The sequence below is a fragment of the Methylosinus sp. LW3 genome (genome assembly GCF_000527115.1).
Classification (GTDB): Bacteria; Pseudomonadota; Alphaproteobacteria; order Rhizobiales; family Beijerinckiaceae; genus Methylosinus.
Window position 1 is genome coordinate 3,877,837 of the sequence record NZ_AZUO01000001.1, and the last position, 55,587, is coordinate 3,933,423.

The 55,587-nt window shown below is 62.7% G+C and carries 55 protein-coding genes and 3 pseudogenes (2 of these 58 cut by a window edge); 45 read left to right on the forward strand and 13 right to left on the reverse strand.

Translation table 11 applies throughout. The annotated features are described in order from the left end of the window. The 3 genes and pseudogenes from METLW3_RS0119530 to METLW3_RS27665 form a co-directional block, all read left to right on the forward strand. Nucleotides 1-634, forward strand: partial view of a tyrosine-type recombinase/integrase gene (locus METLW3_RS0119530; protein ID WP_024881501.1) — the 3' portion only. Its footprint begins 374 nt before the window's first position; the window shows 634 of its 1,008 coding nt (coding positions 375-1,008); the start codon falls outside the window, past its left edge; it ends in the stop codon at nucleotides 632-634. A 332-nt stretch (nucleotides 635-966) separates the two neighbouring features. Next, entirely contained in the window at nucleotides 967-1,269 is a 303-nt protein-coding gene (locus tag METLW3_RS0119535) for a DUF736 domain-containing protein (protein WP_024881502.1), read from the forward strand. Nucleotides 1,270-1,438: 169 nt separating this feature from the next. Next, a pseudogene (locus METLW3_RS27665) lies at nucleotides 1,439-1,609 on the forward strand (DUF736 domain-containing protein); the annotation flags it as partial. A 150-nt stretch (nucleotides 1,610-1,759) separates the two neighbouring features. Here the strand turns inward: METLW3_RS27665 and METLW3_RS0119545 are convergent. After that, complete coding sequence (locus tag METLW3_RS0119545; protein WP_024881503.1) at nucleotides 1,760-1,999, reverse strand: helix-turn-helix transcriptional regulator; 240 nt, start codon at nucleotides 1,997-1,999, stop codon at nucleotides 1,760-1,762. A gap of 216 nt (nucleotides 2,000-2,215) precedes the next feature. On the opposite strand from METLW3_RS0119545, the gene METLW3_RS0119550 reads away from it, so the two are divergent. Next, nucleotides 2,216-2,497, forward strand: coding sequence for a hypothetical protein (locus METLW3_RS0119550; protein ID WP_024881504.1), 282 nt, complete (start codon nucleotides 2,216-2,218; stop codon nucleotides 2,495-2,497). A gap of 125 nt (nucleotides 2,498-2,622) precedes the next feature. On the opposite strand, the pseudogene METLW3_RS0119555 reads toward METLW3_RS0119550, so the two are convergent. Continuing rightward, a pseudogene (locus METLW3_RS0119555) lies at nucleotides 2,623-2,838 on the reverse strand (helix-turn-helix transcriptional regulator); the annotation flags it as partial. Nucleotides 2,839-2,983: 145 nt separating this feature from the next. Between METLW3_RS0119555 and METLW3_RS27670 the strand changes: the two are divergent. After that, a complete protein-coding gene (locus METLW3_RS27670; protein WP_245267421.1) occupies nucleotides 2,984-3,250 on the forward strand; it encodes a DUF2285 domain-containing protein in 267 nt (88 codons plus the stop codon). 346 nt (nucleotides 3,251-3,596) lie between these two features. Here the strand turns inward: METLW3_RS27670 and METLW3_RS29110 are convergent, their stop codons facing one another. Next, nucleotides 3,597-4,034: a hypothetical protein gene (locus tag METLW3_RS29110; RefSeq protein ID WP_245267452.1), complete on the reverse strand. Its 438-nt coding sequence runs from the start codon at nucleotides 4,032-4,034 to the stop codon at nucleotides 3,597-3,599. On the opposite strand from METLW3_RS29110, the gene METLW3_RS29115 reads away from it, so the two are divergent. The 10 genes from METLW3_RS29115 to METLW3_RS0119605 all read left to right on the forward strand — a co-directional run bounded on the left by METLW3_RS29115 (nucleotide 3,930) and on the right by METLW3_RS0119605 (nucleotide 10,459). Next, the gene (locus METLW3_RS29115) at nucleotides 3,930-4,199 is read left to right on the forward strand and encodes a DUF2285 domain-containing protein (protein WP_245267422.1); all 270 of its coding nucleotides are present in this window, start codon (nucleotides 3,930-3,932) and stop codon (nucleotides 4,197-4,199) included. The genes METLW3_RS29110 and METLW3_RS29115 overlap by 105 nt on opposite strands. Before the next feature lie 141 nt (nucleotides 4,200-4,340). Further along, nucleotides 4,341-4,625, forward strand: a complete 285-nt coding sequence (locus METLW3_RS0119570) for a helix-turn-helix domain-containing protein (RefSeq protein ID WP_024881507.1) — start codon at nucleotides 4,341-4,343, stop codon at nucleotides 4,623-4,625. Nucleotides 4,626-4,642: 17 nt separating this feature from the next. Further along, a complete protein-coding gene (locus METLW3_RS0119575) occupies nucleotides 4,643-5,542 on the forward strand; it encodes a replication initiator protein A (RefSeq protein ID WP_024881508.1) in 900 nt (299 codons plus the stop codon). A gap of 211 nt (nucleotides 5,543-5,753) precedes the next feature. Further along, nucleotides 5,754-6,389 (forward strand): ParA family partition ATPase, encoded by a 636-nt coding sequence (gene parA / locus METLW3_RS0119580; protein WP_024881509.1) that lies wholly within the window; start codon nucleotides 5,754-5,756, stop codon nucleotides 6,387-6,389. Beyond that, a complete protein-coding gene (locus tag METLW3_RS0119585; RefSeq protein WP_024881510.1) occupies nucleotides 6,386-6,643 on the forward strand; it encodes a hypothetical protein in 258 nt (85 codons plus the stop codon). Before parA ends, METLW3_RS0119585 begins: the two co-directional genes overlap by 4 nt. After that, on the forward strand, nucleotides 6,640-7,149 hold the full coding sequence (locus METLW3_RS0119590; protein WP_024881511.1) for a DUF2840 domain-containing protein: 510 nt from the start codon (nucleotides 6,640-6,642) through the stop codon (nucleotides 7,147-7,149). Before METLW3_RS0119585 ends, METLW3_RS0119590 begins: the two co-directional genes overlap by 4 nt. 23 nt (nucleotides 7,150-7,172) lie before the next feature. Next, nucleotides 7,173-7,667, forward strand: a complete 495-nt coding sequence (locus tag METLW3_RS0119595; RefSeq protein ID WP_245267449.1) for a S26 family signal peptidase — start codon at nucleotides 7,173-7,175, stop codon at nucleotides 7,665-7,667. Beyond that, nucleotides 7,664-8,482 (forward strand): lytic transglycosylase domain-containing protein, encoded by an 819-nt coding sequence (locus METLW3_RS0119600; protein ID WP_245267423.1) that lies wholly within the window; start codon nucleotides 7,664-7,666, stop codon nucleotides 8,480-8,482. The genes METLW3_RS0119595 and METLW3_RS0119600 overlap by 4 nt, the downstream gene beginning before the upstream one ends. After that, entirely contained in the window at nucleotides 8,479-8,736 is a 258-nt protein-coding gene (locus tag METLW3_RS28360; protein ID WP_157516596.1) for a hypothetical protein, read from the forward strand. Before METLW3_RS0119600 ends, METLW3_RS28360 begins: the two co-directional genes overlap by 4 nt. Then, nucleotides 8,726-10,459, forward strand: a complete 1,734-nt coding sequence (locus METLW3_RS0119605; protein ID WP_024881514.1) for a VirD2 family relaxase/mobilization nuclease — start codon at nucleotides 8,726-8,728, stop codon at nucleotides 10,457-10,459. The genes METLW3_RS28360 and METLW3_RS0119605 overlap by 11 nt, the downstream gene beginning before the upstream one ends. A 38-nt stretch (nucleotides 10,460-10,497) precedes the next feature. On the opposite strand, the gene METLW3_RS0119610 is transcribed toward METLW3_RS0119605, so the two are convergent. Next, a complete protein-coding gene (locus tag METLW3_RS0119610; protein WP_024881515.1) occupies nucleotides 10,498-10,974 on the reverse strand; it encodes a helix-turn-helix domain-containing protein in 477 nt (158 codons plus the stop codon). Nucleotides 10,975-11,252: 278 nt separating this feature from the next. On the opposite strand from METLW3_RS0119610, the gene merT reads away from it, so the two are divergent. From merT to METLW3_RS0119740, 22 genes are all read left to right on the forward strand, one after another. After that, complete coding sequence (gene merT / locus METLW3_RS0119620) at nucleotides 11,253-11,603, forward strand: mercuric ion transporter MerT (RefSeq protein WP_024881516.1); 351 nt, start codon at nucleotides 11,253-11,255, stop codon at nucleotides 11,601-11,603. A gap of 17 nt (nucleotides 11,604-11,620) precedes the next feature. Beyond that, nucleotides 11,621-11,899: a mercury resistance system periplasmic binding protein MerP gene (merP, locus tag METLW3_RS0119625; RefSeq protein WP_024881517.1), complete on the forward strand. Its 279-nt coding sequence runs from the start codon at nucleotides 11,621-11,623 to the stop codon at nucleotides 11,897-11,899. Nucleotides 11,900-12,082: 183 nt separating this feature from the next. Continuing rightward, nucleotides 12,083-13,738, forward strand: a complete 1,656-nt coding sequence (gene merA / locus METLW3_RS0119630; RefSeq protein ID WP_024881518.1) for a mercury(II) reductase — start codon at nucleotides 12,083-12,085, stop codon at nucleotides 13,736-13,738. Between the two features lie 519 nt (nucleotides 13,739-14,257). Then, a complete protein-coding gene (locus tag METLW3_RS0119635) occupies nucleotides 14,258-16,285 on the forward strand; it encodes a conjugal transfer protein TraG (RefSeq protein WP_024881519.1) in 2,028 nt (675 codons plus the stop codon). Nucleotides 16,286-16,292: 7 nt separating this feature from the next. Continuing rightward, nucleotides 16,293-16,727, forward strand: coding sequence for a ribbon-helix-helix protein, CopG family (locus METLW3_RS0119640; RefSeq protein WP_024881520.1), 435 nt, complete (start codon nucleotides 16,293-16,295; stop codon nucleotides 16,725-16,727). Nucleotides 16,728-16,893: 166 nt separating this feature from the next. Next, on the forward strand, nucleotides 16,894-17,286 hold the full coding sequence (locus METLW3_RS0119645; RefSeq protein WP_024881521.1) for a transposase: 393 nt from the start codon (nucleotides 16,894-16,896) through the stop codon (nucleotides 17,284-17,286). 3 nt (nucleotides 17,287-17,289) lie between these two features. Further along, nucleotides 17,290-17,637, forward strand: a complete 348-nt coding sequence (gene tnpB / locus METLW3_RS0119650; protein WP_024881522.1) for an IS66 family insertion sequence element accessory protein TnpB — start codon at nucleotides 17,290-17,292, stop codon at nucleotides 17,635-17,637. Nucleotides 17,638-17,706: 69 nt separating this feature from the next. Next, nucleotides 17,707-19,326, forward strand: a complete 1,620-nt coding sequence (locus tag METLW3_RS0119655; RefSeq protein WP_024881523.1) for an IS66 family transposase — start codon at nucleotides 17,707-17,709, stop codon at nucleotides 19,324-19,326. 168 nt (nucleotides 19,327-19,494) lie between these two features. After that, nucleotides 19,495-19,785 carry a hypothetical protein gene (locus METLW3_RS0119660; RefSeq protein WP_024881524.1) on the forward strand — a complete coding sequence of 97 codons (291 nt, stop codon included), beginning with the start codon at nucleotides 19,495-19,497 and terminating at the stop codon, nucleotides 19,783-19,785. A gap of 70 nt (nucleotides 19,786-19,855) precedes the next feature. After that, entirely contained in the window at nucleotides 19,856-22,888 is a 3,033-nt protein-coding gene (locus tag METLW3_RS27675) for an N-6 DNA methylase (RefSeq protein WP_084484868.1), read from the forward strand. After that, entirely contained in the window at nucleotides 22,885-23,598 is a 714-nt protein-coding gene (locus METLW3_RS28365; protein WP_157516597.1) for a hypothetical protein, read from the forward strand. The genes METLW3_RS27675 and METLW3_RS28365 overlap by 4 nt, the downstream gene beginning before the upstream one ends. A gap of 427 nt (nucleotides 23,599-24,025) precedes the next feature. Further along, complete coding sequence (gene trbB / locus METLW3_RS0119690; RefSeq protein ID WP_157516615.1) at nucleotides 24,026-24,964, forward strand: P-type conjugative transfer ATPase TrbB; 939 nt, start codon at nucleotides 24,026-24,028, stop codon at nucleotides 24,962-24,964. After that, a complete protein-coding gene (locus METLW3_RS0119695) occupies nucleotides 24,957-25,292 on the forward strand; it encodes a TrbC/VirB2 family protein (RefSeq protein WP_024881528.1) in 336 nt (111 codons plus the stop codon). Before trbB ends, METLW3_RS0119695 begins: the two co-directional genes overlap by 8 nt. Further along, the gene (locus tag METLW3_RS0119700; RefSeq protein WP_024881529.1) at nucleotides 25,292-25,576 is read left to right on the forward strand and encodes a VirB3 family type IV secretion system protein; all 285 of its coding nucleotides are present in this window, start codon (nucleotides 25,292-25,294) and stop codon (nucleotides 25,574-25,576) included. The genes METLW3_RS0119695 and METLW3_RS0119700 overlap by 1 nt, the downstream gene beginning before the upstream one ends. A 13-nt stretch (nucleotides 25,577-25,589) precedes the next feature. Further along, nucleotides 25,590-28,025 carry a conjugal transfer protein TrbE gene (gene trbE, locus METLW3_RS0119705; RefSeq protein WP_024881530.1) on the forward strand — a complete coding sequence of 812 codons (2,436 nt, stop codon included), beginning with the start codon at nucleotides 25,590-25,592 and terminating at the stop codon, nucleotides 28,023-28,025. Next, entirely contained in the window at nucleotides 28,022-28,771 is a 750-nt protein-coding gene (gene trbJ, locus METLW3_RS0119710) for a P-type conjugative transfer protein TrbJ (RefSeq protein WP_024881531.1), read from the forward strand. Before trbE ends, trbJ begins: the two co-directional genes overlap by 4 nt. 10 nt (nucleotides 28,772-28,781) lie before the next feature. Further along, on the forward strand, nucleotides 28,782-29,162 hold the full coding sequence (locus METLW3_RS0119715; protein WP_024881532.1) for a hypothetical protein: 381 nt from the start codon (nucleotides 28,782-28,784) through the stop codon (nucleotides 29,160-29,162). 3 nt (nucleotides 29,163-29,165) lie between these two features. Continuing rightward, nucleotides 29,166-30,425: a P-type conjugative transfer protein TrbL gene (gene trbL / locus METLW3_RS0119720; protein ID WP_024881533.1), complete on the forward strand. Its 1,260-nt coding sequence runs from the start codon at nucleotides 29,166-29,168 to the stop codon at nucleotides 30,423-30,425. Next, nucleotides 30,425-31,108, forward strand: a complete 684-nt coding sequence (gene trbF / locus METLW3_RS0119725) for a conjugal transfer protein TrbF (RefSeq protein ID WP_024881534.1) — start codon at nucleotides 30,425-30,427, stop codon at nucleotides 31,106-31,108. Before trbL ends, trbF begins: the two co-directional genes overlap by 1 nt. After that, a complete protein-coding gene (trbG, locus tag METLW3_RS0119730; protein ID WP_024881535.1) occupies nucleotides 31,105-32,100 on the forward strand; it encodes a P-type conjugative transfer protein TrbG in 996 nt (331 codons plus the stop codon). The genes trbF and trbG overlap by 4 nt, the downstream gene beginning before the upstream one ends. Beyond that, on the forward strand, nucleotides 32,097-33,302 hold the full coding sequence (locus tag METLW3_RS0119735; RefSeq protein WP_024881536.1) for a TrbI/VirB10 family protein: 1,206 nt from the start codon (nucleotides 32,097-32,099) through the stop codon (nucleotides 33,300-33,302). Before trbG ends, METLW3_RS0119735 begins: the two co-directional genes overlap by 4 nt. Continuing rightward, on the forward strand, nucleotides 33,299-33,568 hold the full coding sequence (locus METLW3_RS0119740) for a DUF2274 domain-containing protein (RefSeq protein ID WP_024881537.1): 270 nt from the start codon (nucleotides 33,299-33,301) through the stop codon (nucleotides 33,566-33,568). The genes METLW3_RS0119735 and METLW3_RS0119740 overlap by 4 nt, the downstream gene beginning before the upstream one ends. Here METLW3_RS0119740 and METLW3_RS0119745 read toward each other — a convergent pair. The 4 genes and pseudogenes from METLW3_RS0119745 to METLW3_RS0119755 all read right to left on the reverse strand — a co-directional run bounded on the left by METLW3_RS0119745 (nucleotide 33,519) and on the right by METLW3_RS0119755 (nucleotide 40,569). Continuing rightward, the gene (locus METLW3_RS0119745; protein WP_024881538.1) at nucleotides 33,519-34,424 is read right to left on the reverse strand and encodes a LysR family transcriptional regulator; all 906 of its coding nucleotides are present in this window, start codon (nucleotides 34,422-34,424) and stop codon (nucleotides 33,519-33,521) included. The genes METLW3_RS0119740 and METLW3_RS0119745 overlap by 50 nt on opposite strands. A 318-nt stretch (nucleotides 34,425-34,742) precedes the next feature. Further along, entirely contained in the window at nucleotides 34,743-36,113 is a 1,371-nt protein-coding gene (locus METLW3_RS29120; RefSeq protein WP_245267450.1) for a TolC family outer membrane protein, read from the reverse strand. A 117-nt stretch (nucleotides 36,114-36,230) separates the two neighbouring features. After that, nucleotides 36,231-39,395: pseudogene (locus tag METLW3_RS25925) on the reverse strand (CusA/CzcA family heavy metal efflux RND transporter); the annotation flags it as partial. A 10-nt stretch (nucleotides 39,396-39,405) separates the two neighbouring features. Then, nucleotides 39,406-40,569, reverse strand: coding sequence for an efflux RND transporter periplasmic adaptor subunit (locus METLW3_RS0119755; RefSeq protein WP_036309839.1), 1,164 nt, complete (start codon nucleotides 40,567-40,569; stop codon nucleotides 39,406-39,408). A 301-nt stretch (nucleotides 40,570-40,870) separates the two neighbouring features. On the opposite strand from METLW3_RS0119755, the gene METLW3_RS28880 reads away from it, so the two are divergent. From METLW3_RS28880 to METLW3_RS0119770, 3 genes are read left to right on the forward strand one after another with little or no spacing between them, the layout of a single operon-like run. Further along, complete coding sequence (locus METLW3_RS28880) at nucleotides 40,871-41,224, forward strand: PepSY domain-containing protein (protein ID WP_051465469.1); 354 nt, start codon at nucleotides 40,871-40,873, stop codon at nucleotides 41,222-41,224. Beyond that, nucleotides 41,224-41,886, forward strand: coding sequence for a response regulator transcription factor (locus tag METLW3_RS0119765; RefSeq protein WP_024881542.1), 663 nt, complete (start codon nucleotides 41,224-41,226; stop codon nucleotides 41,884-41,886). Before METLW3_RS28880 ends, METLW3_RS0119765 begins: the two co-directional genes overlap by 1 nt. A gap of 59 nt (nucleotides 41,887-41,945) precedes the next feature. After that, nucleotides 41,946-43,244 (forward strand): HAMP domain-containing sensor histidine kinase, encoded by a 1,299-nt coding sequence (locus tag METLW3_RS0119770; protein ID WP_198022783.1) that lies wholly within the window; start codon nucleotides 41,946-41,948, stop codon nucleotides 43,242-43,244. 170 nt (nucleotides 43,245-43,414) lie between these two features. Here the strand turns inward: METLW3_RS0119770 and METLW3_RS25930 are convergent, their stop codons facing one another. Beyond that, nucleotides 43,415-46,021, reverse strand: coding sequence for a heavy metal translocating P-type ATPase (locus METLW3_RS25930; protein WP_198022784.1), 2,607 nt, complete (start codon nucleotides 46,019-46,021; stop codon nucleotides 43,415-43,417). Nucleotides 46,022-46,951: 930 nt separating this feature from the next. Between METLW3_RS25930 and METLW3_RS0119780 the strand changes: the two genes are divergently transcribed. Then, nucleotides 46,952-47,359 (forward strand): hypothetical protein, encoded by a 408-nt coding sequence (locus METLW3_RS0119780; protein WP_036309057.1) that lies wholly within the window; start codon nucleotides 46,952-46,954, stop codon nucleotides 47,357-47,359. Nucleotides 47,360-47,771: 412 nt separating this feature from the next. Here the strand turns inward: METLW3_RS0119780 and METLW3_RS0119790 are convergent, their stop codons facing one another. From METLW3_RS0119790 to METLW3_RS0119805, 4 genes are read right to left on the reverse strand one after another with little or no spacing between them, the layout of a single operon-like run. Next, on the reverse strand, nucleotides 47,772-48,257 hold the full coding sequence (locus METLW3_RS0119790) for a DoxX family protein (RefSeq protein ID WP_024881547.1): 486 nt from the start codon (nucleotides 48,255-48,257) through the stop codon (nucleotides 47,772-47,774). Continuing rightward, a complete protein-coding gene (locus tag METLW3_RS0119795) occupies nucleotides 48,254-49,033 on the reverse strand; it encodes a DNA-binding domain-containing protein (protein WP_245267424.1) in 780 nt (259 codons plus the stop codon). Before METLW3_RS0119795 ends, METLW3_RS0119790 begins: the two co-directional genes overlap by 4 nt. After that, nucleotides 49,030-49,899 carry a DUF692 domain-containing protein gene (locus tag METLW3_RS0119800; RefSeq protein ID WP_024881549.1) on the reverse strand — a complete coding sequence of 290 codons (870 nt, stop codon included), beginning with the start codon at nucleotides 49,897-49,899 and terminating at the stop codon, nucleotides 49,030-49,032. Before METLW3_RS0119800 ends, METLW3_RS0119795 begins: the two co-directional genes overlap by 4 nt. 60 nt (nucleotides 49,900-49,959) lie before the next feature. Then, a complete protein-coding gene (locus METLW3_RS0119805; RefSeq protein WP_024881550.1) occupies nucleotides 49,960-50,244 on the reverse strand; it encodes a DUF2282 domain-containing protein in 285 nt (94 codons plus the stop codon). Nucleotides 50,245-50,606: 362 nt separating this feature from the next. Here METLW3_RS0119805 and METLW3_RS0119815 point away from each other — a divergent pair, with 362 nt between their 5' ends. The 4 genes from METLW3_RS0119815 to METLW3_RS0119840 form a co-directional block, all read left to right on the forward strand. Beyond that, nucleotides 50,607-51,317: a L,D-transpeptidase gene (locus tag METLW3_RS0119815; RefSeq protein ID WP_024881551.1), complete on the forward strand. Its 711-nt coding sequence runs from the start codon at nucleotides 50,607-50,609 to the stop codon at nucleotides 51,315-51,317. A 728-nt stretch (nucleotides 51,318-52,045) separates the two neighbouring features. Further along, nucleotides 52,046-54,397: a TonB-dependent receptor gene (locus METLW3_RS0119830; protein ID WP_245267451.1), complete on the forward strand. Its 2,352-nt coding sequence runs from the start codon at nucleotides 52,046-52,048 to the stop codon at nucleotides 54,395-54,397. Between the two features lie 128 nt (nucleotides 54,398-54,525). Beyond that, nucleotides 54,526-55,173 (forward strand): MotA/TolQ/ExbB proton channel family protein, encoded by a 648-nt coding sequence (locus METLW3_RS0119835; RefSeq protein ID WP_024881554.1) that lies wholly within the window; start codon nucleotides 54,526-54,528, stop codon nucleotides 55,171-55,173. Continuing rightward, nucleotides 55,174-55,587 carry the 5' portion of a biopolymer transporter ExbD gene (locus tag METLW3_RS0119840; RefSeq protein ID WP_024881555.1) on the forward strand. 36 nt of this gene lie beyond the right edge of the window, so only the first 414 of its 450 coding nucleotides appear in the window; its start codon is at nucleotides 55,174-55,176; its stop codon lies beyond the right edge, outside the window.

Consider the following 55,587-nt stretch of genomic DNA (forward strand, 5'->3'; position numbering starts at 1 on the left):
GATGCAGGAGGTGCGCGCCATCCTCGATGCGCCCGACACTTCGACCCGGTCGGGAATCCGCGACCGGGCGATGCTGCACCTGTGCTTCGCTGGCGGCCTGCGTGTCTCCGAACTGGTCGGGATGACGATGAGCCGCATCATTCTGCAACCCAGTCCCAGCATTCTCGTATTCGGCAAGGGTCGCCGCGAGCGCAGCCTGCCGCTCTGGAAGGAGACCGCGCGCGACGTTCGCGCCTGGCTCGCGGTGCGCGGGAACCCGCAAGCGCCCGAGCTGTTCGTCAACGCGCAAGGCATGGCGATGACGCGGGCCGGGTTCGAATATATCCTCGAAAAACACGGTCGGGCCGCGGCGCGACAATGCCCGACGCTGGCTGACCGCACGCTGTCGCCGCATCTGTTGCGGCATAGTTGCGCGGTGCTGATGCTCCAGGCCACGCGTGATATCCGCAAGGTCGCACTCTGGCTCGGTCATGCCGATATCCGAACCACTGAGATCTACCTCGGGATGGACCCCTCCGAAAAGCTCGAGGCCGTCGAAGCGGTGCTCCCGCCCGCGTTGCGACGTGGTCGGTTCAAAGCGCCTGACGCGTTGATCGCATCGCTAATGGCCGATGCACACACGGCGCCGACGTGAGTGGCGGACGCCGGGCGTCCGCGATTGTTGCGCCGACGGCATGATCGGGGATGTCTCCTCGGGCGCAGTGTCAGCCCTGCGACCAACGGGCCTTTGTGTGGGCGGATCGGCCCCAGGATGCGGTCTTCGACCCGGCCTCGTCCCCGCAACGGCGTCGCCGACCTTCTTCCCCGCCTCCCTGCGGGAGGCTCCTCGCGGGACAACAAGCTCGGCTCTTGCCGTCCTTCGCTGGCGCTGCGGCCTTGCAGGTGCGGGGCGGCCGTCCCGGGGCTCTTGATCGCCACAAGGCCGCGATGGTCGCGGGCTTGGCACATAGCAAGAGGAGTTACATCATGTCCCAGATCGGCTCGTTCATCCGCAGCAACGACGGCGTCTACACCGGCGCCATCAAGACCCTCGCGATCGACGCCAAGGCGCGCCTCATCCCCAGCGATCCCGCCTCCACCAGCGACAAGGCGCCCGACCTCCGGGTGATCGTCTCAGGCGTCGAGATCGGCGCCGCATGGCGCCGGACCTCGAAGGAGGGCCGCACCTATCACTCGGTCAAGCTCGACGATCCGTCGTTCACCGCCGCCATCTACGCCAACCTGTTCGAGGGCGAGAACGGCGAATACGCGCTGATCTGGTCGCGCTGATCGGCGCCCGCGACGCCCCGCCACACAGCAGGGCGTCGCGGACTTCGCCCCGTTATTATGCGGAGCGACGTCACCGCCGAAGCCGCGGAAAACCGCCGCTCCCGGCGCCAGACTCCGCATAATCGCGCGCTACGCATAATCCACTTTATGCGGTGCACCGCATAAAGTGGAGATCGGCGCGTGCTGGTCGAAGCGCTCCGCAGAGGGCCGCGACTATCTCTCGGTCAAGCTCGACGATCCGAGCTTCCCCGCTCCGATCTACGCGAACCTCTTCGACGACGAGGACGGCGAAGGCTACACCCTCATCTGGTCGCGCAGCCGCAAGCCCAACGGCGACTGAGCCGGATCGCGAAGCCCCGCTTGAACGGAGCGGGGCCTTTCGCCAACCATCTGGACATTTCACCGATACGGAAAGCTGCCGCGAGCCGCCTTTCCGCGAGCGCGCGTTGAACGCGCTTGCCGCGGGCGAGGCGCGTGCATATTGCGTTCGTCAAGAGACCTTCTTCAATCGCGCTATCGCCTTCGCCGCGTCGAAGCCGAGCACGTCGGCCAGCTCCAGAAACTCGACGACGTCGACGCGGCGCTCGCCGCTCTCTAGCCGCGCCACGAACGACTGATATTCGCCGAGCCGTTCGGCAAGGTCGGCCTGAGTCAAGCCCGCCGCCTCTCTCTTCTGGATGAGCAGATCGATAAGCGCCTTATGGCGTGGCGATCCGAGCGTCTTTGCCAAGCTTGCGTCCCGCGTTTGATGCGGGGTCTTTACATAATCTGAATTCCAGATTATCTTAAAAGTAGATAATCGGATCGTCCGTCTGAGTGATGCTGCGAGACCCGAAGCGCTTCTCCATCAGAGACCGCGAGGAACGGTTTGGCCGACGATTCGCCGGGGGAACCAGACGCCCATCGAATTGCCGGGGAAGTGAATATGCCAGAAAGACATTTCGCCATGGCTGTGTCCCTCGCGAAGATTTTCTTCGACACGCGCGAGCAATTCGCCTGCGCGATCCGGGATGCTGCGATTGCACGCATAGAGGCCAGCTCTTCGACGGGCGGACGCGCCACCAGACTTTCTATTCCCCGTCGCGCTGTCGATCCGCACATCGACGACGCGCTCTATATGATCGCTCGTGACGGCCTCGATAAGCTCGAGGACAATGTCCGAAGCGCGATCGACGAGGTCATTCGCGAAGCTTTGGATTCGAGCAGGAAGGGCTCTCCGCATAGCTGACTTGCGGCCGAACCTGTCTTCGATTTTCAGCCTTTGCGCCGATCCGTCCTTACGCTCTTACGCTTCTCCGGCTTTCTCGGTAGAGGCTTCGCATCGGGTTTCCGGCGAGGAGCCGCTTCGGCCATGGCTTCCTCGTCCGGCGCCACCAGCGCAACGTGATCCACGCCGAGCGCCTGAGCGAGTTCGAACAGGCTGACGACCGTAGGATTGCGGCGGCCCCGTTCGAGATCGCTCAGATATTGCTGCGTGAAGCCCGACCGTTCGGCGAAAGCCTCCTGTGTCAGGCCCTTTTCGAGCCTGATCCGCTTCACATTCCGCCCGACCAGCCGCCGCATATCCATGCGGAGAGGCTGGACCATTACACACTTTGAGGTTTATCAACTATAATATGTATCTGCCGCATTTTCGCTGCTCCGAAGAGCTTTCGGCGGGTTTGTCCGCTAGAATATGTCTCAGAGCGGCGCGCTGTCCAAGGATACTTCGCTCGTGAGCCCTTCTAACTCATGTCTAATCAAAGATGTAGCTCCATCAGAGCCACATATTACCGAATATGATCGCGAGCACATCGCAATCTATTTGCGGCTGCTCGACGCCGCCGAGGACAAGGCCTCCTGGGAGGAAGCCGCCCACATCGTCCTCGGGATCGATCCCGCCCGCGAACCCGAACGCGCGCGACGCGCCCATGAAACGCATCTCGCAAGGGCGCGATGGCTCTCCGCCAAAGGCTATCGCGACCTGCTGCGGGAGGGCTGAGGACGAATATCGGCGAACACGCCGTCACTGCCGGCGCCAGATTTCATCAAATCCGCACATTCGGCTTTGCGGCGAAATTGCGAAGCGCAGATGCGCCATTCAGGCATTGCGTCATGCCGATCGCGACGCCTGCGCACGCAGAATGTCGACAAGAAAGATCGACATTGTTTCCCCACCTTGTTTTCCATGAGGAACGCCATGTCTATCGAAGATTGGCGGTCGCCGAGCGCGTACGTTTATACGCGGAATTTGAGCTCGTGCGGTCTTGCTTGGGAATTATTGCGTCGTGATCCGGATTATCGCGCCGATCATGAGAGAACTGGTTCTGGATCCGATCACGAATCCGCTACTGCCGCATCCGTGCGGCGCTGGGGGTTGAGATTTCGCGGTCGATCCCGAGTTCCGGGCGACTGAAGCCGACCTCTTTTGGCTGCCAGAGTGGTCGACGAAGGTCGTCATACTCGTCGCCAGTCCGGTCCACGATCCTGCGCTGACGTTCTCCCCGTCGCTCTGGCCGGGCGTGCAAGCGCGTCGCACGGCGCCGGACGGTGAACATTTCATTCTCCGATCCGGCCGGGACGAGCATCAACTCTGGATCCCCGATCCGCCGCTCGTGGGGAGCGCTCTCGCGGCCGTCGTCTCGCTCGACGATGACGAGCCTCGACGCGCCGCCGCAGCGATGCGCTTCTGGCGTCATGCGACCGGGCAACGCCTCAGCGCGGACCCGCCGACGCCCAAGCGCCGACAACGCATCGACCACGCGCTCCGGGCGCTCGATGGCCATCTGAGCGGCGCCAGCTACCGCGACATCGCGGAGAGCCTGTTCGGCTCCGATCGAGTCGCCGCGGAACCGTGGAAGACTTCGCCTCTCAGGGACGCCACGATCCGGCTCGTCCGCGCCAGCCTCGCTCTGATGCGCGGCGGATATCGCCGGTTGCTACGCCGGTAACCCGAGCTCATCGATCTCGTCGGGGTGGCGAATTGGCCATCGTCGATTTCGCCATCCCTCCATCCGTCGCTTCTCCGCCACTGTGATCGAAAGCAGCCGCCGACACTCGGCTGTCTTCCGCAGCATCACGGAGAAGCCTTCATGTCCGCCGCAGGCGCCGAACTCCCGCCACGCTACCTGCGCACGCCCGAGGCTGCGCGCTTCCTCGGCCTCTCGAGCCGCACGCTCGAAAAGCATCGGACTTACGGCACCGGCCCGCGCTATTCCAAGCTCGGCGGCCGCGTCGTCTACCGTCTCGATGATTTGCAGGCCTGGTTCGATCTTGGCGCCAAAGCGTCGACCTCCGACCCCGGCGTCGGAAAAGTCCTGCCCGCGAAGCGTCATGCCGCCATTTCGCCGGCCTTCGCCGGCCAGCCGCGTCGCTGACGTTCAGGGGCGCGGCCATGATCGCGACACACAGCCGAAACCTCTTTCACGACGCCGAGCGCGAGCAGCTCGAGCTCTTCCATGCCCTTCCCGGCGATCTTGCGCCGCGCGACGCCCAGGACCTCATGGCCTATCCCTTCTTCAGCCTCGCGAAGTCGCGCCGGCTCACGCCGATCGACTTCAAGATGGGCGACATCTCGATCAAAGTCGAGGCGTCGGCCGACCACGGCATGGCGACGATCTGGGACGCCGATGTGCTGATCTGGGCCGCGTCGCAGATCGTCCAGGCTCGTGATCGAGGATTGCGGACCTCCCGCCTGATGGCCGCGACGCCGCATGAAATCCTCACCTTCGTTGGTCGCGGGGTCGGCGCGCGCGACTATCATCGGCTGAAGGCCGCGCTCGACCGACTGCAATCGACCAGCGTCTCGACCTCCATCCGCCAGCCGAGCGAGCGCCGGCGACACCGCTTCTCCTGGATCAACGAATGGAAAGAGCGAGCCGACCCCAGCGGTCGCCCGCTCGGCCTCGAGCTGATCCTGCCCGACTGGTTCTACGCCGGCGTTCTCGACGACGCCCTGGTGCTGACCATCGACCGCGCTTATTTCGCGCTGACCGGCGGCCTTGAGCGCTGGCTCTATCGGCTCGTGCGCAAGCACGGTGGCCGCCAGGACGGCGGATGGAGCTTCGATTTCGGCCATCTCCACGCGAAGTCCGGCGCGCTCTCTCCACTCAAGCATTTCGCCTTCGACCTGCGCGACATCGTGCGCCGGCAACCTTTGCCCAATTACCGGCTGATGATCGAACGCGGCCTGCTCGGCGCCGAGATTCTCGTCTTCGTCCCCATTGCGATCGATCCATCGGAGCGCATCGCGCGGCACTTCGAGTCCTCACGCCGCACGGGGGATAAGCTGTGAATTCCTTCGTGCTATCGAGGACCGGAACGCTCGTGCTATCCGGGACCGAATCCTCGTCCCATCGGGGACCGAAATGCGTCACAACCAATTGCTTTGAAACGGTTCACGGCGCTTCTAACTGTACTAACATAGAATCCTTCGGATTCTATCTAACGGACCGCGCCGAAATTCACGCGGTGGACAAGCGCCAGATTTGCCATCGAGGCGCGCCATGATCGTCGCGCTCCTCAACCAGAAGGGTGGCGTCGGCAAGACCACCCTGGCGCTTCATCTCGCCGGCCGATGGGCCCGCGAGGGCAAGCGGACGATCGTCATCGACGCCGACCCACAGGGTTCGGCGCTCGACTGGTCCGAGCAACGAGCCAGAGAAGGGCTTCCGAGGCTCTTCGGAGTGATCGGCCTGTCGCGCGACACTCTGCATCGTGAAGCGCCAGAGATCGCTCGCGACGCCGACCATGTCGTCATCGACGGGCCGCCGAGGGTCGCCGCCCTGATGCGATCGGCGCTGCTCGCGGCCGACGTCGCGCTCGTTCCCGCCCAGCCGTCGCCATTCGACGGCTGGGCGTCGAGCGAAATGCTGAGGCTCATCGATGAGGCCCGCATCTTCCGGCCCGGACTTCTCGCACGCTTCGTTCTCAATCGCTGCGCGACCGGCACGGTCATCGCGCGCGAAACCGCCCAGGCGCTCGCCACCCATGAACCGCCGGTGCTCGCCTCGCGCATCGGTCAGCGCGTCGTCTTCGCAGACGCCGCGCGCAGCGGCCGCCTCGTCTCGGAAACGGTCAACGGCGCCGTCGCTGCGCGCGAGATCGCCGCGCTCGCCGCCGAGTTGGAGAGGCTCGCATGACCTCGAGCAAGCCTCCACGCGGCTTCGCCGAACGTCCGAGCGACGCCGACGCCTGGATCAAGACCGCGGACCGGAACGAGCGTAGCGCCGCGTCGAAGGCCGAGCAATGCACCGCGCGTCTGACCATCGACGTGACGCCCGATTTGCGCGGCCGCATCAAAATCATCGCCTTTCGGCGCGGCGTCACCGTCGCCGACATGCTGCGCGACCTGCTCGCGCGTGAATTCCCCCGAGACGATGGAGGCCAGTCGTGAACTCGGACATCCCAGTCACCGGAAGGACCGCCGAAGGCGCCATTTCTTCCCTTACGCATGTCGAGCTCACCTTCATTCCCAAGCGCGTCGAATTCTGGATCAGGTTCGGTCGCATTGCCGAGGAGAAGACGCTCGATCGCCGCCGGCGTATCGTCAGCTTCACGTCGAACAGCATCTTCGCACTCGTGCGCTGGGCGGCCAATGAGCATGGAACGATCATTTCGCGGATCGACATTCTGCGTGCGGTGTCGCAGGGCGAGGCCTTCTCGACCGTGCCTTTCGTCCGTCCCGGCGGCGACATTTTGCTGCGCCTCAATAGCTGGCCGAGAGTCGAGCGGGCATTGCGAGCGATCGATACGGTCGAAGCGATCGGCATCGATCCGGCCGACGCCGCTCCGGATTATTGGCGGCATGTCCACAATCGTCTGACCGTCGGCAGCGCGCCGCGACCCTATACCAGGCAGCGACACGACGCCTGGTTGCTGCGTCAGAAAGTCATGCCATGACGCCGCGCATCATCCTCGCCGTCATGTGTTCCGGCGTCGCGGCCGCCGCGGTTCCGCCGTGGATCGGCGCTGCGCCGGGCCTCATCTGGAATGTCAGCGCCAGCGTGCCGATCGGGCTCTATCTCGTCACGCCGCCGGACCGGCTCCGCGTCACCGATCTTGTCGTCGTCGAACCGTCGCGGGCGGTCGCCGATTTCCTCGCCGAGCGTAGCTACCTGCCGCGCGGCGTACCGCTTCTGAAGCGCGTTCTCGCGCTTCCCGGACAGACAGTCTGCCGAAGGAACCTCGCCATAATCGTCGACGGCATCGAAATGGGAGCGGCGCGCGAAAGCGATCAACTCGGACGCGCACTTCCCGTGTGGCAGGGTTGCCGCAGCATAGCTGACCACATGATCTTCGTCATGAACTGGCAATCCCCGAACTCCCTCGACGGCCGCTATTTCGGACCGATCGCCATCACCTCGGTCGTCGGACACGCGACCCCTCTTTGGACCGATGAGGAGGCGACAGAAGAATGACTGCGCCATTCCATCGCATACGCATCGTCGTACCACCATTCGCTTTCCGTTGCGACGTTTTCTCCTTCACGGCATACGTTCCGAAGTGTCTCGCGACGATAGGTGTGGTCGCCATGATTGCAGCGTCGTCGCTACAATCTGGCACCTTTGCTCACGCGAAATCGGCGTCGAATGATCCATCGCCAGCGAACAAGCATACGCAAGCCGAGATCGAAACCTTCGTCGAAGAAGCTGCCAAACGCTTCGCCGTGCCGGCTCGCTGGATACGAGCGATCATGCGCATCGAGAGCGGCGGCTACGTTCGCGCCCGATCACCCAAAGGCGCAATCGGCCTGATGCAGGTCATGCCTTCGACCTACGACGAATTGCGCGCCCGCTACGGCCTCGGCGGCGATCCATTCGATCCGCACGACAACATTTTGGCCGGCTCGGCGTATATTCGAGAGCTGCTCGATCGATACGGATCGCCGGGCTTCCTCGCCGCATACAATGCTGGCCCGGCGCGCTTCGACCGCTATCTCGCGGCAGACCGAGCGCTCCCTGCTGATACGCGGGAATATGTCGCGGCACTCGCTCCGATCATCGATCCGGAGCGGCTTCGGCGCCGTGTCGACGGAGGCGCGACTTCCTTCACCGGAAGGGACGCACCGCTGTTCGCTCGGCGCGCCGATGACGATCCGTCGGGCGAATCGTCGTCACTCGGCATGCAGCCAAACGGTGCTTCGACCGCGCATCGCATCGTCGATTTGTCGGCGCTCGTTCCACATTCGAACGACCTTTTCGTGCGCATGACCGGCGGAGGCGATCCACAATGAAGAAGATCGCACTTCATCGAAGGTTGGCGCGCAATGTCGTACATCCGGCGATGCTCGACGGAGAGCGTGATCGAGCGGGTTACGGAGGGCAGGATAAAAGGGACAGCCTGCGGCTCTGTCCGGCGGTCGCTTTGTCTTTTTTCGTCAGCACGTTCGCACAGCCTGCGAATTCGCGGCGCAGCCTGTCGATCTTCACATGTGACTCTAACAGCACGGCTATTTTCACCTCGTCGGCGTTGCGCCATGTCTCGTGACGACGACATCCGCATTCGTCCCGGCCGCGTCCGCTCGACGAAGCCGGGAAGGGCGAAGAGCTTCGTGGCGCGCGTTCTCGCAGCGACGCAGAAGGCCGGGGGGCTGCATCATGGCGCAGGCGGAAAGGCGGGGAGCTTCGGACGCGGGCGCGCCGCAAGTCTCCTCGCGCGCCGCGGTCTGACGTCGAAGTCTCGCGGCGTGGTCGTCAAGGCGCGAGTCGTCCGTCATGGCCCGAAGTCCGCGCCGCTGGCGGCGCATCTTTCCTATCTGCGCCGCGACGGCGTGACCCGCGACGGCGCGCCGGGAAAAATGTTCGACGCCGGAGGCGACGAAGCGGACGCGCGCAACTTCGCCGAACGCTGCGACGGTGATCGCCACCATTTCCGATTCATCGTGTCGCCCGATGACGCGGCGGAACTCTCTGACCTACGAAATTTCACGCGCGATCTGATGGGGCAAATGGCGCGCGATCTCGGAACGAGAGTCGATTGGGTCGCGGTCGACCACTGGAACACTGAGCATCCGCATATTCATATTCTCGTGCGTGGGCGCGCCGACGACGGCCGCGATCTCGTCATCAGCCGTGATTATATCAGCCGGGGCCTGCGCGGACGCGGCGAACAGCTCGTCACTCTGGAGCTCGGTCCGCGCAGCGAACTCGAGATTCGCCGTGGCCTCGAACGTCAGGTAGAGGCGGATCGTTGGACTCCGCTCGATCAAACGCTTGCTCGCCAGGCTGCCGGCCGAGAAGGAGTCGTGGATTTGCGCCCGAACCGGGAGCCGGCGACTGATAGCGAGCGGCCCTTGCTGGTCGGGCGCATCCGGAAACTGGAGAAGCTTGGTCTCGTCGCGCCGATCGGCCCGGGACAATGGGTGTTGGCCGAGGAAGCCGAAAGCACGCTTCGCGCGCTCGGCGAGCGCGGCGACATCATCAAGCGAATCCATCGCGGGCTCACTGAGCGCGGCATCGAGCGATCGGCCGGCGACTTCGCCTGGGATGGCACCGCGCGCGGCGACCCGATCCTCGGCCGTCTCGTCTCGCGGGGCCTCGACGACGAACTGAAGGGCTCCGCCTTCGCCGTCGTCGACGGCGTCGACGGCCGGGCCCACCACGTCCGATTCGCTGACCTCGATGCGACCGGCGACGCCGCGCCGGGCGCCATTGTGGAAGTCCGGCGCCTCCCATCGCATGATGGCGGATCGTCGCGTCTGGTCCTCGCCGTTCGCTCCGATCTCTCGATCGAGGATCAAATTCACGCAAAGGGCGCCACTTGGCTCGATCGCCGCCTCGTGGAGGCGGAGCCGGCGCCGCTCTCCGAAGCGGGCTTCGGCCGCGAGGTCCGATCCGCCATGGACGCCCGCGCCGACCATCTCGCCGCCGCAGGGCTGGCGCGCCGCCAAGGCCGACGATTCGTCTTTGCACAGGATCTGCTCGCCACCTTGCGCACGCGTGAACTCAATGATTCCGCCGAGCGGCTCTCCGCTCACACTGGCCTGCCACGTCATATCGTGGCCGAGGGAGAATCGGTGGCCGGGGTCTATCGCCAGCGCCTCACGCTCGCCTCGGGCCGTTACGCTATGATCGACGACGGCTTCGGTTTCAGCCTCGTGCCCTGGTCATCCTCTCTCGAGCGCGAACTCGAGAGGCACGTCTCCGGCATCGTGTCGCCCGACGGCATGGTGGAGTGGAGTCTTGGAAGGCGACGAGGAATTGGGAGATAGTTCTGTTTCTGACCTACATGCGACCAGATGTCGAAGCCTCAGGCGCTCGTCGCTGATCGTACCCTCTTGGGCGGCGATAGGTTCGCGTGGCGTTCATTGGATGGCGGCCACGCATCGAAAAGAGCATTGATGACCGCGCACTCGGGCGCTCGTTCTCCGCTGCATTGCGCGGCCATTTCCGCCATGACCCGCTCCAGTCGCTTCAAATCGGCAATCTTGCGGCGAATCTCGGCGACATGATTCAGCGTCAGCGCCTGAACTTCTGCGCACGTGTAGGCGTGCCCGTCGACGAGGCGGAGAAGGCCGCGGATTTCATCGAGGCTGAAACCAAGTTGCCGGCTGCGTCGTACGAAGCTCAGCCGCTTGAGGTGGTCGGCGCCATAGATGCGATAGCCGCCGGCGCTGCGGCCGGGCGCGGGCATGACGCCGATCTTCTCGTAGTAGCGGATCGTCTCGATGTTCACGTCGCTCTGCTTTGACAGTTCGCCGATCGAGAATCTCTCCTCGGCCTTCATCGCCGGTCCTCCCCGAATGGAAGAAAAAAAGTCCTTGACCCTGTAGCGGCTACAGGCCCTAGGGTGACGATAGATGAACTGGAAAGCGCAGACAACCGCGCGCGAAATCGGCTTTCCAAACTGATGCTGGAGGATGCTGCGATGTGTGATGGCGAAGGTCTTGGTCTCATCTAAATGGCGATGACGCCAATCGGGCTGGCGGTGACCGCAGGGATTGCCGGCGCGCTTTTCCTTTTTGCGCGCTGGGTCATGGCCGATTGAGCAGCGAAGAGGAACGCATGTCGGAACAATCACTCGGTCGAAAGGCCCTGGCCGCCGGCGGCTTCGCCGCGATCCTCGCCTCGGCTTGTTGCCTTGGCCCGCTCCTGTTCGTCAGCCTCGGGTTCAGCGGCGCCTGGCTCGGCAATTTCAAAGCGTTCGAGCCATTCCGCCCGGTCTTCCTCAGCGCCGCGGCCATTGCGCTATTCGTCGCCTATCGTCGAATTTATCGCCCGGCCGTAGCCTGCAAGCCGGAAGAAGTCTGCGCCACACCGCAAATCAACTCCGTCTACAAACTGCTCTTCTGGGGCGTGACGGCCTTGGTCGGGGCGTCGGCCATCTTCCCCTACGCTCTTCCGCTATTCTACTGAAAAGAGGCCTCCCACCCATGAAAAAGCTCTCCGCAATGTTCGTTTTGGCTGCCCTGTTCAGCTCGCCCGTCTACGCCGCAACGAAGACCGTCACCTTGTCGGTCTCGAACATGACCTGCGCCGCCTGCCCGATCACCGTCAAGAAGGCGCTGAGCAAGGTCGAGGGCGTCGGAGCAATCGAGGTGAGCTACGAGAAGAAGGAAGCTCTCGTAACCTACGACGACGCGAAAACAAATGTCGAAGCGCTCACCAAGGCGATCGAAGGGGCCGGTTATCCTTCCCAATTGAAGAAGTAAGTCATGGACCAAGGATTTTCTTTCAAGACGGCGCTCGCCGACTCGGTTGCGGTCGCCGTAAGCCACGCCAAGCCGCTTCTCGCGCGCGTGCGTAATGTGATCGGGCAACGACTCGGCGGCGAGGAAGCCCCCGCCCCGCATGAGGCGAAGCGCGAAAGCAGTGTGGTTCGGCAAATCGCCGGCATGACCTGTGGTAGCTGTGCGAGTCACGTCGAAAAGGCGTTACTCAAAGCTCCCGGCGTCTATGAGGCGAACGTATCCTATGCCGAAGGGACGGCGCGGGTCAGCGGCGACGAGTCGCTCGACCCGGCGTCGCTTTCCGCCGCTGTGCAGGCCGCGGGCTATCAAGCAATGGTCGCAAAACACTCGCGCGCCGCCAACACTCCAGAACGGCGGTCCGGGAAAATGCGCGACAGAGAAGCCGAGCAGGAGCGCTGGGGCGCGCCGCTGCATGTGGCGGTTATCGGAAGCGGCGGAGCCGCAATGGCGGCTGCGCTGAAAGCCGTCGAACGAGGTGCGCGCGTCACTCTTATCGAGCGCGGCGTCATTGGCGGCACGTGCGTAAATGTCGGCTGCGTGCCTTCCAAGATCATGATCCGCGCCGCCCATATCGCGCATCTGCGCCGTCAGAGCCCATTTGACGGAGGCATTGGAGCGAGCAAGCCAGCGATTAAGCGGGTCGACCTGCTCGCCCAACAACAGGCGCGCGTCGATGAACTGCGTCGCGCCAAATACGAGGGGATTCTCGAAGGCAACGCAGCCATCGCCGTGCTGCGCGGCGCGGCGAGGTTTAGAGACGATCACAGCTTGATCGTCCATCTCAATGAAGGCGGCGAACACGAAGTTGCGTTCGACCGCTGCCTGATCGCCACGGGCGCGAGCCCAGCCATTCCACCGATTGCTGGTCTCGAGGACGTTCCCTATTGGACATCCACCGAAGCGCTGGAAAGCAACACGATCCCTGAGCGATTGGCCGTCATTGGCTCATCGGTCGTGGCCGTCGAACTGGCGCAAGCATTTGCACGGCTCGACAGCAAGGTCACGATCCTCGCACGCAGCACGCTGCTCGTCCGCGAAGACCCGGCTATCGGCGAGGCCGTCACGGCCGCCTTCCGGGCCGAAGGCATCGAGGTCCTGGAGCACACGCAGGCCTGCGGCGTCTCCCATACGAAAGGGGAATTCCTGCTCACAACGGGGAACGGCCAAGTGCGCGCCGACAAGCTACTGATCGCCACTGGCCGCGCACCCAATACGCGCGGGCTGGCGCTGGGGGCCGCCGGCGTCGCCGTCAATGAGCAAGGGGCCGTCATCATCGACACGCACATGCGCACCAGCGCGCCGCGTATTTACGCCGCCGGCGACTGTGCCGACCAGCCGCAATTCGTCTATGTCGCGGCAGCGGCAGGGACGCGCGCGGCCGTCAATATGAGCGGCGGCGACACCACGCTCGATCTAACCGCGATGCCCGCTGTAGTGTTCACGGATCCCCAGGTCGCGACCGTTGGCTACAGCGAGGCGGAAGCGCGCCATGAGGGCATTGAGACGGACAGCCGCACGTTGACGCTCGACAATGTGCCGCGCGCACTGGCGAATTTCGACACGTGCGGTTTCATCAAGCTCGTCGCCGACGCAGGATCGGGCCGGCTCATTGGCGTGCAGGCGGTCGCGCCGGACGCGGGCGAAGTGATCCAGGCGGCGGCGCTTGCCATCCGGACGCGAATGACCGTGCATGAATTGGCCGACCAGTTGTTCCCATACCTGACGATGGTCGAGGGGTTGAAGCTTGCGGCGCAGACCTTCAGCAAGGACGTAAAGCAATTGTCCTGCTGCGCAGGGTGAGCGATGAAAGAACGCGCATCCTGGCAGCCACGGCGCTGCCGATTGGCGTCCGCTGAACGCTGGGCAGCGCTGTGCGAGATTGGTCGTCGGCATCGTTCTGCTCGGGTTGGCTTGAGCCGTCCCGTGGTTGGACGCGGGTGGGTCGTGCTCACCGTCATATTGAGTTGGGTCGACGCCAGCCATGTCCTCGCGGCGGTAATGTCCTATCCGGGCTGCCCGGAACTCGGTGCGGCGCCCAGCCTTCTGCTCGGCCGGTGGGTGAGGGTCGGCTGCACCCCATGGGGATGGTTGGATGCGAGGTTGCGCCTGACGGCCGAATGAGCCGTCACGCTTTCTCTCCAGCGCAAATCGCATCATCCCCATTACAGGCCTGTCCGGTTTCCAGAAGCGTCGCTCGCGATAGCGCTATGACGGTGCGGAATTGGCGCTACCCCGTCTTTGCACGCTATCGCGCGACAAACTGCGACAACAGCTTTTTCCCTGTTGGCGCCATTCCTTAAGCGTCGGAACTTGGCCTTCATGTCCGCCGTGCGCATCCTCTGGGGCCAGATACTCGTCGTCTTCGCGATCGTGCTCGCCACGACGTGGGGCGCGACAGAATGGACGGCGTGGCGGCTCGCCTTCCAGTCCGAATTGGGACTGCCGTGGTTCAAGATCGAGTCCTGGCCTTTCTACGCCCCGCCGGCGTTCTTCTGGTGGTGGTATCATTTCGATGCCTATGCTCCGGAGATTTTCATCGAGGGCGCAGCCATCGCGGCGTCGGGTGGCTTCGCCTCCATAGCCGCCGCGATCCTCATGTCGGTCCTGCGCGCCCGCGAATCGACGAACGTCATCACCTATGGCTCGGCGCGTTGGGCGACGGCGACCGAGATTCGCGACGCCGGAATGCTCGGGCCGGACGGCGTCGTGCTCGGCCGTCTCGACCATGACTATCTGCGCCACAACGGGCCGGAGCATGTTCTCTGCTTCGCGCCGACGCGGTCCGGGAAAGGCGTCGGCCTCGTCATTCCGACCTTGCTCACTTGGCTTGGCTCGGCGATCGTCCACGACATCAAGGGCGAAAATTGGAATCTCACCGCGGGATGGCGGTCGCGCTTCGGGCGCGTGCTGCTGTTCGATCCGACCAACGCCAATTCGGCCGCCTATAATCCCCTGCTCGAGGTGCGGCGAGGTCCTGCCGAGGTGCGCGATGTGCAAAATGTCGCCGACATTCTCGTCGATCCAGAAGGCGCTTTGGAGCGCCGCAATCACTGGGAAAAGACCAGCCACTCGCTCCTCGTCGGCGCGATCCTGCATGTTCTCTATGCCGAATCGGACAAGACGCTCGCCGGCGTCGCCAACTTTCTCTCGGACCCCAAACGCCCGATCGAGACGACGCTCAAGGCCATGATGACGACGAGGCATCTCGGCGCCGATGGACCGCATCCCGTCGTCGCCTCGACTGCGCGCGAGCTGTTGAACAAATCCGAGAACGAGCGCTCCGGCGTGCTGTCGACGGCCATGTCGTTTCTCGGCCTTTATCGCGATCCTGTCGTGGCGCAGGTGACGCGCCACTGCGACTGGCGCATCGACGATCTTGTTTCCAGCGATCGGCCAGCGACGCTCTATCTCGTCGTGCCACCGTCGGACATTTCGCGTACCAAGCCGCTCGTGCGCTTGGTGCTCAATCAGATCGGCCGCCGGCTGACCGAGGAGCTCGACGCGACAAATCGCAATCACCGGCTATTGCTGATGCTGGACGAATTTCCGGCGCTTGGTCGGCTCGACTTCTTCGAGTCGGCGCTCGCCTTCATGGCGGGCTATGGGATCAAAAGCTTCCTCATCGCCCAATCGCTCAACCAGATCGAGAAGGCCTATGGGCCGAACAACGCCATTCTCGACAATTGCCATGTGCGCGTCTCCTTCGCTACCAATGACGAACGAACGGCGAAACGCGTCTCCGACGCACTCGGCACCGCAACCGAGCTGCGCGCGATGCAGAACTATGCTGGGCACAGGCTCAGCCCTTGGCTCGGCCATTTGATGGTGTCACGCCAGGAAACCGCGCGACCGCTGTTGACGCCCGGCGAAATTATGCAGCTCCCCGCCACGGACGAAATCGTCCTCGTCTCCGGACTGCCGCCGATCCGTGCGAAGAAAGCGCGCTATTACGCGGATCGGCGATTGGCGGCGCGGATTTTCCCTTCGCCGCTCCTCGAAGGAGACGAGCGCGAGGGCTCAACACGGACTGCGACGCCATATCTTTTGCAGGACGACTGGATCATGGTGCGCTCGCTCCACACGGCTTTTGCGGAAGCGGAACGTAGCGATGCCACGACATCGGACGCTGATGATCCGGCGAACGGCGGCATTCGACGGGAGCCGGAAATCCCTGATCATGAAGCCATCGCGCCGGAAAGGACGGGGCCTGCATCGGCACGAGAGGAGCCAACGGACAACGACGACCATGACGACGCGGATGCGATCCGCGCGCGTGCTCTTCACAGCCGATTCCGATCCGTTGCGCGTCAGGCCACGATGGATTCCGACGATGGCATAGCGCTGTGAGGCGACGATGGCCGTAAAACACCGGCTCTCCGTCTATCTCGACGTCGAGATGATGGCGCGGCTAGAAAAGCTCGCGACGAAAGAGCGCGCCGCAAAATCGGCGATCGCCGAAGCCGCAATCATTTCCTTTCTCACGTCGGATGACACCGATCGATGGGAAGCGACCGTGACACGCCGGCTCGACCGACTCGCCCGCTCCGTCGATCGTATGGAGCGCGATCTCGAATTTTCCGTCGAGGCGTTGGCGCTCTACATTCGGGCATGGCTCACCGCAACTCCACCGCTGCCTGACGGCGCGCAAGCCGCCGCCCAGGCCAAAGGGCGCGAGCGTTACGAAAGCTTCGTCGAGGCGTTGGGACGCCGGCTCGCAAAGGGACAGCGACTGTCGCGGGAAATTTCGGAGGACGTGTCAACGCCTCCAGGTGAAGTCAGCGAGGAATAGACGGTCCGCACAAAGGCCAGAACCAGGAGCCCTCGATCACGTGTGGCCAGGCAATCTGACCGGCATGAGCAGCAAGAGGACCCGTATTCATCCGGCGGCGGCCGCCTTACGAATCAGCGCGTCGGATAAGACACTGTGACTAGCCACAGGTTAGTCACAGAGAGCCATGGATCGCATCGAGATCATCACGTCGGTCGAGCGACGTCGCAAGCACTCTCTCGCCGAGAAGGAGCGATTGGCCATGGCGGCCGCGGCTCCGGGGGCGAACGTCGTGGAGATCGCGCGGGCGGCCGGCGTCGACCCGAGTCTTGTCTATCGGTGGCGAAGAGCGCTTTCGGCGGCGCCATTGATATCGAGCGAGCTCGACACGCGAGACGAGCCGACTTTCGTTCCCGTGACGATCGCATCTGCGATGCCAGCGCCAATGCCCGCGTTGGAATCCGCGCCGTCGATGATCACCATCGAGTTCGCGGGCGGCGCACGGATGAAGATCGAAGGCGCGCCCGATGCGAAGATCTTGGCGAGCGTCATAGGCGCCTTGTCGAAGGCGGAGCGCTGAACGATGATTTCCTTCGGCGGCGGCGTCCGCGTGTTCTTATGTGCCGGCCATACCGACATGAGAAAGGGATTCGACACTCTCGCCTTGCTCGTGCAGGAAGGCATGAAGCGTAATCCTCACGCGGGCGATCTCTACGTCTTCCGAGGCCGTCGAGGCGACAGAATAAAGCTGATCTGGCATGACGGCCAGGGCGCATGCATGTTTACGAAACGTCTCGAGCGCGGACGATTCATATGGCCTTCGGCAACGGCGGGTGCGGCGGCGATATCGGCCGCGCAGCTGGCTTTTCTCTTGGACGGAATCGATTGGCGAATGCCCCAGAAAACATGGCGTCCGAGCACCGCGGGATAAGTGCGGCCAATCGCGCCGAGCGATAATTTCGGCAAGATTTTTCGACGCGAATATGCTCTACTTCGTGTCGTGACGACGAGCTTCGAGCCGCTTCCTTTAGACCTCGCGAGCGCGCATGCGCTGATCCTCGCGCAGCGTGAGCTGCTGGAGCAAGAGCAAGCAGCGCGCATCGTCGCGCAGAGCGAAGCGAAGGTTCGCGCGCTCGAGGTGGAGCGGCTGAAGCTGCTGCTCGCCAAGGCGCGGCGCGAGGCCTTCGGCCAATCATCGGAACGCGCCAAGCTGCTCGTCGAACAGCTCGAGCTGGCGATCGAGGATCTGGAAGAGGCGCAAGGAGCCGAAGAGGCGAAGGCCGATCTCGCCGCGACGAAAGCCGGCAAGATAAGGGCTCCGAGAGGACCGCGCGGGCCGCGCAAGCTGCCGGAGAATCTCCCCGTCGAGCGGATCATGGAGCCCGCGCCCTGCGCCTGCGGCAAATGCGGCGGCCTGCGCTTGCACAAGCTCGGCGAGGAGGTGACGAAGACGCTCGAATGCGATCCGCGCCGCTGGAAGATCGTCGAGCATGTGCGCGAGAAGTTCACCTGCCGCGATTGCGACGCCATCACCGAGACGCCGGCGCCGTCGCATCCGATCCCGCGCGGCTTCGCCGGACCGAGCTTGCTGGCGATGGTTCTGGTGAACAAGTTTCTGCTGCATCAGCCGCTCAATCTTCAGAGCGCGACCTTCAGGCGCGAAGGCGTCGAGATCGACACGTCGACGCTCGCCGATCGGGTCGGCGCCTGCGTCGTCGCGCTGGAGCCCATTCTCGACGCGCTGCGTCGTCACGTACTCGCCGCCGAACGGATCCACGCTGACGACACGACGGTTCCGGTGTTGGCGAAGACGAAGACGCGGACCGGCCGCCTCTGGGTCTATCTGCGCGACGATCGGCCCTTCGGTGGAAAGACGCCGCCGGCCGCTTTCTTCGAATATTCGGCGTCGCGCCATGGCGAATATCCCAGCGCTCATCTGTCCGGCTGGGCTGGCGTCATGCAAGCCGACGCCTTCGCCGGCTTCAACGAGCTCTATGACGCCAAGCGAAAGCCGGGGCCGATTTTAGAAGCCGCGTGCTGGGCGCATAGCCGACGCAAATTCTTCGAGCTCGCCAAGCTCGCGAAGGCGCCGATCGCAATCGAGGCGGTGCGCCGTATCGACGAGCTGTTCGAGATCGAGCGCGGCATAGCCGGAAAGCCGCCCGACGAACGAAAAGCGGCGCGTCGATTGCAATCGAAGCCGCTGGTCGACGCGCTCGAGACATGGCTGCGAGAGCAACGCGCGCTCGTCTCGGGCAAGAGCGATATCTGCAAGGCGATCAACTACAGCCTCAATCGCTGGGGGTCATTCACACGATTCCTCGACGACGGACGCATCTGCCTCTCCAATAATGCCGCCGAACGCGCTTTGCGTGGCGCCGCGATCGGACGTCGCGTCTGGAAATTCGTCGGCTCCGACGAGGGCGGACGCCGGGCCGCCGCCGTTCTTTCACTGATCGAGTCTTGCAAGCTCAACGACGTGGACCCGCAAGCCTGGCTCGCGCATGTCCTCGCCAAATTGCCCGACCATCCGGCTACGAGGGTCGACGAGTTCCTGCCATGGCGCTGGAAGGCCGAACGCGCATCCACGCCGAAAGCGGCCGACGACATCGCGGCTTAAGGATTCCGCCCTTGCAGGAAATTTCTGCGGCCTTCGGCGGATGAATACGAGGACCCCGGCACGACCGCATTAAGACGCGAGTGCGGGCGCGAGATGCAATCGTTATTGCCACACATGATTCTATGTGCGAGTATACATAAAAGCATGTGATCAACGCGCAGGGGTGAGATGGGCTATGAGGAATTTCTCCGTACCTTGGCGCGGGCAGGCCTAAGCATCCGTGCGTTTGCCGAATTGATTGCGATGAACCCGAACTCTGTCTCAAATTATGCTCGTTCAGGAGAGGTGCCCGATAAGCTGGCCATTATCGCGGCGCTCGTCGCCGAAATGAGCGTGCAGCAGCTCGATTTCCGGAGCGTGATCGCGTCGGTGGAACTGACAGCGAAGAAGCCGCGCGGCGGCTCACGTGCGGGTCATTTCGGTGGGGATCGGCAAGTACCGCTGGATCTCGATCAATGACGGTGCTTGGCATTCCATCGAAGTTCGGCGCGTCCGGCGCAGTCTCACTCTCTTTGGTGGGAGGAGGCGAATGATCGCCATGCTCGACACGCTAACGGAGCTAGGAGCAGATCGCGACAGCCTTCATCCCTTCGATTGTCCGGCGCCAGAACTGCTTGCCTACTCGACCATTTTGATGGCCCGTGGCCATGACAATGACCTGCACCTTGTCGAAGGCGTCTACGAGTGGCAAGAAGCGCCGCTAGTCTTCTTGGTCGATGGCAACAAACTGAACGGCGATTTCCGACGGCTTAAGCGCATCCGACGTATCCTCGCGATGCGTGGCGATGCGCCTTACCTCGGTGTGGTTCATCCGGGAAGGTTAGATGTTTACAGGATCGCGCTCGATCGTCATTCGCTCTCGACGGTTCGCGTCGATACAGGCGTTTCCGATGATGAATCGTGGTTGACCTTCGCACGTCTGGCAAATCTGCGCCCAGCTGCAGAGATCAATGACAAGACCTGGATCACTGGCGTCATTCTGAAGCTACTCGATCAGGCGATCTCCTCTTTAAAGACAAATGACGGGCTCTCAGGCGAAGATGCAATATCACTCGTCGGCCGAGCACTATTCATGAGATTTCTTGCTGATCGCGCTCTATTGCCACCCGCGAAAGATATCGTTGCTGGTGACACGGGATGGCTCGGATCCGCTCCAGCGGAGCACGAGTTTTTCGATCGACCGGATACAGTACGTCGTTCTTGCGCATGGCTCGATAAGACGTTCAATGGGGATCTGCTGCCGCTATCAGACGAAGTCTTTCCGAAGCTCACAGTGGCAGCATGTCATGTGCTTGGCAACATTCTGCGCCGCGCAGACGACGGCCAGCTGTCGCTGGGTTGGCAGGAGCGGTGGGATAATCTCGACTTCTCGCACATCCCGGTAGGGGTACTGAGTCAAGCCTATGAGTATTATCTGCGCAAACACGCCCCCAAACAACAGCAGCAAGAGGGAGGCTTCTATACACCGCATGCGATTGCGAATTTGATGATATCGGCTGCGTTTCGTGGTTTGAACGCGCAGGGTATCGCGGCATCCGCGCGCGTGTTGGACCCTGCGGCTGGAGCTGGCGTTTTTCTCCTTGCCGCTTTTCGAGAGTTGGTTGCGGCGCGCTGGAGATATGAAGGAGCGAGACCCAATACGACAGCACTCCGTGAAATCCTCTACAAGCAAATACGCGGCTTTGAGATCAACGAGGCCGCGCTGCGTTTTTGTGCGCTTGGCCTCTACCTGTTATCGATCGAACTCGATCCCAATCCACGACCCGTAGACAAGCTGCATTTCGATGATTTACGTGGCTTCGTCTTGCATCGCCCGGTCGATGCCTCTCGACCCGAAGCGAAGCAGTTGGGGAGCCTCGGTCCGTTGATCGGAGCGGAACATGACGGTCAGTACGACTTGGTTATCGGAAATCCGCCGTGGGCCAGTGCGACCGGTCTGGAAGACTGGGGTCTCCTGCTCGCGGAAATTCACGTCACCGCTCGCAGCAGACTCGGAGAGAATGCCGTTGCCCCCCCTTTGCCCAACGCGGTTCTTGATCTGCCATTTGTTTGGCGAGCGATGCGATGGGCAAGGCCCAACGGACAAATTGCATTTGCACTACACGCAAGAATTCTTTTTCAACAGGGAGACGGCATGCCGCTCGCCCGGCAGAGCCTATTTGAGGCGATCGACGTAACTTCAATCATTAACGGTTCTGAACTTCGCCAGACCAAGGTATGGCCCAGCATCTCGGCACCATTCTGCTTGCTATTTGCAGCGAACAGGTCAGCGCACACGGCCTCTGGCTTCCGAATGATCACGCCAAGATATGAAAAAAGCTTCAATAATGCCGGCATAATGAGGTTAGATGCGACAAATTCCTATATCGTACGTCCGCAAGATTTACGTGAGCGTCCCGAAACTTTGAAGATCCTCTTTCGCGGCAGCGAGGCCGATCTTTCACTAATAGATAGGGTACGACGGGGTAATTTCACGACTCTTGCGCGCTACTGGGGAGAGCGACGACTACCTAACGGTAATGGTTACCAAAGCCTTCGCCTAAGCAGCAAGCGAAATACCGACGGCACGATTGGAGAGGACGCGGCCGATCTAATTGGGCTGCCTCATCTGCAAAAGGGTGAAGCGGAAGCCCTCAACATCGATATAAGATCATTGCAGCCATTCGAAATCAGACGTCTTCATCGCAAGCGTCAAAGAGGAATATATAGTGCACCGATCCTTCTTATCCATCAAACCCCACCGGCCGATACGCAACGTATCCGAATGTCAGTCTGCTGTAAGGATGTAGTTTACAGTGAAAGCTGGTATGGTTACAGTGCACAAGGAATTGCTGATGCTCCGCATCTGCTTCGATATCTCGCACTTGTTCTTGGTAGCCGCACGGCAATGTGGATGTCATTAATTACAAGCGGAAAATTTGGATTTGAACGTGATGTAATTGAAAAATCTATTGTAGAGGAGATTCCTATCCCGTTGTTCGAAGATCTAGGATCTTCACGAGTAAAAGAAGTCGAGGAGCTATTCACCCGGTTGGAAGCGAAGGAGAGCGACGCATGGCCGGAGGTCGACTCCTGGGTGGCAAAACTCTATGGCCTTGGCGAGCGAGACCTGACCGTCATCAACGATACATTGCGATTCAACCTTCCATACGCTGAAAATCGTGAGTTGGCGCAAGGAGAGCCATCTCTTGCCCAGATCAAAGTCTATTGTCAGACACTTGAAACGGAACTCACCCGTTTTGCCCAGCGATTCCAGTGTAGAGTTCGTGTTAGCCCCGTTGAAAATAGACGGTCTTCGCCATGGCAAACATTGCATATTGTAGTCTGTCAGAATGCTAAAGTCAAAGAGCCAGAGCAGGTTTTTTCCTCGGATATCCGTGCGCTTACCGCTCTCGCTGATCGCGCAGGTGCTACAGAAATCGTTATAGAAGAAGGAAAGCAGCGCCTCTCGATGGTGCTGCTCGCTCAGGCTCGCTACTGGAGCGAAACGCAGGCCCGCCTCGCGGCGCAGCGCATAATTTGGACGCGCCCGGAACTATTTAGGGAGCGCTTATCAGTATGAGTGGACTGTTTCCAGGACTGCGGCAGGATCATTTGGCTGAGTTAATTCGCGGGCAGGAGTTGCCGTTGGCAGCGCTTGACCCTATCCATATCGAACTAATTCTCGAATTACTTCAGCATGCCTATGAAGGAATAAAATCGGATTATCCTTGTGCGGTATCTGCCGGTGACGAAAAGCATCTCAACAGCCTGATGGTCGACCGCCTGAACCATCTCGTGGGCGATGATCCCTTGGCAAGTTTAGTTGTTCGTGCGGTTTCGCGAGGTACCGAGACAAAAAATTACGATGCAAGCCGTTTTGAAATGCGCCCAGATATCCAGATTTCGCTGACAAGCAGGCAGCATCTATTTCCGTTGATCGTTGAATGTAAGCTCATCGATACCGCCAAGCAAAAGACCATCGAGCGATATTGCCTGGACGGGCTGGCCCGGTTCACCTCGGGGGATTACGCTTGGACAAATCGGGAGGCTTTGATGCTCGCCTATGTGAGGGACGGAGCCTCGACATCGAGCCTTCTTTGCCCGTTTCTCGCAGCGGCAATGGCGTTGTCACCTCCTGAATACGCTGTGGTATCACTCCCCCAAAAATGCGCGCTATCGTTGCCGGATGCAGCTCGATCTGATCACGGGCGATATTTCTCGTATGCGCATGGCGCTCAAAGCGGAAAGCCGCCTGGCAACATCGCTGTCTGGCATCTGTGGGTTAATTGATCATGCGCCTCGGCTTATAGGCGACTGCAGCTTCAATTCGGCTTGAAGAAAGAGGGACAGGAATATGATGAAGATCATTGGGCTTGGAGCGTAATTTAACGCGGCGACAGCTGAAGCAATCGGCTGGAGCGGTCTCCGGCTAAATCGTGTTCAGTGAGCGGGACGATGGCCGGAGGACATCGAGCGCGGATCATACCATCATTGTGGCGGAGACACGCGTGCAGTTCCGGTGCGGACTACACATCGCCATCCCCTTGTCTTTGCGCGCCAGAGCACTACGCTCGCCTCTAACTTGTTGCCAATAAGCGAATTCCGCCTTTCCTAATCGACCCCGGCCTCGAACCGCTCGCGTGCGATTCGAGCGAACCCAGGGGCGAAGGTGACGGCTCATTCCCGCAATGCTGAAGCGATTTTGCGCGGCGCGCGCATGTTGCGCACGGCGCTGGGGCCGCAGATCGCCCGCTGGCTGGACGACGAGAGCGTCGTCGAAGTCATGCTCAATCCCGACGGACGGCTCTGGCTCGATCGCCTGACGAGCGGGTTGGAAGACGCAGGCGCGACTCTGCCGCCCGAGGACGGCGACAGGATCATCCGCCTCGTCGCGCATCATGTCGGCGCAGAGGTTCATCCGGAGGCGCCGCGGGTCTCGGCGGAGCTGCCGGAAACAGGCGAGCGTTTCGAGGGTCTGCTGCCGCCCGTCGTCGCCGCGCCGGCCTTCGCCATCCGCAAGCCGGCGGTCGCCATCTTCACGCTCGACGACTATGTCGCCGCCGGCGTCATGGCGCAGGAACACGCCGCGACGCTACGCGCCGCCGTCGTCGGTCGGATGAATATCCTGGTCGCGGGCGGCACCTCCACCGGCAAGACGACGCTGGTCAACGCGCTGCTCGCTGAGGTCGCCAAGACCTCGGACCGCGTCGTGCTGATCGAGGACACGCGCGAGCTGCAGTGCGCCGCCCCCAATCTTGTGGCGCTGCGGACCAAGGATGGCGTCGCCTCGCTTTCGGACCTCGTGCGCTCCTCCCTGCGCCTGCGGCCCGACCGCATTCCGATCGGTGAGGTGCGCGGGCCGGAAGCGCTCGATTTGCTCAAGGCCTGGGGCACCGGCCATCCCGGCGGCATCGGCACCATCCATGCCGGATCGGCGCTCGGCGCGCTGCGCCGGCTCGAGCAGCTCATCCAGGAAGCGGTCGTCACCGTGCCGCGCGCGCTGATCGTCGAGACGATCCAGATCGTCGCCGTGCTCGCCGGACGCGGCGCCGAGCGAAAACTCATCGAGCTCGCCGCCGTCAAGGGGCTGAACAAGCGCGGCGAATACGCGCTCGCCGATCTCACGCGCATCAAATTCGGAGAAAACCATGAATAGGGAATTCGCCCACACACGATTTCGGATTCGCTTCGCCGCCGGCTTCGTCTCGCTGGGCGTCGTGACTCTTTCGACGGCCGCGCATGCCGCGGGCTCGAATATGCCCTGGGAGCAGCCGCTCCAGCAGATTTTGCAGTCGATCGAGGGGCCAGTCGCCAAAATCATCGCCGTGATTATCATTATCACGACCGGCCTGACGCTCGCTTTCGGCGACACGTCGGGCGGATTTCGCCGGCTGGTACAGATCGTCTTCGGCCTCTCCATCGCCTTTGCCGCTTCGAGCTTCTTCCTCTCGTTCTTCTCATTCGGCGGCGGAGCCCTGATCTGATGGAGGACGCATCCTTCTCATCCGACGGCGCCGTGGCGGGATTTCGCGTCGCGATGCATCGCTCTCTCACCGAGCCGATCCTTCTCGGCGGCGCGCCGCGCTCGATCGCCATCCTCAACGGAACGCTGGCGGCCGCCCTCGGCCTCGGCCTGCGGCTTTGGATCGCTGGGCTCGCCTTTTGGATTATCGCCCAGCTCGCCGCCGTCTGGGCGGCGAAGCGCGATCCGCAATTCGTCGAAGTCATACGCCGCCATCTGCGCTACCCCGCGCATCTCGGCGCTTGAGGAGGCGGCGTCGATGCTGAACCTCGCCGAATATCGCAAGAAGCCGCACAGCCTCGCCGATTTCCTCCCCTGGGCGGCTCTGGTTGCGCCCGGCGTCGTGTTGAATAAGGACGGCTCCTTTCAGCGCACCGCGCGATTTCGCGGACCCGATCTCGACAGCGCGACGCAGGCCGAGCTCGTCGGCGCGACAGCGCGGCTCAACAATGCGCTTCGGCGTCTCGGCTCGGGCTGGGCGATCTTCGTCGAAGCGCAGCGCAATCCCGCACAGCATTACCCGTCGAGCCCCTTTCCCGATCCCGTCTCGGCGCTCGTCGAGCTGGAGCGCAAGGCGCAGTTCGAGGAAGAAGGCGTCCATTTCGAGAGCGCGTATTTCCTGACTCTGCTGTTCCTGCCGCCCGAGGATGAGGCGGCGGGCGCGGAGAGCTGGCTCTACGAAGGCCGCTCTTCGGAAGCGAACGCTACCGCCATTTTGTCGGCGTTCGTCGATCGGACCGACCGCGTGCTGCAGCTCGTCGAGGGCTTCGCGCCGGAAGCCGAATGGCTCTCGGACAGCGAGACGCTGACCTACCTCCATTCCTGCGTTTCAACCAAGCGCCACGGCGTCCGCGTCTCCGAAACGCCCATGCACCTCGACGCCATTCTGGTCGACGAACCCTTGACCGGCGGCCTGGAACCGCGGCTCGGAAACGCCCATTTGCGCGTCCTCACCATCATGGGCTTTCCGTCGTCGACCTATCCCGGCGTGCTCGACGAGCTCAACCGCCTCGCCTTTCCCTATCGCTGGTCGACGCGGGCGATCACGCTCGACAAGACCGACGCGGCGAAGATTCTGACGCGCATCCGCCGGCAATGGTTCGCCAAGCGCAAATCCGTCTTCGCCATACTGAAGGAAGTGATGACCAACGAAGCGTCGGTTCTGCTCGACACCGACGCCCACAATAAGGCGCTCGACGCCGACGCTGCGCTCCAGGATTTGGGCTCCGATCTCATCGGCGAATCCTATGTCACCGCGACGCTGACTGTCTGGGACGAGAACCCGGGCCTCGCCGACGAAAAGCTCCGACTCGCCGAGAAGGTGATCCAGGGGCGCGACTTCACCTGCATGGCCGAGACGGTCAACGCCATCGAGGCCTGGCTCGGCTCTCTTCCCGGCCATGTCTACGCCAATGTGCGCCAGCCGCCGATCTCGACGCTCAATCTCGCCCATATGATTCCGCTCTCCGCCGTCTGGGCGGGGCCGCTCACCGACGCGCATCTCGACGCCCCGCCGCTGCTGTTCGCCAAGACGGAGGGCTCGACCCCGTTCCGCTTTTCGCTGCATGTCGGGGACGTCGGCCACACGCTCGTCGTCGGGCCGACCGGCGCGGGAAAAAGCGTGCTGCTCGCCCTCATGGCGCTGCAGTTCCGACGTTACGAGCACGCGCAGATTTTCGTCTTCGATTTCGGCGGCTCGGCGCGGGCGACGACGCTCGCCATGGGCGGGGACTGGAACGACCTCGGCGGCGCACCCGCCGAGGGCACGGTCGATCCCGTTGCCCTGCAGCCGCTGTCGCGCGTCGACGAGATTTCCGAACGCGCCTTCGCATCGGAATGGCTCGCCGCGATCCTCGCGCGCGAAAATGTCACCGTGACGCCGGAAGTGAAGGAGCATCTTTGGTCGGCGCTGTCGTCGCTGGCATCGGCTCCGATCGGCGAGCGCACGCTCACCGGCCTCTCCGTCCTCCTGCAATCCAAATCTCTCAAACGCGCCCTGCAGCCTTATTGCCTCGGCGGTCCGCATGGACGGCTGCTCGATTCGGAGACCGAATATTTCGGACAAGCGGATGTTCAGACCTTCGAGACCGAGGGGTTGATCGGCTCCTCCGCAGCTCCAGCCGTCCTCGCCTATCTCTTTCACCGCATCGAGGGCCGGCTCGACGGCGCGCCGAGCCTCATCATTATCGACGAAGGCTGGCTCGCGCTCGACGACAAGGGATTCTCCAGCCAATTGCGCGAATGGCTCAAGACCTTGCGCAAGAAGAACGCCTCCGTCGTCTTCGCGACCCAGTCGCTCGCCGACATCGAAACGAGCCCGATAGCGCCGGCGATCGTCGAGAGCTGCCCGACGCGCATCTTTCTCCCCAATGAGCGCGCGCTGGAGCCGCAGATCGCGGCCATCTATCGGCGCTTCGGCCTCAACGACCGGCAGATCGAGATCGTCGCGCGGGCAGCGCCGAAGCGCGACTATTACTGCCAGTCGCGGCGCGGCAATCGGCTGTTCGAGCTCGGCCTCGGGCCGTTGGCGCTCGCGCTCTGCGCCGCTTCCTCCAAGACCGACCAGAAGCTCATCTCCGAGCTTTTCGCGCAAAGCGGGCGCGAGGGGTTTGCGCGCGCCTGGCTCACGGCGCGCGGCCTCGCCTGGGCCGCCGATCTTCTCGCACAAAACGCCGATCCGGAGGCTTCACGATGAATCCTGTTCGTTATTCGCTTTCCGCGCGCCGGCTCGGTGTCGCGCTCGCGCTCGCGGCGTCCCTGTCGTCGCCGTCGGCACGTGCGCAATTCGTCGTGTTCGATCCGACCAATTACGCCCAGAATGTCATGACGGCGGCGAACACGCTGCAGCAGATCAACAATCAGATCAGCGGCCTGCAGAACCAGGCGCGTTCGCTCCTCAATCAGGCGAAGAACCTCGCCAATCTCCCTTATTCGTCTTTACAGACGATTCAACAGTCGATCGCGCAGACCCAGCAGCTTCTGCAACAGGCGCAGCGCATCGCCTATGATGTCCAACAGATCGACCGCGCCTTCGCCACCCACTATGGCGCGGCGAGTCCTTCCGCGAGTTCCGCCGATCTGATCGCCGGCGCGCAGCAGCGCTGGCAGAATTCTGTCGCGGCATTGCAGGATGCGCTTCGCGTGCAGGCCGGAATCGTGCAGGCGATCGACACGACGCGCTCGGAGGCGGGCGCGCTCGTCTCATCGAGCCAGTCCGCCGTCGGCGCCTTGCAGGCTTCGCAAGCCGGAAATCAGCTTCTCGCGCTGCAAAGCAAGCAGCTCGCCGATGTGGCGGCGCTGCTTGCGTCGCAGGGGCGCGCGCAATCGCTCGAAGCCGCGCGTAACGCCGCCGCCCAAGAGCAGGCGCGCGAGCAGCTGCGCCGCTTCATTGCGCCGGGACAGGGCTATCAGCCCGGCAATGTCTCCATGTTTCACAATTGAGGGAGCCGCCATGAAGATCGAGCGCTGGGTCGACTCCGAAGATCTAGCCTTCGTGGCGCTCGGCGTTGCGTTCGGGGCCGTCGCGATTCTCGCGTTTCAGGCCAGTTCTTGCGAGCTCGAAGCGCACGCGCGAGCGACAGTCGCGGCGCCAGCGTCCATGTCGTTTCGCTCCGCGCCGAACGACGAAGCGCTGTCGCGACGCGGAGCCGTGATCGTCGAAAGTGCGCACGCCGACACCTGTCGGGACTTGTCGGCGCCGGAATGTCGCGCAACCGCGGCGCCCGGAAATCTGGTCGAACGCGCGGATTCGACGCTCGACGCGTTCTCGCTGCGTCTCGAGGCGCCGGAATTCATCACGCCGGCGGACGCGCAAATTCCGAAGGGCGAATGAGCCATGGGCGGAACCGGCGTCATCGATCGATTCCTGGAGACCTTCACTTCCTATATCGATTCGGGCTTCGGCCTGCTCGGCGGCGAGGTGAGCTTCCTCGCCTCGACCCTCGTCGTCATCGACGTCATCCTCGCCGCGCTCTTCTGGAGCATGGGGCCAGACGAGGACATCATCGCCCGGCTCGTGAAGAAGACGATGTTCGTCGGCGTCTTCGCCTGGCTCATCGGCAATTGGAACACGCTCGCCCGCATTATCTTCCAGAGCTTCTCCGGTCTCGGCCTGAAGGCCGCTGGCAGCAGCCTGTCGACTGCCGACTTTCTGCGTCCCGGCCGCGTCGCGCAGGTCGGCTTCGACGCTGGCCGTCCGCTGCTCGACACCATTTCCGGGCTGATGGGATATGTGTCCGTCGTCGTGAACTTCGTGCAGATCGGCGTGCTGTTCTTCGCGTGGCTCGTCGTTGTCCTGAGCTTCTTCATCCTCGCGATCCAGCTCTTCATCACGTTGATCGAATTCAAGCTGACGACGCTCGCGGGCTTCGTGCTCATTCCCTTCGGCCTCTTCGGCAAGACCGCTTTCCTCGCCGAGCGCGTGCTCGGCAACGTCGTCTCGTCGGGCGTGAAGGTGCTGGTGCTCGCCGTCATCGTGGGCATCGGCTCGACGCTGTTCAGTCAATTCACGCAGGGTGCCGGCGGCGCGCAGCCGACGATCGAAGACGCCATGGCGCTCGCCCTCGCGGCGCTCTCCCTGCTCGGACTCGGCATATTCGGCCCGGGCATCGCTAACGGCATTATCTCCGGCGGCCCGCAGCTCGGCGCCGGCGCCGTAGTCGGAACCGGCCTCGTGGTGGCCGGCGCGGGCGCCGTCGGCCTCGGCGCTACGCGCCTCGCGGGCGGAGCGATCTCGAGCCTCGCCGGACGCCGCGACACTGTCGCCGCCACGACGATCCCGCCGGGGCCGGGCCCCGGATCTCCCGGCCCGTCAGCGGTCGGATCGCCGTCGTCCGGAGGTGACGGAGGGCCGGGAAGCGGAGCGAGCGCGCCGACCGGCGGGCCGATCAGTCACGGCACAGGTGAGGTGGCGTCGAGCCTCTCCGGCGGCGGCACGGAGCGTCCTGTCTCCTCCTCGACCGAGGTGCCCGCCTGGGCGCGACGCCTGAAAAATCGTCAAGGCGTCACCCATGGCCTGTCGCTCGCCGCCCATTCGCTCCGCTCTGGCGATTCGCATGGCGGCGGAGCCTCCATCAACCTCTCCGAGGTGCGCTGATGTTCAAACGCTCGTCCATCCGCTACGGGCGCACTCCCGAGCCCGAAACGCCCTATCAGAAGGCCGCGCAGGTCTGGGACGAGCGCATCGGCTCGGCCCGAGCGCAAGCCTATAATTGGCGACTGATTGCCTTCGGCAATCTGTTCCTCGCCGGCGGATTCGCCGCCGCGCTCGTCTGGCAGGGTGCCCGCGGCTCGATCGTTCCGTGGGTGGTCGAGATTGACAAGCTCGGCGAAGCCCAGGCGGTCGCGCCCGCAATCGCCGACTACAAGCCGACCGATCCGCAGATCGCCTGGCACCTCGCGCGCTTCATCGAATATGTGCGCTCCATTCCCGCCGATCCGATCATCGTGCGCCAGAACTGGCTGAAGGCCTATGATTTCGTCACCGATAAGGGCGCGCTGGCGCTGAACGATTACGCCCGCGCCAATGATCCTTTCGCCAAGATCGGCCAGGTTCAGGTCGCGGTCGACGTGTCGAGCGTCATCCGCGCCTCCGACGATTCCTTCCGCATCGCCTGGACCGAACGCCGCTACGAAAACGCCAGCCTCGCTGCGACCGAGCGCTGGACGGCGATCCTTTCGATCATCGTCCAGCCGCCGCGCGACCCCGAGCGCCTGCGCAAGAACCCGCTCGGCCTGTTCATCCACGCCGTCAACTGGTCGAAGGAGCTCGGACAATGAGGCTTCATTCCGCTCGTGCGCTCGCGTTCGCTATTCTCGGTTCCACGAGCCTCTACGCCTGCTCGGGCTTCAAGCCGCCGGACATCGACTATGACGATTTCCCCGCGCCGGCGGCGCTGCAGAGCGACCCGCCAGGGCCCGTCAAAATCGTCGAGGTTCCGAAAATCCTGCCACTTCCCGGCCAGCTCAAGCCGCTGGCGCGCGGCAAGGGCGAACCGCCGGAGCCGAATGACCCAAAGGCGCGCATCGAGCAGGCCAACGCCGCGGCGCGCATGGAGCCGCGCCGCGCCGGCTACATCAACGCGGTCCAGATCTACCCCTTCACCGAGGGCGCGCTCTATCAGCTCTACGCCGCGCCGGGCGAGATCACCGACATCGCCTTGCAGGAGGGCGAGCAGCTCGTCGGCTCCGGCCCGGTCGCCGCGGGCGACACGGTGCGTTGGGTCATCGGCGATACGGAAAGCGGCACCGGCGCGACGAAGAAAACTCACATTATGGTCAAGCCGACGCGCGCCGATCTGATGACAAACCTCGTCATCAACACCGACCGGCGCACCTATCACCTCGAGCTGCGCTCGACCGACAAGACCTATATGGCCTCGGTGTCCTGGCAATATCCGCAGGACGAACTGATCGCGCTACGCCGGCGCAATGTTGTTGCCGAGGCGGTCGCCCCTGTCGACACGGGTCTCGACATCTCCCGTCTGAATTTTCGCTACACGGTCGAGGGCGATGCCGCCCCCTGGCGGCCGCTGCGCGCCTTCGACGACGGCCGCAAGGTCTATATCGAATTCCCACGCGGGATATCGCAAGGAGAAATGCCGCCGCTGTTCGTCACCGGCGCCGCTGGCGACAGCCAGCTCGTCAATTACCGCGTGCGCGGCCATCACATGATCGTCGATCGGCTGTTCGCCGCGGCGGAGCTGCGTTTCGGCGCCGATTCGCAAAAGGTCGTGCGGATCGTGCGAAGCGACGGGAGGCCGTCGATATGAGCCCGCCGGAGCACGAGAAGAAGTTGGCCGAGGAGTTGCGGCTCCGACCCGAGCGCCCGCCGGTCACCCGGCTCTCGCGCCGCGCGCTGATCGCGCTTTCCGCGGTTTCTGCCACCGCCATTCTCGGTCTCACCGTCTACGCGCTCCAATCGAGAGGGCGCGCCTCGCCTCCGTCGGAACTCTATAGCACGGAGGCCAAAACCACCGCCGACGGGCTCGCGTCCCTGCCGCGCGACTATACGGCTCTGCCGAAGAATGTGCCGAAGCTCGGGCCTCCGCTCCCCGGCGATCTCGGACGGCCGATCCTCGCCGCGCAGGGGCAATTCCCGGCGCCCGCGGCCGTCGATCCGGAGGAGCAGCGCATCGGGCAGGAGCGCGAGGCGGCGCGCACCGCGAAGCTCTTCGCGACGACGAATGCGCGCGAGCGGCCGGCGTCGAGCGAAGGCGCTCCGCTATCCGCCTCGCCGTCCGTCGCGTCGCCGGCGGGGGAAACGCCGCCGATCGATCCGAACGACATCCAGAACATGCAGGACCGCAAGCTCGCCTTCGTCAACGCGCCCGTCGATCGCCGCACGGTGAGCTCCGATCGTCTCGCGCCTCCGGCGTCGCGCTATGTCCTTCAGGCTGGCGCCGTCATTCCGGCGGCGCTCGTTACCGGCGTTCGCTCCGATCTTCCCGGCCAGATCACCGCGCAGGTGACAGAAAATGTCTACGACAGCCCGACCGGCCGCTTTCTGCTCATCCCGCAGGGCTCGAAGCTGATCGGCGTCTATGATTCACAGATCGCTTTCGGCCAGTCGCGCGTGCTGCTCGTATGGAACCGTCTCATTCTCCCGGACGGGCGCTCCATCGTGCTGGAACGCCAGCCCGGCGCCGACGCCGCCGGCTTCTCTGGCCTCGAAGACGAGGTCGACCATCATTGGCTGAGATTGGCCGGCGCCGCGGCGCTGTCGACAATCCTCGGCGTCGGAGCGCAGCTCGGAACGACCGGCGACGAGAGCGCGCTCATGCAGGCGCTGCGACGTGGCGGCGCCCAGAGCTTCAACCAGACCGGCCAGCAGATCGTCGGCCGCAATCTCAACATTCAGCCGACGCTCACGATCCGTCCCGGCTTTCCTGTGCGCGTGATCGTCACGCGCGACTTGGTCCTCTCGAATTTTCCATCTGCCACAGAAATCAAAACTACCGAGCTCGACCAATGACGAAACTGAAACTCACCTCCGTGCAGGACGATAAGCCGGTCAAGCTCATTGTCGCCCTGCCGGCGGCGCTCCATCGCGATCTCGTCGCCTATGCGGAGATTCTCGCGAGGGACTGCGGGCAGAAGATCGAGCCCGCGAAACTGATCGCGCCGATGCTGGAAAAATTCATCGCGGGCGACCGGGGGTTTTTGAAGGCGCGAGGCACACGCAGGACCGCTATGCCTTCGACGTCGGCTTCTCCGTCGACATCGAGCGCGCCAGACTGAGGAAACGACGCAGCGCCGGATTATCGTTTCCCGGAAGCCAGGCCGCTCCATAGTCGAGGTTGCCGCCGTCGTCCGGGAGCCGCCGGAGTGTGACGTTCGGATACTGAATGAAAAGGCTTGTCTCACCGACGACGCTGAGACCGAACTGCAGGGCGACGAGCTTCATCACCGCATCTTGCGAAATCTCGTGAGTTTCAGACGAAGCTCGTCCCCCCAGTCTCGCCGTCCGCTCGAAGACAAGCTGGTCGAACCCCGAGCTTGTCGCCTCCCGACCAAAGATGAAATGTTCCTCTTTCACGAGAGCCCAGTCGACAACGTCGCAGCCCGCGAGCGGATGCCGTTCCGGCAAGGCGACGAACACTCTCGCCTTCCAGAATGTCTCGACATCGCAACCGGGAGCCGCCGTCCCGCCGACAACGAAGGCGAGATCGAGGCTGCGGTCCATTATCTTTCCGATCTGATGTTGCGATGAGCCCTCGAAAAGCTCCATTGCAACACCCGGATGAGAGACCCGATAGCCCCCGAGCAAAATGCCGAGATTGCCGGACGCCAAGCAAGGTAGAAGACCAATGCGGATGACGCCGTCCGTCCCTCGTCCAGCCGCCATTGCTCCCTTTACCGCACCGTCCAGCTCCTTGAAAGCCGCCCGCGCCCGTCTCAAGAATAGTTGACCCGCATCAGTTGGGCGCACGCCATCGGATCGCCGCTCGAAGAGCGAGACTCCAAGTTCGTCTTCGAGCTTCCGGACACGCCGGCTGACCGCGGACTGCCTCACTCCCAGGATTTTGGCGGCCCCACTAAAACTTGCCTGATCAGCAACGAGAAGCGCTCGATAGATCGACATCAAGTCTTTCATCGAAGCCTTACCTCGCATTCGAAAGTGATTTGAGGAACAAGACATTGACAAAGCGCAAGCGACGTCCGAGGATTCAGCAATCCGAGGCGAAGTGGCGCGCACACATCAGTTCGTGGCGACTTAAGGTGGTGGCCTTTGGAACCGCCCGCTTCTCGACCCAGCGAGAGATAGAATCAATTCCCCCGCGTCGAAAACTTCGACTTCTAGCGTTTCGCCAGGGTGATCCAAGTCGGTCAGAATTATTCGTCCGAGCACGGCCAGCCTCCGAATAGGCGTCCATCGCCGCCGAGAAAGCGGCTGATCCGCGATCTCACGGCTTCACGGCGGCGTTCCACCCCATGAATCCTTCACTTGCTCGAAATGCAGAGCAGGTTCGTAGCCGATAACGGGAAGGCCGAGAACAACGGCCGACAGTCGGCCCATCGCCGCAAGAACAGCATAGGAGGCCACGACTTGATCGCGTTGCGCGAACAAGAGCATGACTCGGCTGTCGAGCAGCTCTCTCTGTGCGTTGAGAATCTCGATCGTCGTACGACGTCCTGCCTTGGCCTCCTCCCGCACGCCGTAGAGCGCGCGCTCTGCGGCTTCGATCTGAGAGCGCGCGGCGCGCAACTGCGTCCTGGCTGCTTGTAGCGAGCCCCAATTAGCTCGCATCAGCGCTATCAGTTCCGCGCGGGCGGCATCCGCGTCGAATCGCTTTTGCCCCACGATCTCCTTGGCCTGACGTGTGCGTGCCGACAATTCTCCCCCCGAGTAGAGGGGAACAGAAACGCGTCCGAGCACTTTTGCTCCGACTGCCCGGTTACCTCTGCCGTCTATGTCGGACTGGGTGTAGATGTTGCCGATCATCGATAAGGTCGGCCAAAACTCGCTCTCGATGACCTTCACATCGAATTCGGCGGCGTCCGCGCGGTGCAAGGCCGCGAGGATCAGTGGATGTTCCCTCTGCGCCAGCCGTTCCGCCTCCGCTTCGGTCGCCGGCAGTAGCCTGTCGACCGGCTTCGCCGGCGAAAGCCGCTTGGGTTCCTCGCCTATGATCTGCCTGTAGACGCCCTTGCTCGCCTCGAGCGCGGCGCGCGCCGCGGCGGCTTGCGCCTGCCCGCCCGACAGGCGAGCCTCCGCCTGCGAGACATCGGTCGCCGTCAGCTGCCCGGCCGTCAAACGTTCTTTGACTTGGCGGAGCTGCTCCGCGAGCACGGCGACATTGTTCTCCTGTAGCCGCAGCGCCGCAATGTCCCGTAGAACATTCATATAGGCAACGACGGCGTCGAACAGGACGCGCTGCTCGATCGACCTCAACCGCTCGCGCCCTGCAAACACGCCTGTTTCCGCCGCGCGCACCGAGTTGAGCGTCTTGAAACCATCGAACAGCGGTTGCTCGACGGTCAGGATCGCTGTTCTCGGCAAGGCTCCATTATTCTGAAAGCTCTGAACGAAATCGGGCTGCAGATAATTGCCGTTGACAATTTCGGTGGCGTTTTGAACTGATCGGCGCCTCTCGACTCCGAAAAATCCGTCGGCCCGGGCGCGCGGACGAATCTGCGAAAGCGCACGGGGCACATTTTCGTCTTCCGCGCGCAATGCCGCCCGACTGGAGTTGATCACGGGACTGGCCCGATAGGCCAACGCTAAAGCACGCTCCAATGTTTCGGCACGACATTGTGATTCGCCTACGCCACCTACGATCATGCCAGAGAGGACGACGAGGGTGGCAGGCCGTTTCACGATCCTCCACGTGCGGCGGAACGGTTGTGCGGCGAGCGGCGAAGGTTCCGTCGTTCCGCCGCCACCGTCGCCGAAGATCGTATAGAGCGCCGGCAGGACGACGAGGGTCAGAAGGGTCGCGCTGATCAGACCGCCGATGACGACGGTGGCTATCGGCTTCTGCACTTCCGCGCCGGCTCCGGTCGCGATCGCCATGGGAACGAAGCCGAGCGAGGCTACGAGCGCAGTCATCGCGACGGGACGCAAACGGGTCATGGCGCCCTCGAAAATTGCGTCGCGCGAGGAAAGCCCCCGCTCTATGAGCTGGCGAATATAGGTGCGCATGACGAGGCCGTTCAACACGGCGATGCCCGAAAGGGCGATGAAGCCGACTGCGGCCGATACCGACATCGGCATTCCGCGCAACCACAAGGCCGCTACGCCGCCGGAAAGCGCGAGCGGAACCGCCGAAAATACCACAAGCGCGTCGCGGACGCCGCCGAGCGCTGAATAGAGCAACAGAAAAATCAGAAAGAAGCAAGCCGGCACGACGACCGCGAGCCGTGCGCGCGCAGCCGCGAGATTCTCGAACTGTCCGCCCCAGGCGATCCAATAGCCCGCCGGAATTGCAACCTTGGCGTCGACCTCGGCTCGAGCCTCGTCGACGACAGAGGCAATGTCGCGGCCACGCACGTTCGCGGTCACGACGACGCGGCGCTTGCCGTTCTCTCGCGAAATTTGATTCTGTCCATCACCGATCGAAAGCTTCGCGATTTGCTTGAGCGGAATGGTCGGCGCCGGGCCGGCCCCTCTTTCCGGCAGCGCTACGGGGATATTCTCCATCGCCTTGATGTCATCCCGCAATCTGTCCTGCAATCGAACCACGATCGGAAAGCGGCGATCACCCTCGAAAATGACGCCGGCCTGCTGACCGCCGATCGCCGCTCCGATCACGTCCTGCGCCGACGCCAGGGTGAGGCCGAGCCGAGCGATCGCGCGCTTGTCGATCTTGATGTCGAGAAGCGGCAAGCCCTCGACCTGCTCCACCTTCACATCGACCGCTCCCGTGACGCCTCTCAAGATTGCCGCGATCTGGTTGGCGGACTTCAGCATCGTGTCGAAGTCGTCGCCGAACACTTTCACGGCGATGTCGCCGCGCACGCCCGCCAGCAGCTCGTTGAACCGGATTTGGATCGGCTGCGAGAATTCGTAGAGATTGCCGAGCAATTCATCGACCTCGCCTCGGATCCGGGTGACGAGCTCATCTTTCGGCAGCCTGGGATCCGGCCATTCCTTTTGCGGCTTCAGCATGATGAAAGTATCGGTCATATTGGGCGGCATCGGATCGGTCGCGATTTCCGCGGTTCCCGTCTTGGAAAAGACATAAGCAACTTCGGGAAGAGCGCGGATCGCGTTCTCGATCTCGAACTGCATCGCTTGGGACTGGGTCAGGGACACGCTCGGAATACGGCTCGCCTGCATCGCTAAGTTTTTTTCGTCGAGCGTCGGAATGAATTCTTGGCCCAGCCGCCCGGCAAGCAGCAGCGAGACCACGAACACTCCCACGCCGAAAGCGATCGTTGTCTTGGGCAGGCGCGTCGCCAACGTCAGCAGCGGGCGATAAAAATCCTTCATTCGCCGTACAATCGCGTTATCGGACTCGTCGACGCGCCCGGTTATCACGATCGCGATCATCGCGGGAACGAAGGTCAGTGACAGAATGAAAGCCGATACGAGCGCTATGATCACGGTCATCGCCATGGGCTCGAACATCTTTCCTTCGACACCGGAGAAGGTGAGCATAGGCACGTAGACGAGGATGATGATCAGCTGGCCGAAGACGGTCGGACGTATCATTTCCTCGGCGGAGGCGATGATCGTCCGGAGGCGCTCGTCGAGCGTCGGATCGCGGCCGAGGCCGTGTCGGCGCTCGGCGAGATGTCGCAGACAATTCTCGGCGATGATGACGGCGCCGTCGGCAATGAGGCCAAAATCGAGCGCGCCGAGACTCATCAGATTGGCGCTGATCCTGGCCTGAACCATTCCGGTGGCCAGCAGCGCCATCGTAACGGGAATGACCAGCGCCGTAATCAACGCGGCGCGGAAATTCCCGAGCAGCGCGAAGAGCACGAGGATGACGAGCGCGGCCCCTTCGAGGAGGTTGGAGGCGACCGTCCGGATGGTCGCGTCGACAAGTGCTGTGCGGTCGAGGACCGTCTTCGTCTCGATTCCCGGCGGCAGCGATTTTGCGATCTCGCGCATTTTCGTATCGACAGCGCCGGCTATGGTCCGGCTGTTGCCGCCAATCAGCATGAGCGCCGTGCCGATGACGACTTCCTCGCCATTCATGCTTGCGCTGCCCGTGCGCAGCTCCCCGCCGATCGCGACCTCTGCGATGTCGGCAATGCGAATAGGAACGGCGTCGCGGGTGACCACCACGACGGCGGCAACATCCTCAATTGTCTCGAGGCGGCCGCCGCTGCGAACGACGAAGCTCTCGCCGCTGCGTTCCACATAATTCGCGCCGCGGCTCGTATTGTTGCGCTCGATCGCTGCCGCTATGTCGGAAAAGGACAGGCCGAGCGCATAGATTTTCGCCGGATCGGGTTGCACGAGATACTGCTTGACATAGCCGCCGAGGGAATCGACGCCGGCGACCCCTTCGATCGTCCGCAGCTGCGGCTTGATGATCCAGTCCTGCACCGTCCGCAGATAGGCTTCCTTCTCGACATTCGTCCGCAGTAGCGCGCCCTCGGGCGTCAGATAGGAACCGTCGCGTTGTGGACCGGGCTCGCCGTCGCGCCGTATCTTCGCCTCATCGTCCTTCCCGAAACGAACCGTCCACATGTAGATTTCGGAAAGACCTGTGGAAATCGGTCCCATATGCGCTTCGACGCCGGGAGGAAATTCCTCTCGTGCGTCGGCCAAGCGTTCCGTGATTTGCTGGCGCGCGAAATAAATGTCGGTGCGGTCGCTGAACACCGCGGTCACCTGCGCGAACCCGTTGCGAGAAAGAGAGCGTCGGTATTCCAGTCCTGGTATGCCCGCAATCGCATTCTCGATCGGATAGGTGACCTGCTTCTCCATTTCATTCGCGGAGAGCGCAGCGGCGCGCGCATTCACCTGGACTTGCCTATTCGTGATATCTGGGACTGCGTCGATCGGCAGATGCGCGAGGGACCAGCCGCCGAAGACGCTCGCCATGGCGACGAACAACACGACGAGCCAACGTTGGTGAACGGAAAAGGAAACGATTCGGGCGATCATGGGCGCGCTGTCAGTCTTCGGACACTTCGTTCTTGCCGGCTTCGGCCTTCAGGACGAAACTATTCGTGGTGGCGATGGCTTCTCCCGGCGCCAGTCCGCGTAAGATTTCGTAGGCGTCGTCATCCGACGCGCCGATCTCGACCTTGCGCTTGATGAAGCCGTCGGCGGCGCGCACGAAGACCGTGGGGGCTCCTTCGATCGTCTGCACTGCCGCGCGCGGAGCCCGCAGTTTCACGCGGGTGGTTTCGAGATCGATGTCCGCGTCGAGAAGAACGCCGGGATGGAGGGCGAGGTCCTGGTTCTTGAAATCTGCGAGCACGCGACCGGATCGCGTGTCTCGTGTCACGGTCGCGGCAACCGTGGCGACCTTTCCCGTCAATCGCCGACCATCGACAGTTTTGATATACACGGTTTGCCCTTCATGAACGAAAGGAAGATCGTTCGGCAGGACTGAGAGATCGACCTGGACGACGGAGAGATCGGCGACCACATAGAGTTCCTTCGCCTGTCCTTCTCCGCCTACCGGCTGACCAATGTCCGCGAGGCGCTCGATCACACGGCCGGCGAGCGGCGCCCTGATTTCCTTCCGCTTGAGGTTCGCTATCGGCTGCGCCGCGAGCGCCGAGATCTCGGCTTCGGTCATATCGAGCGTCACGAGCTTCTGACGAGCGAGATCGAGGCGCAGCTTCGCCTCTGCCAGACTGCTTTTGGCCTTCAAGAAAGCCTGTTCTGGGGTGATCTTTTTCTCGAAAAGGCCCTTCTCACGCTGAAACAGTGTGTTCTGAAGGTCGTGATCGACCGCGGCGGCGAGGAATCCACTTTTCGCGTCTGCAAGCTCACGCGAATCGATGATCGCGATCACCTCATTCGCCGCGACGCGGTCGCCGATTCGCTTTCGCATTTCCGCGACAATGCCAGCCACTTTCGCCGCGACCCGCCCGATGCGGTCGGGATCCGCCGCGACGGCCGCGGGGACTGTCAGGCGTTTGTGCAAAGTTCCGGGGCCGACTGGCGATATTTCGATTTTCGCCTTTTCGATCTGCGCGGGCGAAACCTTCACCAATCCGTCGGCTGCCTTGCTTTCGGCGGCCTCGGCCTTCGCCTCGCTCCCCCGCGATTGCGTCGCAAGGTCTGACCGTCCCCCACGAACAAGGCCGACGGCGATCAGCGCCATTGTGACGAGCAGCAGGAAGGCGCCGAATGGACGGATCGCTATCCTTCTCGCCGTGCTCTCGCTATCCCGCGAACCGGTGACGTTGTCGAAGTCCCGCCTTGTCATCGCGCTATCCGACCTGCTGACAATTCATGAGAAATCTCGGCGCCGAACGACTTGGAACCCGTCTGGGCCCGCGCGGAACCGATCGGCGACAAGCTAGGCCGCCACCGTTACGTACGAATTTTACCCTCGGTTGGCTGTCATTTGCCTGTCGGTCTCTGTTAGAATTTTGACAGCCTCACTAGTAGATAATCTCCGCATGCCTCGAGACCTTCGAAAGACACGCTCATGGTTTACGCCGCTTATCGCTCTCGTGCTCGCGTCGGCTCCAGGGCTTTCGCAGGCGCGCGAGGCCGGCGCCGGGCGGGGCCAGGTTGACCACGACGGAGCTCTGCAAGCCTTTGAGCAGGGGAAAGTTCTTCGCTTGGAAACCGTCTTGTCCGAAATTCGGAAGTCGGTTCGAGGCGAAGTGGTCGGCATAGCCCTGACCAACGGCGGGGAAAGCGGCGAATGGGTGTATGAATTCAAGATCCTCGCGCCCGGGAACCTGATGGTCGAAGTCTATGCCGACGCCAGAACCGCCGCGATTCTTTCGCCCCAAGGACGCAGATAATGCGGGTGCTTCTCGTGGAGGACGACGAACGGATCGCACGCAATGTGAAAGCGGCGCTCGGTGAATCGGGCTACGTCGTCGATCATGAGCGCGACGGCGAGCAGGCGTGGTTCAAAGGCGACACCGAAGATTATGCGGCCGTGGTGCTCGATCTCGGTCTGCCCAGCCTCGACGGATTGTCGATCTTGAAGAAGTGGCGCGCCAATGAGCGTTCCATGCCGATTCTCATCCTCACGTCGCGCGACACTTGGCTGGAGAGAGTGGAAGGAATCAATGCCGGCGCCGACGATTATCTACCAAAGCCCTTCGTCATGGAGGAGCTCTTGGCCCGTCTTCGCGCGATCGTGCGGCGCTCGGCCGGGGTCTCCACACCGATCATCACGATCGGCTCCTTGAGCCTGGACACTCGTCAGATGCGAGTGACGCGCGAAGGCGCGCCGGTGAATCTGACGCCACAGGAATATCGCCTGTTGAGCTATTTGATGCACCACTCCGGGCGGATCGTGCCTCACGGCGAATTGCTCGAGCAGCTTTTCTCCCACGACTGCGACAAAGAGAGCAATGCGATCGAGGTCCTGATCGGCCGTGTGCGAAAAAAGATCGGTCTCGATTGCATCGAGACGCGGCGAGGCTTCGGCTACATTATCGGCCAGAACGGATGATCGCTAAATCGCTCCGCCTGCGCCTTTCGATCACGGCGGCTGTTTCTCTGGCGATCGCGTTGTCGGTCGCGGGCGTCGCTCTGGTCTTCCTTTTCGAGCGCCAGGTGGAGCGTCGTATCGGAAACGAGCTCGACACCTATATTCGTCAAATTTCTGCGAATGTGTCGGTCGAGCTTGACGGATCGCTCCGTTTCGACAGGCCGCTCGCCGATCCGCGGTTCGAGCAGCCGCTCAGCGGGCTCTATTGGCAGATCGTGGACGATGCGAGCGGCGCGAAGCTGCGCTCGCGCTCCCTATGGGACCACGTCATCGGACTTCCCGATCATCCTCTCGAGCCCGGAGCGGTGCATCATCACGACATGGTCGGTCCGAGCGGGGAAACGCTCTTTACGAGCGAGCGGCGGATTGTTTATCCGGTCGGCGCCTCCACACGGCGGCTGCGAATTACGGTCGGACTCGACCGAAAGGAGATCAACGATGCGCGCAGCGAGTTCATCGGGGACGTCGCGGCCTCGCTCGCAATTCTGGCCGTCGTTCTTCTCCTGGCGTCATGGGGACAGATCGTTATCGGCCTGTGGCCGTTGGAAGCTCTCCGACGGAGCGTGAACGCCGTCCGCTCCGGTCGACAGAAAACCATCGCGGTCGACGAGCCCGAAGAAATCATGCCGCTCGTCGACGAGGTCAACTCCTTATTGGAGGCGAGAGCGAAGGCCGTCGAGAGCGCAAAGGCGCGCGCGGCAAATCTCGCTCATGGTCTAAAGACGCCGCTCACCGTTCTGACCACCGATGCCGAGCGGCTTCGCAGAAAGGGCGAGAGGGAGATCGCCGATGAATTGCAGGAGCTCGCGTTCGGCATGCGTCGCCTCGTCAATCGCGAATTGTCGAAGGCGCGGCTCCAATCGTCTCCGGGCTCGGTCGGCCAGGGGGTTGCGGTGCGCGGTGTTATCGAAGGAATCGCAAAAACGCTGTCTCGGAGCCCGAGAGGATCGTGCCTGTCCTGGCGCATCGAAGTCTCCCCGGATGCGTTCATCGATTTGTCCGAAGAAGACGCGACCGAACTCTTTGGTGTGTTGTTGGACAATGCGGTCAAATGGGCGCAGACAGAAATTCGCGTCACCTCACAAAGTGAGGATTGCCGCTTGCGGGTGGACATCGAAGACGACGGGCCGGGAGTTCCGAGTGCACAGATTGCTCGCCTCGGACAGCGAGGTTTACGATTCGACGAGACCACCGAGGGAACAGGAATCGGCCTGTCGATCGTCGCCGACATCATTGAGGCCTATGCAGGCGAAATGACTTTTGCAGCCCACCTTCCTCGAGGTCTCCGCGTTTCGATGATTTTACCCGGACGCGCATGACGATCCAAAGGTATTTGGAGATTCGTCGCAAGATCGATCGTTTGAAAGGCCACGCACCAGTGGTATCTAGGAGCGTCGAGGAACGCTGGACGGGTCGAGATCGACTGTCGACGACCGCAAGAGCCAACGGCGCTCGAGGTCACCGCCAGTCTGGCGATCGAGTCCCGATGTCATCGATGTTCGATGACTTCCAGTGAAATGCGCCGGTTTTTCGTCTCTCCTTCTCTTGTATCGTCGCGGGCCACGGGGCGGTCTCCACCATAGCCTCGCGCCTGAAGACGCGAGGCGGAAACTCCCATTTCGACCAGCTCACGCAACACGAATTGCGCACGCTTTTCGGAGAGTCTCTTATTGGCGCGCGGATTGCCCTGGCGGTCGGTGTGGCCGCCGACGATTATCCGCCTATCCGGATAAGAGCGAAGGATTTTCACGATTGCCTCCAGCTGTCGCCGACCGGACAAGGATGGCTTCGACTTTCCTTCTTCGAAGATCACTTCATCGAGATCGACGCTGCGCGACGCGCCCGGGCTCGGGTCTTTTTCGAGCAGAGCAATCAGCTTTGCTTTCGGATCGGAGCTCGGGACCTCGAGCGCGGAAACGTCCGGCAGAACAGGTTTCTTATGCTCGCGAGTTGAAGAGGGCGATCTCGAAGCCGGCGCGGATTCGTCGGACTTTTGTCTCGGCGCAGGCTCCGTCGGCGGCGTCTGATCGACTTCTTTCGAAGCCGTCGGCGGGGCCTGCTCCAAGCCCTGCGGCTCCGGAATGGAAAAAGTCCGCCAACCAGCTATCAGCGCCAGGCCGAGCAGAAGAGCTCCCGTGGCCCCCGACATCCATACCACGACCTTCCGCTTCGAAGAGCGCGGCGCCGGTCTCTCCGCCGGCGCCGAGTCCCGTTGCTCGTCGAACGGCCGCAGCAGGCGTAGCGCGTTCATGACGACGGCGAGCGACGCTCCGGCGTCGGCGGCGATCGCGCCCCAAAGAGTGGCCAAGCCTGCAAAGGTGAGAACGACGAAAGCCGCTTTGACGACCAGTGAAAATACGATGTTCTGTCGAATGACGGCGAGCGTCCATTTCGCATGGCGCACGAGCCAGGGCAGTTTCGAAATGTCATCGGTCATCAAGGCGATGTCGGCCGTTTCGATGGCCGCGTCGGAACCGATCGCGCCCATGGCGATCCCGAGGCTGGCGCGCGCGAGGGCCGGCGCGTCGTTCACCCCGTCGCCGACCATAGCGACCACGCCGTAGCGCTCGACGAGCTGGTCGACTTTCTCGACTTTGTCCTCTGGAGACAGCTCCGCATACACTTGGTCGATCCCGACCGCGCGCGCGATAGCATTGGCGGTGATTCTATTGTCGCCTGTCAGCATGACGACATGCCTCACACCGTCCTCCCGCAATCGTCGAACGACGTCTTTCGCCTCGGGCCTGACCGTATCGGCGACGGCGATGAGACCGCAAATGTGCCGAGCGTTTCCGACGACTATGACGGTGTTGCCTCCCGCCTCCAGGGCTTCCGCCTCACGGCCGGATTCGATCGTATTCTGTCCGCGCTCCACGACATAGCGATGCGACCCGAGCCAAAACGCCTCGCCGTCGAAAATTCCAGTGATTCCCTTTCCTCTGATCGCCTGCACATCGTTGGCCGGCGCCGGGACGACGCCTTGCTGCGTCGCATAGCGAATTATGGCGCGCGCTAGCGGATGCGTGGATCTGGCCTCCAACGCCGCTGCGCGCGCGACAAGCTCAGCCTCCGTGTGATTTCCGAACGGAAGGACTCGCACGACTTCCGGTGTTCCCCGGGTAATCGTGCCTGTCTTGTCCATCGCGATCGCGGCGATGCGGCTCGGCAGTTCGATATAAGCGCCGCCTTTGATCAGAACGCCGGCACGGGCCGAGGACGCCAGCGCCGCGACGATCGACACAGGGGTCGAAATCACCAAAGCGCAAGGGCAGGCGATCACGAGCAGGACCAGCGCTCGATAAAACCATTCGCCCCATGCGCCGCCCAGCGCGAGCGGCGGAACGACCGAGACTAGGATCGCGATAACCATGACCGAGGGCGTATAGACGCGCGCGAAACGTTCCACCCACTGTTCGGATGGAGCTCGCCCCGCATGCGCCTCCTCTACGAGCCGGATGATTCGGGCGAGCATCGTATTTTCAGACCGCTCGCCGGCTTCCACAGTGAGCACGCCGTCGCCGTTGATCGTGCCCGCGAAAACCTCGGCGCCGGGAGTCTTCTCGACAGGAACGCTCTCGCCTGTGATAGAGGATTGATCGACCGAGCTCGCGCCCTCTGTGACGCGTCCATCGAGCCCAATTCGTTCGCCGGCGCGGACGATGAACAGCTCACCAGGCTCGACCTCGAAGACTGGGGCATCTTCTTCGATTCTATCCGCGCGCAGGAGCCGAACTGTAGGCGGCGCCAAGTCGAGGAGGGAGGCGATAGCGCGGCGCGCACGCGCAACGCTCCAGCTCTCCAGCGTCAGGGAAAGCGCGAACAGGAAAGAGACAGTGGCGGCTTCGAACCATTGGCCGATCGAGACTGCGCCAGCCACGGCGATCACCATCAAGAGGTTCATGTCCGGCCTCAGGCTGCGTAACGCGAACCAGGCCTTGGCAACGACGAAGCGGATGCCACAAACGATTGCAAGGGCGTAGCAAATCAATTCCGGAAGGGGGGTGGCCTCGCCCTCGTGCCCGCTCAGCAATCGCACACCTTCGCCGAAGCCTCCTTCGAGCCAGACGTGCGCGATAAAGCCGGCGGCGACGAACAATCCGCTGAGGGACGTGAACAATAGCTGCGAGTGGCGACGCCTGTCGGGTTCCTCGCTCGACTTTCGATCGTCGGGACGAAGCTCGACCACCGTCATGCCTGTTCGGCGGACCGCCTCGATAATCTGATCGGGCGACGCGGCCGAAGCCCGGTCTAGCACGATCATTCGGCCGCTCAAGACGTCGAACGCCAGATTGTCCTCGCCGCCGACGAGCGGACCGACCTCGTCGCGCAGGACCGCCATTTCTTCGGCGCAGTCCAGCCCTTGCACTTTGAAGCTGTATCGATCGCGGGACTTTTGAGGGTTCCTCTCGCGAGCTTCGTCTGTCATCCTGCCTCCCTCGCAAGCGACTTTAGGCTACACCGCAGTTCGTTTGTCCTACGTCGAGGCAATGACGACGCTCCAGTCGGCTCGAGAGCTCGACTTCCGGTGCGTCGAAATCCTATGCGCTGCTAGAACGGCAGTCTAATATCTACCCGCTGTCGATCTCCTGACTGGTTCTGTTAGAGATTTTACAGCTTCGCTCGACCATATGAGCCGGGACACGTCTGGGCCTCCGCCGAGTTCGATCCGGCCGACGGAGCTCGCCTGGGCTTTGCCGAGAGGTTCTTCTCCGCCGAATGCCGGTCGACCCAATCTCTTCTTCCGTCCGACGCGACGAGCTAGACGCCCGCCGCGTCGTTCATATATGGCTGCCAGAACAGGGAAAAGTCGTTCATTCAGCCCTGAAGTCAGTCGACGAACGAACCTCGTGGAACTTCAGCCGCCAAGCTCCAAGGCAAATGAAGGAAGCTCGCGTCGGGGGGATCGGTGGAAACGGGCCTCCGCTACCACTCGCCCTAACGCCGAAATAATCCAATCTGTACAATGGTTTAACCGGTCGCCGGTAGTCGGCTCTACGTGACCCTTCCGCGTCGAAGGACCACGTTCATGGCGACGCCGAACAGCGGTGGAATGCACATGGCGCGGGCGAGCTTTTTGACGCGGCGCGACGGTCGCTATTGGTTCCAGATCCGGTTTGACCCTTTCGCGAATCCCGGCGCCCCTAAAAAACATGTCCAATTCGCATTGCGGACCGCCTCCTACGCGGTGGCGCTCCGAATGTTGTCGCGTATCATGCCGATTATCGCCGAGTTCAGGATCGGCACCGATCACCGCTCCCGGGCGGTGAGCTATTTTTGGCCAGATCGTCGAAGCCATGCGGTTCCCGGTCCCGATACCGAGGACCAGAGGGTCGAATGGGAGATGCTCGGGCGCGCCGGGCTGCGCCTCATCGCCGCCGCTCGGGCGGTCGACCATCCGATCGGCGTGCATTCGCCGCTTCACCGGAACGATTAAGCGATTATTGATACGGCCGAGCGTCGCGGGGCGGCGGATGTCAATTGGAAGCGCTTCGGCGCGTCGACCTTTGCGCGTGCTCATATCGTCACAGCGCCGATGCTCGTATCGACCTTGTGCCGCGCGCCGCGCGCCTCCACGGCGCGCTTGTCGATGGCGACGCGGCCGAGACGCCGTCCATGCGGGCGTCGAAACGATCCTGCTCTGGCGCAGAGACGACGAGCCTGTCTTTCGCGAGATCGGCGAGGACGAGCGTCTCGCGCTCATGGAGGCGCGAGCGGGCAAGAGCTACGCTGCTCGAGTTTCAGAGCAATGACGAGACACTGTTGCAGCGCGCCGCCGGCTTCCTCGCGCAATGGTTCGCGGACGGTCTGGTGACGAGGATTTCGCTGTCCGCGTGACGCGCCCGCTCTCACATGCGCGCGCACCGGCGCGGCAGCAGGCGATCGATCGAAATGACGCCGGGTCCGCGCGCAACGACGAGCAGCAGGCAGGTCGCCCAGACGCCATGCGTCGGCCAGGCGTCGGGATAGACGAAGATTTCGATCACCAGCGTCATGGCGAGCAGCGCCGCCGCAGCGAGCCGGCTCGCGAGACCGAACGCGAGCAGAACCGGAAATATATGCTCCATGATCGTGGCGGCATGCGCCGCGACGACGGGATCGAGCAGCGGCAGCTTATAATCTTCCTTGAAGAGATAAATTGCGTTTTCCGAGACGCGCCAACCCTCGAGCTTCGTCTGTCCAGACTGCCAGAAGACCGCTGCCGGGAAAATGCGGGCGCCGAGCGCGATGAGGGAATAGGGAATGCGTTCGAGCGTCCCGATCACGCGCTGCGTGAGGACGCAGAGCGACGCTCCCGACGCGGGCCGCGTCGCTTCATGAGCGGAATCATTCATGTGTCACCTCCGAATGCAGTGAAAAATCCTGCCGTGAGCGCCTCGACGAGCGCCATCGATAGATCGAATGTCGGCTCCTCGGCGATCGCGGCGCGAACGGCGTCGCCGAATTGCGCGCCCGCGGCGAGGCGCTGAAGGAACGCCGCTCCGCCGGGCGCGAGGCGATGTGTCTCGACGCGCATTCGCGGACGGGTCACGAGAGCGTCCTCGCCGTCCCAATGCCCGAGCGGCGCCGCCTCGGCTTCGCCCGCATTCATCGCCCATATCGTCACCATCGGATGATCGGATCGCAGGACGAAGGCCGATGGGTGAATTTCGAAGGTGAGCTCCGCCAGACGATCGGGAGCGACCGAGGCCAGCGATAGCGGCGACAGCGGCTCTATGTCGGCGGCGTGATAGGCGCGCACGCGCGCATCCTCGAGCCGCGCGACATCGGCGAGATAGGGCAGCTCCGAAGCGGGCGCGAAGCCCGCGACGAAATCGGCGAAATCCTCGCCATATTCGAGCAGCACAGCGGATGTCGGCGGCCGCAGGAGCACGAACTCGCGCGCCATTGCGGCGAAAAACTCTTCGCCCACGAGACGCTCTACGGCTGGAAAGCGGGTGGCCAGCGCCCGGATGAGCCCGCCGATGACGCTATTGCGATAGACCTCGAAACGATCGGCGGCCGCGCCCCTCTCGGAAACCAGAGAAGCAGGCGCCGCGAGGCGCGCGTCGCGCAGAGCGGCGGCGAATTGCGCCTGCGTTCTCTCCCACATATGAGCGGCCTCTCTCATGCGACGCGCCGTGATGCGTTGTCGAGAATGGATTGGGCGCGCTGCGCCTCCTGAGCGAGCGCCGCCCATTCGGGCGTTTCATTGTCCCATTCGACGAGGGTCGCGACAGGACCTGTCTGCGCGAGCGCCTGAGCGAAAAGCGCCCATACGGCCTCGGCGACAGGCGCGCAATGGGCGTCGAGCGCAAAAGGTTCGCCACTCGCGCCGCACGACTCGAAATGGCCGGCGAGATGGATCTCGCGCACATGAGCGAAAGCGAATCTGGACAAATAGGCGGCCGCGTCGAAGCCCTTGTTCGTCGCCGTCACATAGATGTTCTCGACGTCGAGAAGCAATCCGCAGCCGCTGCGGTCGGCGATCTCGGCGAGAAACTCGGGCTCGGAAATCTCCGTTTCCATGAAAGAAAGATAGGTTGCTGGATTTTCCAGCAAGATCTGCCGCCCGAGACAGGTCTGGATCTCGTCGATCTTCTCGATCGCGCGCTCCAGCGTTTCGCGCGTGTAGGGCAGCGGCAGGAGATCGTTGAAAAAAACGCCGCCATGCGTCGACCAGGCCAGATGCTCGGAAAAGCTCTCGGGGCGATAGCGGTCGCAAAGGATGCGCGCTCTCTCCAAATGTCGACGATCGATCGGCTCGCCGGAGCCGATCGAAAGTCCGACGCCGTGAATCGACAGCGGATAATCCTGGCGAAGACGCGAAAGCTGGCGATGCGGCGGGCCGCCATCGCCCATATAATTTTCCGCGTGAATCTCGAAAAATCCCACAGAAGGCGCGCCAGAGAGAATCGCATCGAAATGCGCCGGCTTGAAGCCGACCCCAGCGAGAGCGGGAAGCCGGGACGAAAAGGTCGAAACAACTTCGTCCATGCTTCTCTCCACGCGCCTCTGTCTCTCCACGCGCGCCTCTGTTACGGAACGTTGCGAAAATCAGACTGGCCGCTTGAGCGCTTCCAGCGAGCCATTGCCGAACGGCGTCTTGATCGAGGCGCAGGTTCCGCGCGGAACATATTTCCAAGCGTTGCCTTGATAATCGATCTTGGACGATCCGGCGCAGGTCGTCCCCGGGCCGGCGGCGCAATCATTCTGACCCTTGAGGGCCACTCCGAAGCATTTTTCCTTACCCTCTTCCTCCGCGGGAGCGGCGGAAGCCAAGAGGGTGAGAGCCGTGGTGAGCGATCCCGCCAGCGCGAGATTGAAAGTACGACGATCCATCCGATGCCTCCTCTTATGCGCCGAAACCGGCGTGCAAGCTAAGTTCGCGCAACTGCGAAAATTGTTACGGACTCTCGATTTTCCGCGCAAGCGGCGAAGACCGCAAACGCAGTAGGAGGCCCCTGTGACCGAGCCGACGCCCCAGCCGGTCGGCGTCGCGCCGCAATAGGCGACCGAAGCGGCCACGAGCTGCGAGACGCCCCGGACATTACCGACTTTGGCGCGAGGCGAGCGCCGCGCAGCAAAGCTCTTGCTTGCCAATCGAGCCGTGTGACGGCAATTTCAGCTCGACGAAGAGGTTCGGTGGATTCACGCAGGAGCATTCTCCGGCCGGACGAAAGGACATGGGAAAATCCGAAATCATGATCACGGATGATGGGATTGCCGACGCTGGCGAAAGAAATGAAGGATCTCTGCTCGGGCTCGGGACGGGGCGCCTCGACCGCCGGTCGTTTCTGTTCGGCTCCGCCGCCGGTCTCGGCGCGCTGGGACTCGCCGGTTGCGCGACCTCCGACCGCGTGATCCCGGCCGAGGTGGCGAAGCTCTACGGGCCGCTGCCCCATGAGAAGTTCCCGATTCCCGCGGTCGATCTTCGCAAGGTCGATCCCAAATTCTATCGCCAGACGGTGCGCTACGACACCAAGGAAGCGCCCGGCACGATTATCGTCGATCCCAGCAATTACTTTGTCTACCGTATCGAAGGCGACGGAAACGCCACCCGCTACGGCGCCAATGTCGGCCGCGCCGGCTTCCTGTGGAGCGGCGAAACCTATGTCGGACGCAAGGCCGAATGGCCTGTCTGGACGCCGCCCAAGGAGATGATCCAGCGCCAGCCGGAGGCGCGCAAATATGCCAGCGGCATGCCGGGAGGTCTGGACAATCCGCTCGGCTCCCGCGCGCTCTATCTCTATCGGAACGGCGTCTATACGGTCTACACGATCTACAGCACCAGCGACCCAGAGACGATCGGGACCGGCGTTACGAGCGGCTGCACCGGCCTCCTCAGTCAGGACATGATCGACCTCTATTCACGAACGCCGATCAAGACGAAAGTGGTGATCCTGCCGGCATAGCCTGCGATCGCTCATTCCAGCGCCGCAGCGCGCCGATTTAGCGCGCCTCGCCGTGATTTCTCTGCGTTTCCGACACTTCGGCGCAGAGGCCGGCGCCCATGATGATCTGCGCAATTCATTTGTTTCTATTTATTTCGAATATATTTCTGATCGAGCCATTTTATTTCTGATCCGTGTGGCTCGTGTGAATCTCGCCTCCGTCGCTTCGCCTCGCCTCGAGGCCGCGTTCGAGCACATGGCCCCCCGAAACGACTGAAATAACAGAATGAAACGATAGCATCGGCGCGCCGGAATATTGCGCGCGACGGCATGCCGCCTCTGTCGCGGCGCCATGAGTGAACACTTGGACAGCCATGAGTGAACTCTTGGGCAACCATAGCAAATTTGTCGCACCCAGAGTGATTTCGATCGAATTCAAAGAAACGTTGCGAGACTGTCATGTCGGCTCCTTAACGGCTCGTCCCCAGCCGAAAGCGAAAGCGCAGGCGAAAGCGTTTCCAGCCGAATGTGGAGGCCGGCTCGGCGTTGGAATCGCGTTGAAACAATGACTCGGCCTTTTCCTGCATTGCCGCGAGCAGCGGGACGAGTCTGGGGTCGAGAGCTGGGGTTATGGGATGTCCAAACATAGGCTGAATACGCAGGCTTCTGCGTTCGTGCTCGGTTTCATCGTAGCGGCGGCCCCACCGCTTCAAGCTATTGCGCAGACGGATATCGGCGCCTTGACGGTCGTGTCGCGCCAGGCGAAGCCGAAAAAGGCGAAAGCCGTCGCAAAGGCGCATATGCGCCATGTTCCGGCCGTCGCCCGGACGAGCGGCGGCAATGCAGGCGCTGCTCATGGCGCCGCGCAAGTCGCCGCTGCGGCGCCGGTGGCGGCTGCAGGCGCTTCGAAGCTTCCCGTATTCGCCTCCAGCGCCGTCGGCTCCAAGGCGCCTCCCGGCTCGGCTCCCGCGCTCGCGCCTTCGCAGGCGCCGCTCGACGCGATCGAGCCGACTTCGATCGTGAGCGACAAAGTCATTCGCGACATGATCCAGCCGAGCGCGGATCTGAACGAGATCATCAAATATACGCCCGGCGCCGTCGCCACCGCCAACAATGGCCTCATCGGCGACACCAATAAGGGCGGCTGGCGCGGCTTCACCGACGGCCAGTACAATGTCACCTTCGACGGAATTCCGTTCGGCGACGAGAACAATCCCTCGCACCACTCGGCCTCTTATTTCCCGAGCGGCTTCATCGGCGGCGCGACCGTCGATCGCGGTCCCGGCCCGGCCTCCCAGACGGGCTATGCGACCTTCGGCGGCACGCTGGCGCTGCGCTCGCTCGAGCTTTCCGACAAATTCGGCGGCAGCATCGAAAATTCCTACGGCAGCTACAGCACTTTCGTGACCACCGAGACCTTGCAGTCAGGCCTCGACAAGACGACGGGCGTGCGCGCGCTGGTGCAATATTCGCACTCCGACACCGCCGGCGCGCAGCAGTATGGAACGGTCGAGCAGAATGGCTGGCTGATGAAGGCCGATCGCGATTTCGGCTTCGTCAATGTGACATTGTTCGGCAATTACAGCCGAGAGCACTATCGCAATGTCAGCAGCATCACCTATCCGCAGTATTTCGCCGCGGGCTCGCATTACGGCGCCGTCGGCTCCGATCCGACGTCGCAGCAATATTTCGGCAACAACGTGTCCGAGAAGCAGACGGACATGGAGTATGTGAATCTGAAGTGGGACGCCTTCGGCATAAGCTTCAACAACAAATCCTACACCTACTCCTATTGGTATCCCTGGTATCAGCGCAATTCCGCCGATCAGACCGTGGAAGGCTCCGCGCTCTATGGCGTGCAGCCCAAGGCGACGGGCATCAATCTGCCCAAGCAGCATGATCTCGGCTTCCTGCAGATCAATAATTATCGCGCCTGGGGCAATATGTTCGACGCGAAATATGATGTCGCGGCGGGCTATGCGAGCGGCGAGCTGCGCACTGGCGTCTGGTGGGAGCGCGGCGACAATTGGCGCCGGCAGTTCTACACGGACTATACGAATGGCGTCGATTTTCCGTCGATCGCCACCTCGGTCTCGCAATATCAGAGCTCCTATAAGCTCGATCTCGCCTCGCATTATCAGAATGTGCAGCCCTGGCTCGAATATGAGTGGCGCCCGATCGACGGCCTCTCCATCACGCCCGGCTATAAATTCGTGTCCTTCGATCGCAATCATACGGCGCGCATCAATCAGACGACGCTCACGCCGCTCTATTACGACCATACCTATCGCGCTGGTCTGCCCTTCCTCTCCGTGCGCTATAAGGTTCTGCCGGAGCTGGCCGTCTATGGACAGGCGTCGCGCGGCTTTCTGGTTCCGACGGTCTCGGCCTATTATGTCGTCAATCCGGATTCGAACAATATCCAGCCGCAGACGACGACCAACTTCCAGCTCGGCGCCGTCTACAAGACCGAGAAGCTCGCCGCCGATATCGCCATCTATCAGGTCACGGCGAACAACTTCCCGATCGTCATCACCAACGCCGACAAGACGCAGAACTATCAGAACGGCGGAACGGCGCGCTATCGCGGCGTCGAGATGGAGCTCACCTATCAGCTGATGGAGGGCCTCGCGCTCACCGCCAATGGCTCCATCTCGGACGCGCGCTTCCTCGAGGGCCAATATGCCGGGCTCTATGTCGGCGCCGCGCCGCGCTACACGGCCGTCGGCGGCGTCGTCTATGACGACGGGCAGTTCTTCGGCTCGCTGCTGCACAAGCAGGTCGGCGACCAATGGGGCGCCGTCGGCCAGCGCTCATGGGCGTCGATCTACGCTTCCGGCCTCACCAATCCGACGCTCAACTATATCCCGTCCTACGCCTCGACCGATCTCGTCGTCGGCGCGCGTGGCCAATGGCTGAAGGAATGGGGCCATGACAATAAGATCGAGGTGAAGCTCGGCGTCAATAATATCGCCGACAATCGCTCGGTCACGGCCATAGCCGGCGATCCGACCGGCCTTCTCTCGGTCGCCAACACCAAGCTGACCTATTCCTTCCAGGCGGGTCGGCTGTTCTATGGCGCGCTGAAGGTCGATTTCTGATCGTCATGCACAGATTTCCGCCCGGCCGCGCGAGCGGCCGGGCGTTTCGTAATCGAAACGTTGCGTAGAGGCGCCATGCGAGTTCTTCCAGAAAGGGAGCCTCGGGCGCCCGCTGGAGATGAGCTCAGATGGAAGCCATATCGATTTCGCCGGTCTCGCTGTTCATGCAGGCGGGAGTTGTCGGCAAATTCGTGATGATCGCGCTCGGCGTCGCCTCGCTCTGGGGCTGGGCGATCATCATCGAGGTCGCCGTGCTGGCGACGCGCCTGCGCAAGGCGATCCGCGAGGCGCAGAACGGAGGCCATCCGCCGCTGCTCGCGCCTGTGATGGCCGAGGCGGCGCGCGCCGCCCGCGTCATGGTGCCGGGGGAAAGCGTCGGCGAGCGCCGGGCGCGCATCGTCGAGACCACGGGCCGCGCCGCGCGCAAGCTGCTCGTCGCCACGGAAGCGGGCCTGCCCAATCTCGCCGTCATCTCTTCTGTCGCGCCCTTCGTCGGCCTGTTCGGCACGGTGTGGGGCATTATGACGAGCTTCGTCGGCATCGCCGACTCGCAGGACACCAGCCTCGCCGTCGTCGCGCCGGGCATAGCCGAGGCGCTCGCCGCCACCGCCTATGGCCTAGCCGCCGCCATTCCTGCGGCCATCGGCTTCAACCGCCTCGGCGGCACGCTGGCGCATACGGGCGAAGCGCTCAGCGATCATGTGGAGGAGCACGCCATCACGCTCGTCGGCGGCGTCGAGAGCGATGGCGCGCGCCGCATCGCGGAGGCCGCTTAAATGGCTTTTTCCGCCAAGCGCGGCTCCGGCGGCTTCCAGCCCCTCGCCGACATCAATGTGACGCCGCTCGTCGATGTGATGCTGGTGCTGCTCGTCATCTTCATGATCACCGCGCCGATGATGGCGCAGGGCATGAAGGTCGACCTTCCCCAGGCGCGCTCCGCCAAGCCCGTCAATCCCAAGGAGCCCGTGGTCATCACCGTCGCCAAGGACGGACGGCTGATGCTGGGGCCGGACGAGATTCCGCTCGACCGCATCGTCGAAGCGGTGCGCGCCAAGATCAATGGCGATCTCTCTCATGTCATCCATCTGCGCGGCGACAAGGAGTCCTCGCTCGGCGATCTGGTGACGCTGATGGACGCTCTTTCGTCCAATGGCATGACCCATATCGCCATTCTGTCGATGCAGGCGAAG

What these genes read in the sequence shown, in the direction of transcription:
- METLW3_RS0119535 (WP_024881502.1), top strand. Translation starts at nt 967, where the DNA reads ATGTCCCAGATCGGCTCGTTCATCCGCAGCAACGACGGCGTCTACACC.
- METLW3_RS0119550 (WP_024881504.1), top strand. Translation starts at nt 2,216, where the DNA reads ATGGCTGTGTCCCTCGCGAAGATTTTCTTCGACACGCGCGAGCAATTC.
- METLW3_RS29115 (WP_245267422.1), top strand. Translation starts at nt 3,930, where the DNA reads ATGCGCTTCTGGCGTCATGCGACCGGGCAACGCCTCAGCGCGGACCCG.
- METLW3_RS29110 (WP_245267452.1), bottom strand. Translation starts at nt 4,034, where the DNA reads ATGGCCATCGAGCGCCCGGAGCGCGTGGTCGATGCGTTGTCGGCGCTT.
- METLW3_RS0119570 (WP_024881507.1), top strand. Translation starts at nt 4,341, where the DNA reads ATGTCCGCCGCAGGCGCCGAACTCCCGCCACGCTACCTGCGCACGCCC.
- METLW3_RS0119575 (WP_024881508.1), top strand. Translation starts at nt 4,643, where the DNA reads ATGATCGCGACACACAGCCGAAACCTCTTTCACGACGCCGAGCGCGAG.
- parA (WP_024881509.1), top strand. Translation starts at nt 5,754, where the DNA reads ATGATCGTCGCGCTCCTCAACCAGAAGGGTGGCGTCGGCAAGACCACC.
- METLW3_RS0119585 (WP_024881510.1), top strand. Translation starts at nt 6,386, where the DNA reads ATGACCTCGAGCAAGCCTCCACGCGGCTTCGCCGAACGTCCGAGCGAC.
- METLW3_RS0119595 (WP_245267449.1), top strand. Translation starts at nt 7,173, where the DNA reads ATGTGTTCCGGCGTCGCGGCCGCCGCGGTTCCGCCGTGGATCGGCGCT.
- METLW3_RS0119600 (WP_245267423.1), top strand. Translation starts at nt 7,664, where the DNA reads ATGACTGCGCCATTCCATCGCATACGCATCGTCGTACCACCATTCGCT.
- METLW3_RS28360 (WP_157516596.1), top strand. Translation starts at nt 8,479, where the DNA reads ATGAAGAAGATCGCACTTCATCGAAGGTTGGCGCGCAATGTCGTACAT.
- METLW3_RS0119605 (WP_024881514.1), top strand. Translation starts at nt 8,726, where the DNA reads ATGTCTCGTGACGACGACATCCGCATTCGTCCCGGCCGCGTCCGCTCG.
- METLW3_RS0119610 (WP_024881515.1), bottom strand. Translation starts at nt 10,974, where the DNA reads ATGAAGGCCGAGGAGAGATTCTCGATCGGCGAACTGTCAAAGCAGAGC.
- merT (WP_024881516.1), top strand. Translation starts at nt 11,253, where the DNA reads ATGTCGGAACAATCACTCGGTCGAAAGGCCCTGGCCGCCGGCGGCTTC.
- merP (WP_024881517.1), top strand. Translation starts at nt 11,621, where the DNA reads ATGAAAAAGCTCTCCGCAATGTTCGTTTTGGCTGCCCTGTTCAGCTCG.
- merA (WP_024881518.1), top strand. Translation starts at nt 12,083, where the DNA reads ATGACCTGTGGTAGCTGTGCGAGTCACGTCGAAAAGGCGTTACTCAAA.
- METLW3_RS0119635 (WP_024881519.1), top strand. Translation starts at nt 14,258, where the DNA reads ATGTCCGCCGTGCGCATCCTCTGGGGCCAGATACTCGTCGTCTTCGCG.
- METLW3_RS0119640 (WP_024881520.1), top strand. Translation starts at nt 16,293, where the DNA reads ATGGCCGTAAAACACCGGCTCTCCGTCTATCTCGACGTCGAGATGATG.
- METLW3_RS0119645 (WP_024881521.1), top strand. Translation starts at nt 16,894, where the DNA reads ATGGATCGCATCGAGATCATCACGTCGGTCGAGCGACGTCGCAAGCAC.
- tnpB (WP_024881522.1), top strand. Translation starts at nt 17,290, where the DNA reads ATGATTTCCTTCGGCGGCGGCGTCCGCGTGTTCTTATGTGCCGGCCAT.
- METLW3_RS0119660 (WP_024881524.1), top strand. Translation starts at nt 19,495, where the DNA reads ATGGGCTATGAGGAATTTCTCCGTACCTTGGCGCGGGCAGGCCTAAGC.
- METLW3_RS27675 (WP_084484868.1), top strand. Translation starts at nt 19,856, where the DNA reads ATGATCGCCATGCTCGACACGCTAACGGAGCTAGGAGCAGATCGCGAC.
- METLW3_RS28365 (WP_157516597.1), top strand. Translation starts at nt 22,885, where the DNA reads ATGAGTGGACTGTTTCCAGGACTGCGGCAGGATCATTTGGCTGAGTTA.
- trbB (WP_157516615.1), top strand. Translation starts at nt 24,026, where the DNA reads ATGTTGCGCACGGCGCTGGGGCCGCAGATCGCCCGCTGGCTGGACGAC.
- METLW3_RS0119695 (WP_024881528.1), top strand. Translation starts at nt 24,957, where the DNA reads ATGAATAGGGAATTCGCCCACACACGATTTCGGATTCGCTTCGCCGCC.
- METLW3_RS0119700 (WP_024881529.1), top strand. Translation starts at nt 25,292, where the DNA reads ATGGAGGACGCATCCTTCTCATCCGACGGCGCCGTGGCGGGATTTCGC.
- trbE (WP_024881530.1), top strand. Translation starts at nt 25,590, where the DNA reads ATGCTGAACCTCGCCGAATATCGCAAGAAGCCGCACAGCCTCGCCGAT.
- trbJ (WP_024881531.1), top strand. Translation starts at nt 28,022, where the DNA reads ATGAATCCTGTTCGTTATTCGCTTTCCGCGCGCCGGCTCGGTGTCGCG.
- METLW3_RS0119715 (WP_024881532.1), top strand. Translation starts at nt 28,782, where the DNA reads ATGAAGATCGAGCGCTGGGTCGACTCCGAAGATCTAGCCTTCGTGGCG.
- trbL (WP_024881533.1), top strand. Translation starts at nt 29,166, where the DNA reads ATGGGCGGAACCGGCGTCATCGATCGATTCCTGGAGACCTTCACTTCC.
- trbF (WP_024881534.1), top strand. Translation starts at nt 30,425, where the DNA reads ATGTTCAAACGCTCGTCCATCCGCTACGGGCGCACTCCCGAGCCCGAA.
- trbG (WP_024881535.1), top strand. Translation starts at nt 31,105, where the DNA reads ATGAGGCTTCATTCCGCTCGTGCGCTCGCGTTCGCTATTCTCGGTTCC.
- METLW3_RS0119735 (WP_024881536.1), top strand. Translation starts at nt 32,097, where the DNA reads ATGAGCCCGCCGGAGCACGAGAAGAAGTTGGCCGAGGAGTTGCGGCTC.
- METLW3_RS0119740 (WP_024881537.1), top strand. Translation starts at nt 33,299, where the DNA reads ATGACGAAACTGAAACTCACCTCCGTGCAGGACGATAAGCCGGTCAAG.
- METLW3_RS0119745 (WP_024881538.1), bottom strand. Translation starts at nt 34,424, where the DNA reads ATGAAAGACTTGATGTCGATCTATCGAGCGCTTCTCGTTGCTGATCAG.
- METLW3_RS29120 (WP_245267450.1), bottom strand. Translation starts at nt 36,113, where the DNA reads ATGATCGTAGGTGGCGTAGGCGAATCACAATGTCGTGCCGAAACATTG.
- METLW3_RS0119755 (WP_036309839.1), bottom strand. Translation starts at nt 40,569, where the DNA reads ATGGCGCTGATCGCCGTCGGCCTTGTTCGTGGGGGACGGTCAGACCTT.
- METLW3_RS28880 (WP_051465469.1), top strand. Translation starts at nt 40,871, where the DNA reads ATGCCTCGAGACCTTCGAAAGACACGCTCATGGTTTACGCCGCTTATC.
- METLW3_RS0119765 (WP_024881542.1), top strand. Translation starts at nt 41,224, where the DNA reads ATGCGGGTGCTTCTCGTGGAGGACGACGAACGGATCGCACGCAATGTG.
- METLW3_RS0119780 (WP_036309057.1), top strand. Translation starts at nt 46,952, where the DNA reads ATGGCGACGCCGAACAGCGGTGGAATGCACATGGCGCGGGCGAGCTTT.
- METLW3_RS0119790 (WP_024881547.1), bottom strand. Translation starts at nt 48,257, where the DNA reads ATGAATGATTCCGCTCATGAAGCGACGCGGCCCGCGTCGGGAGCGTCG.
- METLW3_RS0119795 (WP_245267424.1), bottom strand. Translation starts at nt 49,033, where the DNA reads ATGAGAGAGGCCGCTCATATGTGGGAGAGAACGCAGGCGCAATTCGCC.
- METLW3_RS0119800 (WP_024881549.1), bottom strand. Translation starts at nt 49,899, where the DNA reads ATGGACGAAGTTGTTTCGACCTTTTCGTCCCGGCTTCCCGCTCTCGCT.
- METLW3_RS0119805 (WP_024881550.1), bottom strand. Translation starts at nt 50,244, where the DNA reads ATGGATCGTCGTACTTTCAATCTCGCGCTGGCGGGATCGCTCACCACG.
- METLW3_RS0119815 (WP_024881551.1), top strand. Translation starts at nt 50,607, where the DNA reads ATGATCACGGATGATGGGATTGCCGACGCTGGCGAAAGAAATGAAGGA.
- METLW3_RS0119835 (WP_024881554.1), top strand. Translation starts at nt 54,526, where the DNA reads ATGGAAGCCATATCGATTTCGCCGGTCTCGCTGTTCATGCAGGCGGGA.